At 57.0% G+C, this 55,534-nt stretch carries 55 protein-coding genes, 1 pseudogene and 1 riboswitch (1 of these 57 cut by a window edge); of the genes and pseudogenes, 18 read left to right on the top strand and 38 right to left on the bottom strand.

The features are described from left to right. Positions 1–788 carry the end of a 5-guanidino-2-oxopentanoate decarboxylase gene (locus tag EDC90_RS01715; RefSeq protein WP_245510891.1) on the top strand. The gene continues 790 nt to the left of window position 1, outside the view, so only the last 788 of its 1,578 coding nucleotides appear in the window; its start codon lies off the left edge, out of view; the stop codon is at positions 786–788. Here EDC90_RS01715 and EDC90_RS01710 read toward each other — a convergent pair. The 6 genes from EDC90_RS01710 to fabA form a co-directional block, all read right to left on the bottom strand. Continuing rightward, positions 747–1,196 carry a carboxymuconolactone decarboxylase family protein gene (locus EDC90_RS01710; RefSeq protein ID WP_132307909.1) on the bottom strand — a complete coding sequence of 150 codons (450 nt, stop codon included), beginning with the start codon at positions 1,194–1,196 and terminating at the stop codon, positions 747–749. The genes EDC90_RS01715 and EDC90_RS01710 overlap by 42 nt on opposite strands. Then, positions 1,147–1,551: a MerR family transcriptional regulator gene (locus EDC90_RS01705; protein ID WP_132307907.1), complete on the bottom strand. Its 405-nt coding sequence runs from the start codon at positions 1,549–1,551 to the stop codon at positions 1,147–1,149. Before EDC90_RS01705 ends, EDC90_RS01710 begins: the two co-directional genes overlap by 50 nt. Positions 1,552–1,711: 160 nt before the next feature. Next, entirely contained in the window at positions 1,712–2,782 is a 1,071-nt protein-coding gene (locus EDC90_RS01700) for a porin (protein ID WP_132307905.1), read from the bottom strand. A 653-nt stretch (positions 2,783–3,435) separates the two neighbouring features. Further along, positions 3,436–4,242 (bottom strand): enoyl-ACP reductase FabI, encoded by an 807-nt coding sequence (gene fabI, locus EDC90_RS01695; RefSeq protein ID WP_132308304.1) that lies wholly within the window; start codon positions 4,240–4,242, stop codon positions 3,436–3,438. 7 nt (positions 4,243–4,249) lie between these two features. Further along, positions 4,250–5,473, bottom strand: a complete 1,224-nt coding sequence (gene fabB, locus EDC90_RS01690; RefSeq protein ID WP_132307903.1) for a beta-ketoacyl-ACP synthase I — start codon at positions 5,471–5,473, stop codon at positions 4,250–4,252. A 62-nt stretch (positions 5,474–5,535) separates the two neighbouring features. Further along, a complete protein-coding gene (gene fabA / locus EDC90_RS01685) occupies positions 5,536–6,051 on the bottom strand; it encodes a 3-hydroxyacyl-[acyl-carrier-protein] dehydratase FabA (RefSeq protein ID WP_132307901.1) in 516 nt (171 codons plus the stop codon). Positions 6,052–6,369: 318 nt separating this feature from the next. Here fabA and irrA point away from each other — a divergent pair, with 318 nt between their 5' ends. Then, positions 6,370–6,786 carry an iron response transcriptional regulator IrrA gene (gene irrA / locus EDC90_RS01680; RefSeq protein ID WP_132307899.1) on the top strand — a complete coding sequence of 139 codons (417 nt, stop codon included), beginning with the start codon at positions 6,370–6,372 and terminating at the stop codon, positions 6,784–6,786. 38 nt (positions 6,787–6,824) lie between these two features. Here the strand turns inward: irrA and EDC90_RS01675 are convergent, their stop codons facing one another. The 3 genes from EDC90_RS01675 to EDC90_RS01665 all read right to left on the bottom strand — a co-directional run bounded on the left by EDC90_RS01675 (position 6,825) and on the right by EDC90_RS01665 (position 9,732). Then, a complete protein-coding gene (locus EDC90_RS01675) occupies positions 6,825–7,610 on the bottom strand; it encodes a YdcF family protein (RefSeq protein WP_132307897.1) in 786 nt (261 codons plus the stop codon). Positions 7,611–7,651: 41 nt separating this feature from the next. Then, positions 7,652–8,674 carry an aldose epimerase family protein gene (locus tag EDC90_RS01670; RefSeq protein ID WP_132307895.1) on the bottom strand — a complete coding sequence of 341 codons (1,023 nt, stop codon included), beginning with the start codon at positions 8,672–8,674 and terminating at the stop codon, positions 7,652–7,654. Between the two features lie 122 nt (positions 8,675–8,796). Further along, positions 8,797–9,732: a homoserine O-succinyltransferase gene (locus EDC90_RS01665; protein WP_132307893.1), complete on the bottom strand. Its 936-nt coding sequence runs from the start codon at positions 9,730–9,732 to the stop codon at positions 8,797–8,799. Positions 9,733–9,805: 73 nt separating this feature from the next. Continuing rightward, a riboswitch (SAM riboswitch) is annotated at positions 9,806–9,883 on the bottom strand. Positions 9,884–10,125: 242 nt separating this feature from the next. Between EDC90_RS01665 and EDC90_RS01660 the strand changes: the two genes are divergently transcribed. Both EDC90_RS01660 and ubiG read left to right on the top strand, forming a co-directional pair. Next, positions 10,126–10,503, top strand: coding sequence for a rhodanese-like domain-containing protein (locus tag EDC90_RS01660; RefSeq protein ID WP_132307891.1), 378 nt, complete (start codon positions 10,126–10,128; stop codon positions 10,501–10,503). 85 nt (positions 10,504–10,588) lie between these two features. Continuing rightward, positions 10,589–11,350 (top strand): bifunctional 2-polyprenyl-6-hydroxyphenol methylase/3-demethylubiquinol 3-O-methyltransferase UbiG, encoded by a 762-nt coding sequence (gene ubiG / locus EDC90_RS01655; RefSeq protein ID WP_132307889.1) that lies wholly within the window; start codon positions 10,589–10,591, stop codon positions 11,348–11,350. Positions 11,351–11,471: 121 nt separating this feature from the next. Here the strand turns inward: ubiG and EDC90_RS01650 are convergent, their stop codons facing one another. From EDC90_RS01650 to EDC90_RS01625, 6 genes are all read right to left on the bottom strand, one after another. Further along, entirely contained in the window at positions 11,472–12,977 is a 1,506-nt protein-coding gene (locus tag EDC90_RS01650; protein ID WP_132307887.1) for a carboxypeptidase M32, read from the bottom strand. Then, positions 12,974–14,005, bottom strand: a complete 1,032-nt coding sequence (locus EDC90_RS01645) for an ABC transporter ATP-binding protein (RefSeq protein ID WP_132307885.1) — start codon at positions 14,003–14,005, stop codon at positions 12,974–12,976. Before EDC90_RS01645 ends, EDC90_RS01650 begins: the two co-directional genes overlap by 4 nt. Further along, positions 14,002–14,967, bottom strand: a complete 966-nt coding sequence (locus EDC90_RS01640) for an ABC transporter ATP-binding protein (RefSeq protein ID WP_132307883.1) — start codon at positions 14,965–14,967, stop codon at positions 14,002–14,004. The genes EDC90_RS01645 and EDC90_RS01640 overlap by 4 nt, the downstream gene beginning before the upstream one ends. Next, positions 14,964–15,875, bottom strand: a complete 912-nt coding sequence (locus EDC90_RS01635) for an ABC transporter permease (RefSeq protein WP_132307881.1) — start codon at positions 15,873–15,875, stop codon at positions 14,964–14,966. Before EDC90_RS01635 ends, EDC90_RS01640 begins: the two co-directional genes overlap by 4 nt. Beyond that, positions 15,872–16,849, bottom strand: a complete 978-nt coding sequence (locus EDC90_RS01630) for an ABC transporter permease (protein ID WP_132307879.1) — start codon at positions 16,847–16,849, stop codon at positions 15,872–15,874. The genes EDC90_RS01635 and EDC90_RS01630 overlap by 4 nt, the downstream gene beginning before the upstream one ends. A 173-nt stretch (positions 16,850–17,022) precedes the next feature. Beyond that, entirely contained in the window at positions 17,023–18,600 is a 1,578-nt protein-coding gene (locus EDC90_RS01625) for an ABC transporter substrate-binding protein (RefSeq protein WP_132307877.1), read from the bottom strand. A 185-nt stretch (positions 18,601–18,785) separates the two neighbouring features. Here EDC90_RS01625 and EDC90_RS01620 point away from each other — a divergent pair, with 185 nt between their 5' ends. Genes EDC90_RS01620 through EDC90_RS01595 form a run of 6 tightly spaced genes read left to right on the top strand, consistent with a single transcriptional unit; the run spans position 18,786 to position 24,026 of the window. Beyond that, positions 18,786–19,778 carry a GntR family transcriptional regulator gene (locus EDC90_RS01620; RefSeq protein WP_245510890.1) on the top strand — a complete coding sequence of 331 codons (993 nt, stop codon included), beginning with the start codon at positions 18,786–18,788 and terminating at the stop codon, positions 19,776–19,778. After that, positions 19,750–20,451, top strand: coding sequence for a creatininase family protein (locus EDC90_RS01615; protein WP_132307873.1), 702 nt, complete (start codon positions 19,750–19,752; stop codon positions 20,449–20,451). Before EDC90_RS01620 ends, EDC90_RS01615 begins: the two co-directional genes overlap by 29 nt. Continuing rightward, entirely contained in the window at positions 20,448–21,467 is a 1,020-nt protein-coding gene (locus tag EDC90_RS01610; RefSeq protein WP_132307871.1) for a ketopantoate reductase family protein, read from the top strand. Before EDC90_RS01615 ends, EDC90_RS01610 begins: the two co-directional genes overlap by 4 nt. Next, positions 21,458–22,210: an SDR family NAD(P)-dependent oxidoreductase gene (locus tag EDC90_RS01605; RefSeq protein ID WP_132307869.1), complete on the top strand. Its 753-nt coding sequence runs from the start codon at positions 21,458–21,460 to the stop codon at positions 22,208–22,210. Before EDC90_RS01610 ends, EDC90_RS01605 begins: the two co-directional genes overlap by 10 nt. After that, positions 22,207–23,100, top strand: coding sequence for a polysaccharide deacetylase family protein (locus tag EDC90_RS01600; protein WP_132307867.1), 894 nt, complete (start codon positions 22,207–22,209; stop codon positions 23,098–23,100). The genes EDC90_RS01605 and EDC90_RS01600 overlap by 4 nt, the downstream gene beginning before the upstream one ends. A 2-nt stretch (positions 23,101–23,102) precedes the next feature. Further along, a complete protein-coding gene (locus EDC90_RS01595) occupies positions 23,103–24,026 on the top strand; it encodes an isoaspartyl peptidase/L-asparaginase family protein (RefSeq protein WP_132307865.1) in 924 nt (307 codons plus the stop codon). Between the two features lie 185 nt (positions 24,027–24,211). Here EDC90_RS01595 and EDC90_RS01590 read toward each other — a convergent pair whose 3' ends face one another. The 4 genes from EDC90_RS01590 to EDC90_RS01575 form a co-directional block, all read right to left on the bottom strand. After that, complete coding sequence (locus EDC90_RS01590; RefSeq protein WP_132307863.1) at positions 24,212–25,129, bottom strand: ABC transporter permease; 918 nt, start codon at positions 25,127–25,129, stop codon at positions 24,212–24,214. Beyond that, the gene (locus EDC90_RS01585; RefSeq protein WP_132307861.1) at positions 25,122–26,129 is read right to left on the bottom strand and encodes an ABC transporter permease; all 1,008 of its coding nucleotides are present in this window, start codon (positions 26,127–26,129) and stop codon (positions 25,122–25,124) included. Before EDC90_RS01585 ends, EDC90_RS01590 begins: the two co-directional genes overlap by 8 nt. A 215-nt stretch (positions 26,130–26,344) precedes the next feature. Then, positions 26,345–28,060 carry a peptide ABC transporter substrate-binding protein gene (locus tag EDC90_RS01580; protein ID WP_207903826.1) on the bottom strand — a complete coding sequence of 572 codons (1,716 nt, stop codon included), beginning with the start codon at positions 28,058–28,060 and terminating at the stop codon, positions 26,345–26,347. A gap of 76 nt (positions 28,061–28,136) precedes the next feature. Then, complete coding sequence (locus EDC90_RS01575; RefSeq protein ID WP_132307859.1) at positions 28,137–28,373, bottom strand: hypothetical protein; 237 nt, start codon at positions 28,371–28,373, stop codon at positions 28,137–28,139. 107 nt (positions 28,374–28,480) lie between these two features. Here EDC90_RS01575 and EDC90_RS01570 point away from each other — a divergent pair, with 107 nt between their 5' ends. Next, complete coding sequence (locus tag EDC90_RS01570) at positions 28,481–30,385, top strand: ABC transporter ATP-binding protein (protein WP_132307857.1); 1,905 nt, start codon at positions 28,481–28,483, stop codon at positions 30,383–30,385. 141 nt (positions 30,386–30,526) lie between these two features. Then, positions 30,527–31,696 (top strand): M20 aminoacylase family protein, encoded by a 1,170-nt coding sequence (locus EDC90_RS01565; RefSeq protein ID WP_132307855.1) that lies wholly within the window; start codon positions 30,527–30,529, stop codon positions 31,694–31,696. 4 nt (positions 31,697–31,700) lie between these two features. On the opposite strand, the gene EDC90_RS01560 is transcribed toward EDC90_RS01565, so the two are convergent. Next, positions 31,701–32,708 (bottom strand): LysR family transcriptional regulator, encoded by a 1,008-nt coding sequence (locus tag EDC90_RS01560; RefSeq protein WP_132307853.1) that lies wholly within the window; start codon positions 32,706–32,708, stop codon positions 31,701–31,703. 284 nt (positions 32,709–32,992) lie between these two features. Between EDC90_RS01560 and EDC90_RS01555 the strand changes: the two genes are divergently transcribed. Further along, on the top strand, positions 32,993–34,279 hold the full coding sequence (locus EDC90_RS01555) for a tyrosine-type recombinase/integrase (protein ID WP_132307851.1): 1,287 nt from the start codon (positions 32,993–32,995) through the stop codon (positions 34,277–34,279). A gap of 67 nt (positions 34,280–34,346) precedes the next feature. Here the strand turns inward: EDC90_RS01555 and EDC90_RS01550 are convergent, their stop codons facing one another. From EDC90_RS01550 to EDC90_RS01515, 8 genes are all read right to left on the bottom strand, one after another. After that, the gene (locus EDC90_RS01550) at positions 34,347–34,733 is read right to left on the bottom strand and encodes a type II toxin-antitoxin system death-on-curing family toxin (RefSeq protein ID WP_132307849.1); all 387 of its coding nucleotides are present in this window, start codon (positions 34,731–34,733) and stop codon (positions 34,347–34,349) included. Between the two features lie 11 nt (positions 34,734–34,744). Beyond that, on the bottom strand, positions 34,745–34,972 hold the full coding sequence (locus EDC90_RS01545; RefSeq protein WP_106308240.1) for a transcriptional regulator: 228 nt from the start codon (positions 34,970–34,972) through the stop codon (positions 34,745–34,747). 247 nt (positions 34,973–35,219) lie between these two features. Then, positions 35,220–35,537, bottom strand: coding sequence for a hypothetical protein (locus tag EDC90_RS01540; RefSeq protein ID WP_132307847.1), 318 nt, complete (start codon positions 35,535–35,537; stop codon positions 35,220–35,222). Between the two features lie 53 nt (positions 35,538–35,590). After that, a complete protein-coding gene (locus tag EDC90_RS01535; protein ID WP_132307845.1) occupies positions 35,591–35,848 on the bottom strand; it encodes a hypothetical protein in 258 nt (85 codons plus the stop codon). Between the two features lie 8 nt (positions 35,849–35,856). After that, complete coding sequence (locus tag EDC90_RS01530) at positions 35,857–36,177, bottom strand: hypothetical protein (RefSeq protein WP_132307843.1); 321 nt, start codon at positions 36,175–36,177, stop codon at positions 35,857–35,859. Positions 36,178–37,017: 840 nt separating this feature from the next. Beyond that, positions 37,018–37,317, bottom strand: coding sequence for a hypothetical protein (locus tag EDC90_RS01525; protein WP_132307841.1), 300 nt, complete (start codon positions 37,315–37,317; stop codon positions 37,018–37,020). Next, positions 37,314–37,529, bottom strand: coding sequence for a helix-turn-helix transcriptional regulator (locus tag EDC90_RS21525; protein WP_132307839.1), 216 nt, complete (start codon positions 37,527–37,529; stop codon positions 37,314–37,316). Before EDC90_RS21525 ends, EDC90_RS01525 begins: the two co-directional genes overlap by 4 nt. A gap of 377 nt (positions 37,530–37,906) precedes the next feature. Continuing rightward, complete coding sequence (locus EDC90_RS01515) at positions 37,907–38,983, bottom strand: NAD(P)H-dependent flavin oxidoreductase (RefSeq protein WP_132307837.1); 1,077 nt, start codon at positions 38,981–38,983, stop codon at positions 37,907–37,909. Positions 38,984–39,116: 133 nt separating this feature from the next. Here EDC90_RS01515 and EDC90_RS01510 point away from each other — a divergent pair, with 133 nt between their 5' ends. Together EDC90_RS01510 and EDC90_RS01505 are read left to right on the top strand one after the other, a co-directional pair. Beyond that, complete coding sequence (locus EDC90_RS01510; RefSeq protein WP_132307835.1) at positions 39,117–40,010, top strand: LysR substrate-binding domain-containing protein; 894 nt, start codon at positions 39,117–39,119, stop codon at positions 40,008–40,010. Positions 40,011–40,226: 216 nt separating this feature from the next. Further along, the gene (locus EDC90_RS01505; RefSeq protein WP_132307833.1) at positions 40,227–41,702 is read left to right on the top strand and encodes a protein adenylyltransferase SelO; all 1,476 of its coding nucleotides are present in this window, start codon (positions 40,227–40,229) and stop codon (positions 41,700–41,702) included. Positions 41,703–41,885: 183 nt separating this feature from the next. Here EDC90_RS01505 and EDC90_RS01500 read toward each other — a convergent pair whose 3' ends face one another. Continuing rightward, complete coding sequence (locus EDC90_RS01500) at positions 41,886–43,307, bottom strand: autotransporter outer membrane beta-barrel domain-containing protein (protein WP_165972704.1); 1,422 nt, start codon at positions 43,305–43,307, stop codon at positions 41,886–41,888. Between EDC90_RS01500 and EDC90_RS01495 the strand changes: the two genes are divergently transcribed. Next, a complete protein-coding gene (locus tag EDC90_RS01495) occupies positions 43,296–43,799 on the top strand; it encodes a helix-turn-helix transcriptional regulator (protein ID WP_165972703.1) in 504 nt (167 codons plus the stop codon). The genes EDC90_RS01500 and EDC90_RS01495 overlap by 12 nt on opposite strands. A gap of 141 nt (positions 43,800–43,940) precedes the next feature. Here EDC90_RS01495 and EDC90_RS01490 read toward each other — a convergent pair whose 3' ends face one another. After that, positions 43,941–45,173, bottom strand: coding sequence for an aminotransferase class V-fold PLP-dependent enzyme (locus EDC90_RS01490; RefSeq protein WP_132307827.1), 1,233 nt, complete (start codon positions 45,171–45,173; stop codon positions 43,941–43,943). Between the two features lie 59 nt (positions 45,174–45,232). Here EDC90_RS01490 and EDC90_RS01485 point away from each other — a divergent pair, with 59 nt between their 5' ends. Further along, on the top strand, positions 45,233–46,027 hold the full coding sequence (locus EDC90_RS01485; protein ID WP_132307825.1) for an IclR family transcriptional regulator: 795 nt from the start codon (positions 45,233–45,235) through the stop codon (positions 46,025–46,027). Here the strand turns inward: EDC90_RS01485 and EDC90_RS01480 are convergent. The 7 genes from EDC90_RS01480 to EDC90_RS01450 form a co-directional block, all read right to left on the bottom strand. Further along, positions 45,997–46,521, bottom strand: coding sequence for a RidA family protein (locus tag EDC90_RS01480; protein WP_245510889.1), 525 nt, complete (start codon positions 46,519–46,521; stop codon positions 45,997–45,999). The two genes, EDC90_RS01485 and EDC90_RS01480, sit on opposite strands and share 31 nt — an antisense overlap. Beyond that, complete coding sequence (locus EDC90_RS01475) at positions 46,508–47,473, bottom strand: ABC transporter ATP-binding protein (RefSeq protein WP_132307823.1); 966 nt, start codon at positions 47,471–47,473, stop codon at positions 46,508–46,510. The genes EDC90_RS01480 and EDC90_RS01475 overlap by 14 nt, the downstream gene beginning before the upstream one ends. Continuing rightward, on the bottom strand, positions 47,470–48,465 hold the full coding sequence (locus tag EDC90_RS01470) for an ABC transporter ATP-binding protein (protein ID WP_132307821.1): 996 nt from the start codon (positions 48,463–48,465) through the stop codon (positions 47,470–47,472). The genes EDC90_RS01475 and EDC90_RS01470 overlap by 4 nt, the downstream gene beginning before the upstream one ends. Continuing rightward, on the bottom strand, positions 48,462–49,577 hold the full coding sequence (locus EDC90_RS01465) for an amidohydrolase family protein (RefSeq protein WP_132307819.1): 1,116 nt from the start codon (positions 49,575–49,577) through the stop codon (positions 48,462–48,464). The genes EDC90_RS01470 and EDC90_RS01465 overlap by 4 nt, the downstream gene beginning before the upstream one ends. Beyond that, the gene (locus tag EDC90_RS01460; RefSeq protein ID WP_132307817.1) at positions 49,578–50,471 is read right to left on the bottom strand and encodes an ABC transporter permease; all 894 of its coding nucleotides are present in this window, start codon (positions 50,469–50,471) and stop codon (positions 49,578–49,580) included. It abuts the gene before it with no gap. A gap of 3 nt (positions 50,472–50,474) precedes the next feature. Further along, positions 50,475–51,416 (bottom strand): ABC transporter permease, encoded by a 942-nt coding sequence (locus EDC90_RS01455; RefSeq protein WP_132307815.1) that lies wholly within the window; start codon positions 51,414–51,416, stop codon positions 50,475–50,477. A gap of 136 nt (positions 51,417–51,552) precedes the next feature. Further along, positions 51,553–53,064, bottom strand: coding sequence for an ABC transporter substrate-binding protein (locus tag EDC90_RS01450; RefSeq protein ID WP_132307813.1), 1,512 nt, complete (start codon positions 53,062–53,064; stop codon positions 51,553–51,555). A 609-nt stretch (positions 53,065–53,673) separates the two neighbouring features. Between EDC90_RS01450 and EDC90_RS01445 the strand changes: the two genes are divergently transcribed. Further along, positions 53,674–54,303: a hypothetical protein gene (locus EDC90_RS01445; RefSeq protein ID WP_132307811.1), complete on the top strand. Its 630-nt coding sequence runs from the start codon at positions 53,674–53,676 to the stop codon at positions 54,301–54,303. Between the two features lie 695 nt (positions 54,304–54,998). On the opposite strand, the pseudogene EDC90_RS01440 reads toward EDC90_RS01445, so the two are convergent. Next, positions 54,999–55,442: pseudogene (locus EDC90_RS01440) on the bottom strand (ATP-binding protein); the annotation flags it as partial. Between the last annotated feature and the right edge of the window lie 92 nt (positions 55,443–55,534).

The raw sequence follows: 55,534 nt of genomic DNA, 5'->3' as shown, positions 1-55,534 counted from the left end.
GCGTGATCGCTATTGGCACCGAATTCGGCATGACCGATTACGACATGTATGTCGATCAACGGTTTCCACACTTGCAGCGGTTGATTCGTATCGATCTGAGTACGGATCAGATCGCTGCCGCCGGGCCGGCAGCGGATGTGGCCATCCTTGAGGATGCTGCCAAAGCCCTTGGTCCACTTTGCGGACTTCTGCCGGAAAACAAACATTGCGACGGGGCAAAAAGGGCCGCCACTGCGCGCAAAAACGCATGGGAAAGCCTTCCGGAAAAGATCAGACGTGAAGTGACGCTGCTTCACCGCTTGCGTGATGCGGTTCAAGGCGCCCGGTTCGTGGGTGATTCAACGCAGCTTGTCTATGCGGGTAATTTGTATTTTGAGGCATCAGCACCCGCAACATGGTTCAATTCGGCCACCGGTTTCGGTTCACTGGGCTATCTGCCGCCCGGCGCAATCGGTGCAGCTCTTGGCGATCCGGCACGGCCTGTCATCGCAATCGTTGGCGATGGCGGTTTGCAGTTTTCTCTGGCCGAGCTTGGAACCGCTATTGATGAAAACATCAATGCTGTCTTCCTCGTCTGGAATAACCACGGCTACAAGGAAATCGAAAACTACATGCTGGATGCGGGTATCAGTCCTGAAGGCGTCAGGCCGACGCCTCCGGATATGAAATCACTCGCAAATGCCTACGGCTTGTCGTTTCATTCCGCGGCCAGCGAAAGCGCGCTGATTGCAGCTGTCGCCGAGGCGTCACGCGGGGGTGCGCATCTGGTTGAGTTTGTCAGTCGGTGAGCCGGCATCATGGCCCTTGTGGTCGCCAAACACAGATTTTGCCGCCGTCAGCCCGTTGAGCGCCGCCGGGAAACCGGCATAGACTGCCATTTGCATGATGATCTCGATAATTTCTTCGCGGGTCACGCCGACATTGAGTGCTGCGCCGATGTGGACCTGAAGCTGTGGCGCGGCATTGCCCATCGCCGTCAGTGCTGCAACGGTTGCGATTTCACGATCTCTGAGGCTGAGGCCCGGGCGGCTGTATATATCGCCGAAGGGAAATTCCAGCAGATAGGTCGCAAAGTCCGGGGCAATGTTTTCAAGGCTCTGGATCACATTCTCGCCCGCACTGCCGTCGATGGCCTTTAGTGCGCGCTTACCGCGTTCGAGACGGGTTTCGTTTGTTGTCTTCTGATTCATGGTCATCGCTGTTCGCCATTTTCTGATAGGTGTGGATTTTGGCGTCGAGCGCTGAAAGGGCTGTTTGAAGCGAAGAGATATCCTGTTTCACCTTTATGCGGTGCTCTTCAAGGATATGCTGGCGCATGGAGATGGTTGTCTTCCCCTGATCGCGCAGGCTTGCATACTCAAGCATCTGTGCGATTGGCATTCCTGTTTCCCTCAGGCGCTTGAGAAAGGCGACCCATTCAAGAATGGTATCGTCATAGTCCCGCTGGCCCGATCCGTCACGATCGGCACGCGGCAACAGCCCTATCCGTTCGTAATAGCGGATCGTATCCACGGATAATCCGGTCTTTGAAGAGAGGCTTCCGATTTTCATCGCCTTGTCCTTTCGGCTCGACGATACCTCTCTTAGGGGCTGGAGTGCACTCCAGGTCAAGCGATAAAACACAAAAAAACGCAAGGACGCCAATATGACGTCCTTGCGCTTGAGGGACGCCCGGGAGGGGCCGGGCGCTGAATGTTTTTGTCTTGCGCTATCAGAAGTCGCGCTGCAGACGGAAGTAACCAGCCCAATCGGACTTGCCGGCGTAGTCGGCCAGGTCGTCGTTGTAGTCGGTGTACTGAACGTTGAGCTTGGCCCAGAAATCCTTGACCAGTTCGTATTCGAAGTACATGCCGCCGCTCCATGCGTCCGGATCGTCGGCCAGACCGAGGCTTTTGTCAGTCTTAAGCTGAGTGTACTGAACCATCGGCGTGACGCGGAACTTGTCGGTTACGTCCATACGGTAACCGGCAGCAACAGCCCATTCGCTGTAGCCGTAGTAAGTGTCGCTAAAGCCACCCTGGTCAAGTTCCCAGGTCTTGGCATATGCACTTGCACCGGTGTTGTAGAGACCACCGAGAAGGATGCTGCCGGGTCCTGCGGCGAATTCGCCGAGGGCGCGGAAGGCTGCTTCTTCGTTGTAGGTATCGTAACCGATGTCCAACTTGGCGTTAACGCCGCCGGCATTGAAGCCAACACGACCTGCAACACCGAGCTTGTTCATGTCTGTGGAGCCGTTGCCGAGACCGCTGACCATGTCAGCTTCGAGCGCGTCCAGAGCCAGAGCAGCGATGAAGCCGTTGGCTGCATAGATGTAGCGCATCTCGGTGATCTTGGTGTTACCTGCAAGATCGTCAACTTCGCCCGTCAGACCTTCATCCCAGTAGGTATCGAAGTAACCAGCCTGGAAACCACCGAGGCCGATATAAGCGTTGTCGAGAACGACGTCGTTGTCACGGTTGTCTGAGTAAGCATTGGCGTTGATTTCGATGTCGCCGGTCAGAACGCCGAGTTCTGTGTCGGATTTCGCGGTAACGTCAAGATGACCGCGGGTCATGACACCCCAGTCGTCGTCATTGGCATCAACCTGGAAACGGACGTAACCGCCAATGTCAAGGCAGGTTTCCGTTCCGGGGATGTAAAAATAACCTGCGCCGAAAGCGTCGCAGACTTCAACGTAATTCGGAGCAGCTGGTTCAACAACAACAACCGGATCGGCAGCGTTGGCGCCGGTGGCTGCTGCGATCACAGCGGTCGAGCCAAGGAAAAGGCTTTTAAAGTTCATATTGTGTACCTCATTTGGTCATTCGGGCGGGGAAAAGGATTTCCGCTCTGGCAGTTTAAAGACGTTCGGGCAGGGTCCCTCGCCGTCTGATTTCTTTAAGCCAGATCAGAGCCGCATCTATCAAGTGCGTATAGATCATAAAATCACTCAATCGGATGATTAAGAATTATGAGTTGCTGAAATGCAACAAAGTGGCGTTCGGCTGGCTCAAATATGTCTGAAATGGGGCGATTTTGGACTGAGATATGAAACGGCGGGTGCCGCAGTGCATAGTTGAGGCACATAAAATTAATCGAACGAATATATTTAGGTATTCAATTTTGAGGGAGTGAGGATCGTGACAAAATCAGCTGTGATTCGGGAAGCCGGATCCCGAAAGTAGATGCCGTGCGCCTGAAGCGGCGATAAGGCAGTGGTGTCAAACAGGGGCCCGGACGAAATCGAAGAGTGAAAGGACGGTGAACTTTTGTGGCGACATTATTCAGTACCGGCCATTGAGCGGCTTGTTCTGATCGCTCCTGAATGTGGCCATATCGTGAAGATCATGGTGGACGGTTCCGTAAATGAAAACCGACGCGCAAAGAACGTGAAAACGCCGCCTTCAGCAGCAGGCAGCGTTTCCATAAAGTGACCGGGTCGATAATTGACTTGCTTTATTGCGGATCGCCGCGGCGCATCATTTCCGGAATCGGCATCGACAGGATGTTGTAGCCATTATCGACGAAGTGGATTTCGCCGGTTACGCCTGAAGACAGGTCTGAAAGCAGGTAAAGCGCCGATCCGCCGACATCTTCGATTGTTGTCGAGCGTCTGAGCGGCGCATTCTTCTGCTGCCAGGAAAACATCAGTCTGGCATCAGAAACGCCGGCCCCTGCAAGGGTACGAACCGGGCCCGCAGAGATGGCATTTACACGAATGCCCTGTGGGCCATAATCGCTTGCCAGATAGCGTACAGAAGCTTCAAGGCCGGCCTTGGCGATACCCATGACGTTGTAATTGGGAACAACGGCGGTGGAGCCGCCATAGGTCAGTGTCAGCATTGTGCCGCCGTCATGCATCATGTCCGCAGCGCGCTTGGCGACCTCGGTGAAAGAGAAGCATGAAATCACCATTGTGCGCACGAAATTATCGCGCGTGGTGTCGGCGTAGAGGCCTTTCAGCTCGCTCTTGTTGGAAAAGCCGATTGCGTGAACGAGGAAGTCGAGCTTGCCCCAGCGCTTCTGAAGCGTGGAAAATGTCTGATCAACGCTTGCGCTGTCTTCGACATCGCAGGCAAGCACCATATCGGAGCCGACCTGTTCCGCCAGAGGCATGACGCGGCGTCCGAGAGCCTCGCCTTGATAGGTAAATGCCATCTCGGCGCCCTGCGCGTGAAGTGCCTTGGCGATTCCCCACGCGATAGAGTGGTCGTTGGCAACGCCCATGATCAGGCCGCGTTTGCCCTGCATAAGTCCGGTCATATGCTGATTATCCATTGTAACGCCGGAAGACCAGCGTGGCGTTCGTACCACCAAAGCCGAACGAGTTTGAAAGAACAGTGTCGATCTTCGCATTGTCAATGCGTTCACGAACGATCGGGACGCCATCAAATTCAGGATCGAGCTTCTCGATATGGGCACTCTTTCCGATGAAGCCTTCCTGCATCATCAGGAGGCCATAGATCGATTCCTGCGCACCGGCGGCACCCAGAGAGTGTCCCGTCAGTGATTTGGTCGACTGAATGTGCGGGATCTTATCGCCAAACACTTCGCGAATCGCTCCGATTTCGCGGCTGTCGCCAACAGGCGTGGAGGTGCCATGGGTGTTGATGTAATCGACTTCTCCATCGAAATCGGCCAGTGCAAGCTTCATGCAGCGAACCGCGCCTTCGCCGGAAGGTGCGACCATGTCATAACCATCTGACGTTGCGCCGTAGCCAACGATCTCGCCATAAATCTTGGCGCCGCGTGCTTTGGCGTGTTCCAGCTCTTCAAGGATGACGACGCCGGCGCCACCGGCAATCACAAACCCGTCGCGCGCTTCGTCGTAAGCGCGTGAAGCCGTTTCCGGCGAGGTTTCGTTAAAGTCTGTCGACATGGCGCCCATGGCATCAAACAGGTTCGACATCGTCCAGTCGAGGTCTTCGTGACCGCCTGCAAACATCACATCCTGCTTGCCGAACTGGATCATCTCGGCGGCATTGCCGATGCAGTGCGCTGATGTCGAGCAGGCGGACGAGATCGAGTAATTGATCCCGTGGATCTTGAACCAGGTCGCAAGCGTTGCAGAAGCGGTCGAAGACATGGCCTTCGGCACGGCGAATGGACCGATACGCTTCGGGCTGTTGTTCTTGCGCGTGGTGTCCGCTGCCTCGACAATCGTGCGCGTGGACGGCCCGCCGGACCCCATGATGATGCCGGTGCGTTCGTTGGTGATGTCGCTCTCTTCCAGTCCGGAATCAGCAATCGCCTGCTTCATGGCCACATGGTTCCAGGCACCGCCCTGTGACAGGAATCGCATTGCGCGGCGGTCAACCTGATCACTCGGGTCCAGCGTCGGTCTGCCCCAGACCTGACATTTGAAGCCATGTTCGGCAAAGTCTGGTGAGAAAGAAATGCCGGATTTCGCCTCGCGCAGCGAAGCGGTGACTTCAGCGGCATCGTTTCCGATCGAGGATACGATTCCCAGTCCAGTAACGACAACACGTCTCATAATGCTTCCTTTTCTGTCTCCTCGCAGCCCTGACTACCATAATAGATAATCAAAGACCCGGATCAGGCATTCTGTTCCTGAAAGAGGCCGACCCGTAAATCGGAGGCTTTGTAGATTACTTCGCCGTCTGCCTTGACCCAGCCATCGGCGATGCCGAGTACGAGGCGACCACGCATAACGCGCTTGAAGTCAACGCCGTATTCAACCAGCTTGTTCTTCGGCGTGATCATGCCGGAGAACTTCACCTCGCCTGTCGAGATTGCGCGGCCTTTTCCAGGCTCGCCCAGCCAGCCGAGATAAAAGCCGGTCAACTGCCAAAGGGCATCAAGGCCGAGACAGCCTGGCATCACGGGGTCTCCGGCAAAGTGGCATTCGAAAAACCAAAGGTCCGGATTGATATCAAACTCGGCACGTGCATGGCCTTTGCCGTTTGCACCGCCATCTTCCGAAATCTCGGTGATGCGATTGAACATCAGCATCGGCGGCAGCGGCAATTGCGCATTTCCCGGGCCGAACAATTCGCCCCGCGCACATTTAAGAATATCCTCGTAGTCGAACTGCGACTGTCTCTTATCCATATAAAACTCTGCTTCCCTTCGTTCGGCGAGGGCTTGTTCATCGTTTAGAGGCTCAAGATAAGGGGAAATCACGTCGTCGCAAACCGCGCAAGCGTTTCTTTCCCAAAATCTGTGCTTCCACCTCGGTCGCTTCCAGTTAATGGCGGCATACAGGAAGCCTCTGTTTTCCGCCAGAGTGAAACACATTTCGCCCGCGTATTTGCAATCTAATTTCAATTCCTGCAAGCCCCACGCTATTGAAAGCGATTCGCATTTTGTTTATATCCGGGGTTAATTGTATTTTGTCATTCGGTTATCCGAGAGTAGGCAGAAACGTTAATGGCCGGAAAAAATCGTCTTTCAGCAGAAAGATTGCGGGAAAGCGGGCTGCGTCCGACGCGGCAGCGAGTCGCGCTGGCTGATCTTTTGTTCGCAAAGGGTGACCGTCATGTCACCGTAGAAGAATTGCATGGCGAAGCGCAGGAAGCCGGCGTTCCGGTGTCTCTGGCGACTGTCTATAACACCCTTCATCAGTTTACCGGCGCCGGTATGATTCGTGTTCTCGCCGTTGAAGGCGCAAAAACCTACTTCGACACCAATACTTCCGATCATCATCATTTCTTCGTTGAAGGTGAAAACGAAGTGATCGATATGCCGGAAAGCAGTATTTCGCTTGGCGGTTTGCCGCAGCCGCCGGAGGGGATGGAAATTTCCCACGTCGATGTTGTGGTCCGGCTTCGCCCCCGGAGAAACTGATTTTCTTTGACCGTCAGCGCGTTTTCCGGTCTGTCTCTTTAAGGCAGAACCGTTTTTGTGCGTCCCATAAGGCGATAGGCGATCAAACCGCTCCATTCGCGCATCGCGGTTGAAAGCATGGTGGCGTTGGTTGCGGGCCGGTCAAACTGGAAGCGAAGCCCTGCCTTGCCGCCCGTCCTGTAGTCGGCGGGCCATGGCGTTACGGTCACCTTCTGCTTCTCGAATAGCTGAATGGCACGGGGCATGTGATAGGCGGATGTGATCAGCAGGCATCTGCCTTTGATGCCATTTTCATCCAGAAGGCGCGCCGCTTTCGAGGCGTTTTCGGCCGTATTGCGGGCTTTAGACTCAAGGATAAGGCGATGTCCATCAATGCCGTGATCGATAAAGAAGCGTGCAGCCGGTTCTGCTTCACCGTGAAGACTGCCGCTCAACCCATTGTCGCCACCGGTGATCAGAATGTGCATGTCCGGGTAAAGCCGTGCCAGCCGCAGCGTTTCGATGTAACGATCGGCGGCACGGGTGAAGACATAGGTGCCGCGCTCAGCCGAATGTCCGGTGTGAATGCCGCCACCCAGAACGATAGCGCAGACAGGCGGTGTTGTGGATTCAAGGCGTGAAAAACGGTTTTCAAGCGCTGCCATCAGAAATGTCCCGGTGGTTGTAAACAGCGTGACAACCAGAATGACAAGGGCAGTTGCAATGAAAAACAGACCGAAGCCGGTTTTCCCGGAAAGCAGCATTAAAAGCGCAAGCAGAATGCTGAGGCAGGCAAAGGCCAGCGGCTGAAACACAATCCAGAAAACCTTGGAAATCAAAAACATGGCATCTCCGGAACCTGCCGCTGACCGTTGCGCTCAGCCGATCAGTCTTTTTTGAAGATGTAGTCGGTTTCCTGCTTCAGTGTTTCACCGGGGTGCAGAATGGCTGACGGAAAGCCACTCTGATTGACCGCATCCGGCCAGACCTGTGTTTCAAGGCAGAAGCCTGCAAACGGGCCATAAGGGTAGCCGTTGAGGCCAACCGGCGTTTGTGCCAGCTTGAAGGCGGCATAAAACTGGACGCCGGGCTCTGTGGTCAGAACATCCATAGTCACACCGGAAGAGGGGGCAAAAACGGTGGCGACTTTGCGCTTTTCGGTGCGTTTCGGCGAGAAACAGAAGTTGTGGTCGAACAGAACCTGCTTGCCGTTCTCATCCTTGCGTTTCATGGCCTGCGGTTCGCGAAAGTCAAAGGCTGTGCCGTCAACCGGGCGGATTTCCCCGGTCGGGATCTGCCGCTCATCGGTTGGCAGATAATGGTCCGCCGCCAGCATCAGTTTGTGTTCCAGCGTATCGGTGCCATTGCCGAGGTTGAAATAGGTGTGATTGCAGATATTGGCGATGGTCGGCTGGTCGGTTTCGCTTTCATAGATAACAGAAAGGACGCCGCCTTCTTTCAGGTGGAAATACGCGCGAACCGTGCAGTTGCCGGGAAAACCCGCGCGGCCATCCGGATCGATGATTTTTAGGGTAACGCGGTCTTCTGCGATCTCCTCAAACGTCCAAAGGCTGACGCCGAGGCCGTCGCTGCCGCCATGCAGGTTGGTAATGCCATTTTCGTTGCATTCCACCTGAAATTCCTTGCCATCGATTTCGAACCGGCCATTGGCAATCCTGTTTGAAGAACGCCCTGGTGTCGCGCCGAAATAGGGCGAGTAGGATTTGTAATCTTCGAAATTGTCGTAGCCAAGCACAAGCGCGTGATCGTGGCCTTCAAGCCTGAGATCCTGAATAACAGCGCCAAAGTTCAGGATATGGGCAGTCAGGCCTCCACCTGATATCTTCACGCGGGTAACGGTCTCGCCCGTTTTGGTTTTGCCAAAGATTTCCGGTTCCGGCGCACTCATCTATGCTTCCTCCGCTTATTGAGAACGTTGTTGAAAGTCGAAACGGCGAGCGCACGGCTTATCGCGCGCGCTGCGTTTCTGAGAATGTTTTGTAAGGATACTGCGACGGAAACGATGAGGTCTCAAGCTCTTGGATGCCGATCCATACCGATTTCCTCCAAATAGTATGATGTTGTCTGATAAATCTCATTTATCCAGTTGCCGAAAAGCAAATGTGCATGCGACCGCCAGCGATTAAGGGGCGCTTGGTTCGGATCATCATCGGGGAAATAGTTGAAGGGAACCGAAATCGGCACATTGGCATTGACGTCACGATGGTATTCATCGCCAAGCGAGCCGGAGTCATATTCCACATGATTGAACATGTAGAGGCGGTTGGCAAAGCGTTCATGCGCAAGGCATGTCCCCACCTCGTCCGAGTGCATCAGAATATCGATGCCGGGTACTTTTTCCAGATCGTCCCGTCTCACCTCGGTCCAGCGCGAGACCGGAATCTGGAAGTCATCGGAAAAGCCGTTAAGATAGATGGATGCCGGTTGCAGGTTGCGGTGCCGGAAAACGCCGAATGCCTTTTCATCGAGCAGATGTTTTGGCACACCGTGAAAGTGATAGGCTGCCGCCATCGCGCCCCAGCAGATATTCATCGTTGAATGACAATGGGTTGTTGTCCAGTCGAGGATTTCTTTCAGTTCGTCCCAATAGGTGACTTCCTCAAAATCCAGCGTCTCCACCGGTGCGCCGGTGATAATGAAGCCGTCGAACTTCCGGTCGGCGATTTCATACCATGTCTGGTAGAAGGACAGAAGGTGCTCAATCGGTGTGTTCTTTGCCTTGTGACCGCCCACGCGAACCAGGCTCAGCTCGATCTGCAACGGAGAGGCACCAAGCAGCCGCGCAAATTGTAACTCGGTCTTGATCTTGTTGGGCATGAGATTGAGAAGGCCGATTTGCAGCGGCCGGATATCCTGCCGTTCGGCAACCGTTTCGGTTTTGACGCGAACACCTTCGGAAACCAGTTTTTCAAAGGCGGGCAGCGTATCGGGAATCTTGATAGGCATATTCGTTCCAATCCCAATCTCTAGGGCCGGCGGTTTACGGTCAACGCGGGCAGCCCGGATGGGTTCTGACGGGGAACAAATCCAAACGGCCCTTTAGCGAGTTGTTTAATGTGGCTGCAAGCCGGCCGGCCAAATCACCACGAAAGACAAGTTCATTAGCGCTGCAATTGCAACACGTCAATATAGGCAGGTTTGCGCGGAGAGACCTGGCGATATGCCGTGTTGGCGGTTTCAGAAACTCGTCGCCTTAAATGGGCCGCCTGATTGTGTTGTTTGATGCGCCGGGAAAATCAGATTGCTATCCCTTTTTAATGCGATTATTCGTAGGTATGAAAAATAAGATTTTATGTCCACTTTGGACGCGTTGATCGAAGAGAGGAGGTTTCAGGCAGCATGAAAACCGAACACTTGGATAATGGAACAATCGAAACGTGGACGCCGGATGAAGTTTTCGAGGCGCTTCAGGCGGGTTCGATTGTCCTGATAGATGTCCGGACCCCGGCAGAATATGCTTTCGAACATATCGAAGGTTCGCTGCTCTCGCCGATGGCATTTACAGATCCGAAAAGCTTTCCCACGCAGGAAACGAAAAAGATCGTGTTGCATTGTGGTTCCGGGGTCCGCTCCGGCAGAGTTTCCGAGATGTGTCTGAAGGCTGGTTTCGAACGCATTGCGCATATGGAGGGGGGCTTCGGTGCTTGGAAAGCCGGAAAACTCCCCCATATCAGTACAGACATGGCTACAGGCGCGCCGAAAAGGGTTTCCCCGTAAAGGCAAGTGCGGCAGTTCAGCCGCTTGCCGCCGCGTCTGGCCGCTTCTATAAGCAGGAATCAGAAAAACGCCGGAGGCCAGAACGATGAGCGATGCCGCGAAAACCACGATTGATGAAAGCCAGGTTGAATGGTTTTCAAAAATGGCCGCTGAATGGTGGGATCCCCGCGGCAAGTTCAAGCCGCTGCACAAGTTCAACCCTGTACGCATCAGCTATATCCGCGAGAAAGTCTGCGCGCATTTCGGGCTTGATGAAAAATCGGCACGTCCGCTTGAGGGATTGCGGGTGCTGGATGTTGGCTGCGGCGGTGGCTTGCTGTCCGAGCCCGTCGCCCGCATGGGTGCGCAGGTTACGGGAATCGACCCGGCCGAAAAGAACATCGGTATTGCGTCCACCCACGCTGCACAGTCGGGCATTGATATCGACTATCGCGCCGTGACGGCAGAATCGCTGGCTGAAGCCGGTGAAACATTCGATATCGTCTTGAATATGGAGGTTGTCGAACACGTTTCCGACGTCGATTTCTTCTTGAAGACATCAGCTTCGCTGGTGCGGCCCGGGGGCATGATGTTCGTGGCAACGATCAACCGCACTGTCAAAGCCGGGGCGCTGGCAATCTTTGCGGCCGAGAGGGTTCTGCGCTGGCTGCCGGTCGGGACCCACCAGTACGAAAAGCTGGTCCGTCCCGAAGAGATCGAGGCTCCGCTGAAGGCATCGGGTATGGAAATCGCCGAGCATCAGGGTGTGTTTTATAACGTCCTCACCGATAGCTGGAACCGGTCGTCCGATACTGATGTCAATTACATGATTCTGGCTACAAAGCCTGATGCCGAAACGGATGGCTAGTGTGGTGATTTTGAAATTCGCCTCATTATTTCAGCAACCTCGAGTGCGAATTTCAAATTCGAAAACCATTCTGGCAACTATATCTTTAACTTGCTGGGACGGCCCACTTCTGGCTATGATTTTAACGAGTCGTAAGCCTGAATTTTTCGCTGAGATAATCCAGATAGGGCCTGCAATCACCGGTATCCGCACCGATATCGGCAAGAACTTGACGCCTGTTCCTTGAACGTCCGTGACGCCAGACGGTTTCGCCCAGCGCGGAACGCAGCGGGACGAGGTCGCCGACATTTGCGGCCCGCCGCAATTCCGGTCTGGTTTTGTCGAAGTGTGCCATCAGCTGAGCGGCTGTAATATTGCCAATCGTGTAGGTTGGGAACGACCCCATATAGCCGCTTGACCAGTGCACATCCTGAAGGCAACCAAGTCCATCATCTGGAACATCCAGCCCCAGGTCTTCATGCATCGCTGCGTTCCAGGCGGCCGGAACATCGTCCACGCTAAGCGAGCCGTCCATCAAGGCCATTTCGATGCGCACCCGCAGCATGATGTGGAGATCATAGGTCAGTTCGTCGGCTTCGACCCGGATCAAGCCGGGCTCGGTTCTGTTGATTGCTGCGACGAATTCGTCTTCACTGACATCGGAAAGCTGATCGGAGAAATAGTCTTTCAGCTTGCTGAAGTGCAGTGCCCAGAAGGCAGGAGAGCGGCCGATGTGGTTTTCGAAAAGCCGCGACTGGCTTTCATGCATACCGAAACTGCTGCCGCCGACGGCGTAAAGGCCGATCAGGTCGCTGGTGTGAACCGACCGGGTCAGCGCCGGGTCGACACCCTGTTCATAGAGCGCATGGCCGGTCTCATGCATGGTGCCGAACATCGACATCGGCAGATAGTTCGGGTTCCAGCGCGAGGTGATGCGGACATCCTGCCGCGTAAACGAGATCTCGAAAGGATGCACCGCTGTATCGAGACGGCTTCTGCTCATATCGAGGCCGAGCAGCCGGGCAAGCTCAGCCGAAAGCGCTTTTTGTTTTTCGACGGGATAGCTGCGATAGAGGAAATCGGTGCGGGGCGCGGGGCGCGCGAGAGCCGCTTCCAGTATCGGCTTCATGCCGCTGCGAAGCGCGTCGAAAAGTGTTGACAGCGAAGCCGCCGTTTCGCCCGGCTCGTAAATGGCGATCAGCGGATCATAGGGGTGGTCGTCATAGCCAATGGCTTCTGCCATCTGCCGCGAGAGTGAAACAACCTTCGCGAGATATGGCTTGAACAGAGCGAAGTCACCCTTCGCGCGGGCTTCAGCCCATGCCTCGCCGGCAACGACCGATGTTTCGTCCTGCTCACGCAAAAGCGCTGCCGGAATTTTGCTATGCCAGTCGCGGGCCGCAATCACAGTCTTGGCTGCGTTACGTTCGTTTTCCGATGACCCGGTTTCCAGTGCTTCTTCCGCGACCTTTCCTGTCTCCGACGACAGCAATAACCGGCGTGCCATGGCTTTCAATGTTGCAATCTGGTGGCCGCGGGTTTCCGCTCCGCCCGAAGGCATCATCACGCGCGCATCCCACTGCAGCGCGTTGACAGCGCAGAGAATATCGTTGATCTCGCCAACCCGTTCGGAAAATGTACCGTTCATGCTGCCTCCGCCTTTTCGGGTGCTCCGGTTCCGCCATCGTTGAGATGGCATGCCACCATGGAACCATTGTCCAGGGTCGGCTTCAATACGGGCAGTTCCACCTTGCATCGCGGTCCGGCCATCGGACAACGCGGATGAAAGGCGCAACCTCCCGGAGGGTTGAGCGGCGAGGGAATTTCGCCCTTGATCGGCTGGAAGGCAGCGCGCCCCGTGCCGAGTGTGGGTATCGATGCGAAAAGTGCCTTTGTGTAAGGATGCTGCGGCGCTGCATAAAGTGTTTCGGCCGACGCGAGTTCGACGATACGGCCGAGATACATGATCGCCACCCGGTCGCAGACATGGCGGACCACGGAAAGATCGTGACTGATGAAAACAGCCGTCAGGTTCAATTCCCGCCGCAGCGCCATGAACAGGTTCAGCACCTGCGCCTGAATGGAAACGTCGAGCGAGGCAACGGCCTCATCGAGCACCAGCAGCTCTGGTTCCATGGCGAGCGCGCGGGCAACGGCAATGCGCTGGCGCTGGCCGCCGGAAAACTGATGCGGCAGACGGTCGGCATAGGCGCCCTCAAGCCCGACCTGCTCCAAAAGCGCGCGAACGCGGGCGCGTGCTTCGCCACTCTTGAGAAGCCCGTGGACACGCGGCCCCTCGGCAATAGTTTCGCCGACCTTCATGCGGGGATTGAGGCTGGCAAACGGGTCCTGATGGATCATCTGGACCTTGGTTGTCAGCTTGTCGATGCTGCCGCCACGATCTGTTGCAACTGATTTTCCCGCCAATTGAACCTTGCCTTCGCTTGGGCCATAAATACCTGAAATAATCCGGCCAAGCGTGGACTTTCCGCAGCCGGATTCTCCGACGAGTCCGAGCACTTCGCCGCGCGCAACAGCAAGCGAGATATCAGAAAGCGCATGCACGGTGGAGCCCGAGGTGCGACCTGTCAGCCTGTCGATGCCCTGAACGACAAGGCCGGGTTTGCGGGTGAAGCGTTTGTGGACGCCTTCAACGGAAAGAAGCGGCGTGCTCATGATGCCTCCATCGGATGATGACAGGATACGAAGTGTCCGGCTGTCTCCAGGGACGGCGGCTCGGAAGAACAGATGTCGCTGGCGCGTGGACAGCGTGGCCGGAAGGGACAGCCTGCTGGCAGGTTCGAAAGTTGTGGCGTCGAGCCCGGGATCTGCGGCAGTGGTGTACCGGGTTCGTGCAGACTGGGTACAGAACCGATCAAACCCACTGTGTAGGGGTGGCGTGGAGCAGAAATGATAGCCTCTGCTGTGCCGCTTTCCACGATCCGTCCTGCATACATAACGCAGATATCGTCAGCGAGGCTGGAGATCACGGCAAGATCGTGGGTTACCCAGACAATCGCTGTGCCGGTTTCATCAGCAAGTCGCCGCACCTCTGCAAGAATTTGCCCCTGAATCGAGACATCCAGTGCGGTGGTCGGCTCATCTGCGATAATAACAGCCGGGCGGTGCAACAACGCGGTGGCAATTGCTACGCGCTGACGCATCCCGCCGGAAAGCTGATGCGGATAGGCCTTCAGTCGCTCAGCCGGGGCGGGGATGCCGACGGTTTCAAGCGCCTGACGCGCCTTTTCCCAGGCCGCGTTTTTCGACACCTTTTCATGCACGCGCACGGCCATGGCCATCTGATCGCCGACGCGCAGCACCGGATTCAGTGTCATCATCGGGTCCTGAAACACCATGGCAACCTTGGAACCGCGCAGTTTGCGCAGCGCTTCCGGTTTCAGCGAACGCAGGTCTTCGCCATCGACCAGCACCGCGCCATCGGTGATCCGTCCGGGTTCATCAATCAGGCCCAGTATGGAAAAGCCGGTTACGCTTTTGCCAGAGCCGCTTTCGCCTACAAGGCCCATAACGCGTCCACGTTCAACGGAGAAGCTGACGCCATTTACAGCAGTGACCATGCCTTTGCGGGTTTCGAATCGGGTGGTCAGCCCTTCCACATACAGAGCTTTCGTCATCGGTTGTTCCTCGGGTCTAGAACAGTGCGGACCTGATCGCCGACCAGATTGATCGCGACGACGGTCACCATCAGGAAAACGCCGGGATAAATAGACAGCCAGTAGCGGTCCGTGTGAATGTATTTGAAACCGTTGGCGATCAGTGATCCCAGCGACGGCTCAGTAATAGGCAGGCCAACACCAAGGAAGGAGAGGGTAGCTTCCAGTGCAATGGCGCTGGCGACCTGAACCGTTGCAACGACAATGAGCGGTGGCAGGACATTGGGCAAGAGGTGTCGAAACAGAACCCGACCTGTCGGAAGCGGCGTCGAACGGGCTGCCTCAATATAGTCCTTGCCGCGCTCGACAGTGGCGGCTCCGTGGGTTGTGCGCGCGAAATAGGCGTACTGGGCGATGACCAGCGCCAGAATGATCTGACTGACACCCTGTCCAAGCACAGCGACCAGAACCAGAGCCAGCAAAATTGCTGGCATTGAGAGTTGCAGGTCAACGATGCGCATAATCAATACTTCCACGCGCCCGCCGAAATAGGCAGCCGCCAACCCCAGACAGATGCCGACAGACAGCGCCAGAACACCGGCGGAAAGGCCGATAACAAAGCTGGTGCGAAGGCCATAAAAAATGGCTGAAAGCATATCGCGCCCGGCATTATCAGTTCCCAGAATGTGCGTGTATCCTCCAGAACCGATTGTGCCGGGGCGCAAAAACGCATCCATCCAGTCAAGCTTGGCGAGATCGTAGGGATCCTGCGGAGAAACCAGAGGTGCCGCAAAAGACACAAATAGAAGAACAAATATCAAGATCAGGGAAAGCACTGCTACAGGCGAGCGGGCGAAGTCGGAGCAGAAATTACGAAAGCGCGCGGGTTTGGCCTCAACCGTTGCGTTGGCGGAAGATGCATCGGTCATGACTGACCTCCTTTCAGCCGGACGCGTGGGTCTAATTGTGCGTAAACGATATCAACGACCAGATTGATCAGTACGAAAAGTATGACCACCAGAACGAGATAGGTAACCATCACCGGTCGGTCGAGCTGTAGTATGGAATCAATGATCAGCTTGCCGACGCCCGGCCAGTTGAACACGCTTTCCGTCACCACGGCGAAGGCAAGAGTCGATCCGACTTCGAGACCGAATACAGTGACAATGGGAATGGAAATGTTGCGCAGAACATGGCGGAAGACAATCTGGCGGTCGGGCAGACCCTGCGCTCGTGCGAATTTTACATAGTCTGCCTGCATGGCTTCCACCATGCCCGCGCGCGTCAGCCGGATCATCAGGCCCATCATGAATAGCGAAAGATTGAACGCCGGCATGATGACATGCTTCCAGCCGTCAAGTGTTGCAAGCGAAGTGCGAATGCCGAATATTTCGCCGACGTCACCACGGCCGCCGGATGGCAGCCAGCCCAGATTGACGGCAAATGCCATAATCAGCAGCATACCGATCCAGAAGGTTGGCACTGAAAAGCCGAGAACTGAAAGGGCCATAATGGCGCGGGCCGGAAGGCTCCTGGGTTTGTAACCGGCATAAATGCCGGCAGGGATGCCAATGCTTGTTGCGATTAAAACCGCAACACCAACAAGCTCGATCGTGGCGGGAAGGCGTGAGAAGACGAGACTTGTCACGGGAATGTTGTAGACCATCGATTTACCAAGGTCGCCGTGAAAGACATTGCCGAGAAAGGTGAGATATTGTTGCCAGAGTGGCTGGTCGAGGCCGTATTGTTCGATCAGTTGCTGACGAATGGCTTGCGTTGCGCCCGGGTCAATGAGCACGTCGATCGGGTTGCCAATGGCATAAACGCCAACGAACACAATAATCGACATGGCGAAAACGACAATGACGGCCTGTATCAGGCGTCTGACGAGAAAAGCGAGCATGAGTGCCTCATGGCTGGCAAAACGGAAGGAAACCGGTCTTTTCTTGTATCGGTTGTCCGGCGTCTGTTTGCTGAGCGGCTGGCGCGAACTTTTAAGGAAACATGGTGGCTCGGGCACAGTGGCCCGACGACGCAAGGGGCACATCGCGTGGATGCGCCCCTTGCTGCGGGTTGTTATTCAGAGGCCGCCGGCGTGATCTCATATGCGCGTGTTTCCTGGTCGACACGCGGTGTGAGCTCCAGCTTATCAGCGTCCGCTGCCCAGACCGTCTGCAGAATAATGGTCGGAATCAAAGCGCGGTCTTCCATGGCGATGTAGGAGGCTTCCTCATAAAGCTTGCGTCGCGCATCTGCATCGAGCGTCTGCGTGCCTTCGTCAAACACCTTATCGAATTCAGGGTTCGAATAACCGGTACGGTTGAAGTTGCCAAAGCCTTTCTCAGCATCCTTGGTATGCGTCAGAGCGCCATAGGTGTAAGCCGCTTCACCGGTGAGCGTGCCCCATGCTGACATGGTCATCGTGTATTCCTCGCGAGCTGCCGCGGGGAAGAACACCGTGCCGTTGAGTGCCTGTGCGTTGACCTTCAGGCCGAGGCGGGCCCACATCTGTGCCAGTGCTTCGCAAATGACCGCATCGCCGGGTACACGATTGTTGGTGCAGGTAAAATCAATTTCGAAACCATCCGGATATCCGGCTTCCGTCAGCAGGGCCTTGGCCTGCTCCAGATCATATTCACGCTTTCCAAGCTCATCAGAATAGCCGAAGAAGCCTTCCGGCATCAGCTGATTGGCCGGGGTTCCGAGACCTTCCATAACCACGTTGACCAGCACATCGCGGTTGATGGCAAGATCCAACGCCTTGCGCACGCGCAGGTCCTGCAACGGGTTTCCGTCAACGGGTTCGCCGTTGATCGTGATTGGCTGCGGCTCTTCATCTTTCACACTTGGTGCGATGTTGAGAATGTAGACCGAGTCAGAGACGAAAGTTTCCAGATCGCTGTCGTTTTGAAATGCAAGGTAATCAGACGCCGGGACATAGTTGATCAGGTCAACCTCACCGGAGCGCAAGGCGGCCACACGTGCAGCGTCATCCGGGATTTCGCGGCGAACCACCTTGTTCCAGGCCGCCTGTTCGCCCCAGTAGCCATCGAATCGATCAAGAACGAGGTCGCCTTTCGGCTCCCAGGAGACGAATTTGTAGGGGCCTGTGCCGATGGCAACTTCGCCGGAATTAAACTCTTCATTTCGAGCTTCCATGCCGGTTTCAGATGGGACGACGAAGAGACGTGTAAAGTCATTGGGCAATGCAGGCGCAGTGCCCTTGGTGTGAACGCGCAATGTATAGTCATCGACCACTTCAACGCTGTCGACATATTTGGTGTAGAGCGTCATCGGCATCGGGCCGGTGACTTCCGGGATGCGCTCGATGGAGAATTTTGCGTCTTCGGCGGTGAAGTCGGAACCGTCATGGAATTTTACGCCTTCGCGCAGCTTGAAATCCCATGTTGTGTCGTCAATCGGTTCCCAGCTGACAGCGAGGCCCGGTTTCAGCTGCAGATTTTCATCGACATCCACGAGCGTGTCGTAGATGTGCCGCAGGGCTTCGGCCTGGCTGCCCAGAGTGGACCAGTGCGGGTCGATGGAGTCCGGGCCCGCACGCAGCCCCATGATCAGATCATCGGCATAAACCGCTGGCGCTGCCGCCAGAATGGCGAGCGCCGTCACGGCGGATCTCAGGAATGATTTTGTCATAGGTTTGTTCCCCTTTGTTTCATTCAATTGATACATTAGGGCGCATAAATTGATACGGTCAAGTCTATAATGATACAAAAACCGGATTGATCTTGCGAAAAATATCGAAATTACGACTTGGCAGTCAAAGTGTTTTTATCCATTATAACACTATGACAGACACTCAGACGCAATTTGATCAGGCCATGGATCGTATCATTGAGGCAGTTGACCGTTCGTCCACGGTTCCGGTCTCTGTTCAGTTGCGCGGTGCGCTGGAATTCGGCATCGCGTCCGGCGATTTGCCGGCCGGCGCCCGTTTGCCTTCGGTTCGCTCGCTTGCGACCCGGCTCGGAATATCGCCGGTGACCGTCAGCACGGTCTATGCCGCCTTGCAGGACGTCGGCAATATCGAGGGTCGGGTGGGCTCCGGCACGTTCGTGAAGAGCATGTCGCTTTCCGCCAATGCGGGCAGGCTGCGCGAGCTCGATCTGAAGATTGCCGAACTTGTCGAGCTTTCCCGCGAATGCGGGATCAACCCCTCCGAACTTGCCACGCGGGTTTCGATGATGTCGCGTCAGACACACGTTAACATGCGCCTTCTCATTCTTGGCAATTTCGTTGAGGCAACGGAAGCCTATGCAAAGGCACTGCGCCCGCATCTGGCTGCCGGAGACCAGTTGTCGGCCGTTACCATGGACAATCTTGCAAGCATTGATCCGCAACAGGTCGACCTTGTCATTTCGCCGCGTAGCCTTCTCGAGCCGGCAAAAGCGCATTTCACCGATACGCCGATTACCGGCGTTACGCTGATTCCCGATGAAGCCACGCGGGTCGCGCTTGCCTCGCTTTCGACGGATGCACGCGTTGTCGGCTATTCCTATTTCGACACATTCGTCACCATGATGAAAGCCGGTATTCGCCGGTTTGGGCCGCATATCACCGAATTGCAGATCGTGGTGCGCGGTGAGGCGGGTGTCGAGGCCGCCATCGCTTCTGCCGATGTGCTGGTTTATGCCACTGGCGCGGACTACCTCACCGAAGCGCTTCGTCCCGACCAGCAGGCATTCGAGTACCGTCACACACCCGACATTCACGCCGTGCGGAAGGAACTGCTTCCCACGATTGAAGCCTACAGAACAAAAATTCTTAAAAACCGGAGGGGCAACATTGAAAATTTCCGAAAGCAACTGGTTTGAAGTCGAAGAGTACCTGAAGACGGATGACCGTTGCGTCCTGCCACTGGGCAGCACCGAACAGCATGCCTGGCTCAGCCTTTCCGTCGACAGCATCCTTTCCGAAAAGGTTGCGGCCGATGCCGCCGAACCGCTTGGCGTGCCGGTCTTTCCCGCTGTCGCCTACGGGCTCACGCCCTATTTCATGGCGTTTCCGGGTTCTGTGACGCTGAAGCTATCGACCTATGCGGCGCTGGTGTCCGACATCCTCGACAGCCTTTATGCCACCGGATTTCGCCGCATCCTGATCGTCAATGGTCATGGCGGTAACACGCCGGTGCAGCCGGTGACCATGGAGTGGATGGAGCGCCACGAAGGTGCGCGCTGCCGTTTTCATGACTGGTGGCGGGCGCCCAAAACCATGGCGACCGTGCGCGAGATCGATCCCATCGCCAGCCATGCAAGCTGGATGGAAAACTTCCCCTGGACTCGCCTGCCGGGCCGCGACATGCCCACCGTACAGAAGCCCTATGTCGATTTCGATCGGTTGCGCGACCGCAATGCGGCAGGCGTGCGCGAGCTGATCGGGGATGGCAATTACGGCGGCCTTTATCAGCGCCCCGATGAAGACATGGAACGCATCTGGAAGGTGGCCATAGAGGAGACCCGTGCGCTCATCGAAGGCGAGTGGGCATGAGCAGATCGAAAATTCTGATCTGGGGTGCCGGTGCCATCGGCGGCGTTCTCGGGGCCTATTTCGCCCGCGCCGGTCATGATGTGCACATGGTCGATATCGTGCCTGAACATGTCGAAGCCATGCGCACCACCGGCTTGAAGATCGAAGGCCCGGTGGAGGAATTCACGCAGGTGCTGCCAGCCAGCACGCCCAATGAACTGGAAGGGCAGTTCGACCGGGTGTTTCTGGCAGTCAAGGCGCATCATACTGAAGATGCGCTCGACATGCTTCTCCCGCATCTGGCCAAGGGCGGCTATGTCGTATCGGCCCAGAACGGGCTCAATGAAAAGGTGATCGCTGCAAAAATCGGTGCGGAAAATGCCGTCGGCTGTTTCGTCAATTTCGGTGCTGACTGGCTGGAGCCGGGCCGTATTCTTTATGGCAACCGCGCCGCTGTCGCCGTCGGCGAACTCGATGGCACGATGACGCCGCGTGTTGCCGAGGTTCATGAACTCCTGTCGCTGGTCGAACCGGACGCGGTGGCGACCGACAATATCTGGGGCTATCTCTGGGGCAAGATGGGTTACGGCTCGCTTCTGTTCTGCACCGCGCTGACGCCGGATTCCATGTCGGATGCCATGGCGCGGCCCGAACATCGCGTCGTCTATGAAAAACTCGGCCATGAGGTGATGACGCTTGCCGCAGCCGAAGGCGTCAGCCCGCTCGGCTTCAACGGTTTCGATCCGGCTGCCTTTCTGGCGGCAAACCCGCAGGGCATGCGCATCGCCATCGACAAGATGGTGGCGCATAATCGCAAGACGGCCAAGACTCATTCCGGGATATGGCGTGACCTTGCCGTGCGCAAACGCAAGACCGAGGTCGATGCGCAGATTGGCACCATGATCCCGCTTGCCGCTTCGCACGGGCTTCAAGTTCCGGCACTTTCTAAAATGGTCGATCTCATTCACGACATCGAGGACGGTAAGCGGGAACAATCGGCCGCGCTCGTTGACGAGATGGTGCCGCTGTGCAGCTAGATCTTACCCGCAAAGTATTTGCCGTCACCGGTGCGGCTCAAGGCATCGGCGCGGCCATCGCCCGGCAGTTGAAGGCATCCGGCGCGATGGTTGCGGCCATCGATATCGACGATGCAGGCATGATGCGGCTTGAACAGGAAGGGATCAGCCTGCATCAGGCGGATCTCGGCAGCCGCGAAGGCGCACATGGGGCAATCCGCTCGGTGTTTGAGACGTTCGGCCGGATCGACGGGCTTGTGACATCAGCCGGTGGTGTGCGCGGGCAGGCGGGCCGTCCAATTGAAGAGATTGGCGAGGATGACTGGCGCGTGATCTTTCAGGCCAATGTCGATGCCGCCATGTGGTGCGCACAAGCTGTTGCACCGGATATGAAGGCGCGCGGCGAAGGCCGGATCATCACCATTTCTTCCGGCGCCGGTTTGAGGCCAAGTCTCACCGGCATTCAGGCCTATGCCAGCGCCAAACATGCGCTCGTCGGTCTGACGAAGCAGTTGGCACTCGAACTCGGACCGTTCGGCATAACGGTCAACTCCGTGGCGCCGGGCTTCATCCTTTCCAATCCGTCTACGGAAAAGCAATGGGCGGCCTTCGGGGACGAGCGGCAGAAGGCCGTCATCGGCGGCATTCACATGCGCCGCCTGGGCGCACCCGCGGATATAGCGAATGCCGTGACTTTTCTGGCCTCGCCCGAGGCCGGCTGGATCAGCGGACAAATTCTTTCGGTCGATGGAGGCCATGCATGAGCGAACCCTATGAATGGGACGAGGCGACCTGGCGCGGCCGGGTCAATCAGGTGCGCGCGGGCAGGAGCCTGCTGCCGAAAGCCTGGCCGGGCGGCGCGCGCTGCGCCGTGGCGCTGAGCTTCGACAGCGACCACGAGACCAATGAATTGCGCGACGGTGGCGAATCGCCCGCCCGCCTCAGCTGGGGCGAATTCGGCGCCAGGCGCGGTATCCCGCGCATCCGCAAGGTGCTTGATCGCTATGGTGCCAAGGCCAGCTTCTTCGTGCCCGCCGTTTCGGCACTTCTGCATCCCGAAGAGCAGAAATCGCTGGCAGACGATGGTCACGAGATCGCGCTTCACGGCTGGATCCACGAGCGCAATGCGCAGGTGCCGGCCGACACAGAGCGCGAGCTGATGCTGCGCGCTGCCGATACGCTGGAAACGATTACCGGTACCCGGCCCGTGGGTATGCGCACGCCATCATGGGATTACTCCGATGTGACGCTGAAGATTGCGCGGGAGCTGGGCCTTCTCTATGACAGCTCGCTTTTTGCCGACGACGATCCTTATGAAATTCTGGATAATGGCGAAGCGACGGGCATCGTGGAATTGCCGGTCGAATGGATTCGCGACGACGCGGTTTATTTCACGATGAACCGGTTCGGCGCGCAGCGCCCCTATACACCGCCGTCCGATGTTCTGGACATCTTCCGGCGTGAGTTCGATGGCGCTTATGAAGAAGGCGGCCTGTTCCTTCTGACCATGCATCCGCATATTACCGGTTATCGTTCGCGTATCTTCATTCTCGAAGAATTGCTGTCCCACATCACGGCAAATGGCGATTGCTGGATTGCGACCCATGCCGATATTGCCCGTTATTGTGCTGAAGAATCCGGGCTGAAGGAGTAGAAATGCGCTATTCACTGGCGGTCCATGGCGGGGCCGGAACCATTTTGAAATCGAAGATGACGCCGGAAAAGGAAGCGGCCTATCACGCCGGCCTGCGCCGGGCGCTTGAAGCAGGAGAGGCTGTGTTGCGCGATGGCGGCGCCGCGCTCGATGCGGTGACTGCTGCGGTCTGTGCGCTCGAAGACGAGCCGCTGTTCAACGCCGGACGTGGCGCGGTCTTCACCGATCACGGCGAACAGGAGATGGACGCGGCCATTATGGACGGGCGCGACCGCAGAGCGGGCACTGTCGCCAGCATCTTCGGGCCGAAGAACCCGGTGCGCGCGGCCCGCGCGGTGATGGAAAACACCGTTCATGTCTGCATGACCGGGCTCAACGCGCTGGAAATCGCCCGCAAGGCCGGCGTCGAATTCGCGGACAAGGATTACTTTTTCACGCAGGCGCGCTGGGATGCGCTGCAGGACACGCTGAAGATGAAAGCGAACGGTGTGGATGACGACGACCCGGCGCGGCGTCATGGCACGGTCGGCGCGGTCGCCTGCGACAATGACGGCAATCTGGCTGCTGCCACCTCCACTGGCGGATGGACCGGAAAGGCCAAGGGCCGCATCGGCGATACGCCGGTGATCGGCGCGGGCACCTATGCCGACAATGCCACCTGCGCGGTTTCCGGCACGGGCCATGGCGAGATTTTTATGCGCTGGACGGCTGCCTCGGAGATTGCGGCGCGCATGCGCTATGCCGGTGAGACCCTTGAACAGGCGGCAAAACATGTCGTCATGGTCGACCTTGCCGAAAATGACGGCTCCGGCGGTTTGATTGCCGTCGACCGCGAAGGCAATATTACCCTGCCGTTCAATTCGCAAGGCATGTATCGCGGCCATGTCCGCGCCGGCGAGGAAGCCGTGACCGCGATTTACGGGTAATCAGAACCGGGATAGGCTGGTAAACGCCCTTTTCGATTGTTCTGCGTCACCGGACAGAACGGATCCGGTGTCAGCGGCATTCAATCCGGTAGCATCTCAAATGTGAGGCCAACGAGACTGAAAAGGCAGTCCCCTGAGGAACCGCCTTTTCCGGCTCACGCCGTCCGGTCTGGCTTTGGTGTGCATCAGCGTCCGCGGATGCGGGGGTCGAGTGCGTCGCGCAGACCGTCGCCCAGATAGTTGACTGACAGAACGGTCAGAGAAATCGCGATTCCGGGCATGACAACCCGCATCGGGTGGATCTGAATCTGGTCGACAGCATCATAAAGCAGGCGTCCCCAGGTCGGAAAATCCGGCGGAAAGCCGAGGCCGAGGAAGGATAGGGACGACTCGGTGATGATCGCATTGGCGATCCCCAGCGTCGCCGATACCATGATCGGACTGAGAACATTCGGCAGAAGGTGGCGTGTGATCATCTTGGTCGGGCGCGTGCCGATGGAGCGCGCGGCCAGGATGAATTCACGCTCTTTGAGCGCCAGAACATCACCCCGGACGATACGGGCTGCCTGCATCCAGCTGGTTATGCCAATGGCCGTGACGATGAGCAGGAAAATGCCTGCCGCAGGGCCAAATGTTGCGCTTAACGTGCCCCGAAACAGCATGACCATGACCAGAAGCAGCGGCAAAAGCGGCAGGGCCAGAAACAGATCCGTGAAGCGCATCAGAACGCCGTCGAGCTTTCTGAAATATCCGGCAAGCACACCAACGAGCGTTCCAAGCGCCAGTGAAAGAAACATGGCGACCAGGCCGACCGAAAGCGAGATCCGCCCACCGGCCATCATTCTGGCCAGAAGATCCCGGCCAAGCTGATCGGTCCCAAGCGGATGGGCCAGTGACATTGGCGAATCCCGCGCCAGAATATCGACCTTGGTTGGACTGTATGGCCACAGATAGGGGCCAAGGAAACAGCCCAGTATGATGAGAAGGAAGATTGCAGCGCCTGCCATGGCGCCGCGATGACGGCGAAACTGACGCCAGACATCGGCCCACTGCGAAGACGGGGCTGTTTCTTTCATGTTTGAGGAGTGGACCGTTTCAGTCATAGCGGATCCTCGGGTCTAGTATGCCATAAAGAACATCAGCGATGATGTTGAACAGAACGATCAGAATGGCGAAGATAAAGGTCAGGGTCTGAACCATCGGCAGGTCATTGGCCTGAATGGAGGTGATCAGCAACTGGCCAATACCGTTCACCTTGAACACTTGCTCGGTGATGATGGCGCCGCCGAAGATATGCGGCACGCTCATCGTGATGACCGTGACGACCGGGATCATAGAGTTGCGCAGCACATGGCCCAGAATGACCGTTCTTTCACGCAATCCTTTCGCCCGTGCTGTCCTCACATAGTCCTGATGCAGGTTATCGAGCATGGAAGCACGCATGAAGCGGCTCATCTGTGCTGTCACCTGAAGCGCAAGAACCATGACCGGCATGATCATCTGTCTGAGCTGTTCAACAAATGTGTGCCAGCTGTTGATCTCCAGCGTCGTATCGTAAACGGATGGCAGCCACTGAAGATAAATCGAGAAAATGATGATGACGCCAACGCCGCTGAAAAACGGTGGGATCGAATAGCCAACCATCGAGAAAAACGTGCCGACCTGGTCGAATATGGAATATTGCCGGTAGGCTGAAATGATGCCGATCGGCAGGGCGATCAGAATGCCGACCACATAGGCCAGGCCGACGACCCAAAGCGTCTGGGGCAGGCGCTGGGCAATAATATCGGCAACCGGGCTGCGGGTTTGCCAGGAGATAATCCGCTGCGCATTTTCGGCAAAATGCGTTCCGAAGAGCTGATTGAACACATGCAACGGCTCAATCCAGAAAAACTGCTTGACCCATAACAGATACCGAACCCAGACAGATTGGTCGAGGCCGAGCGCAGCGCGCATCTTCTGCTTGACTTCCGGCGGGATGGTCAGCGGCATGTTGGCAAGCGGATCACCGGGCGCAAAGTCCAGCAGGAGGAAAATGACAAGGCTGATGAACAGCAACGTCGGGATCGCAATCAGGATCCGACGGATAGTATAGTTGAACATAAGGCGAGGCCTCACTGCACTCAGACGAATACCGGCATCTCCGCGAAAGAGAAAAGCCTTTCCAGCCGGATGCGCGATGCTCGTGTTCTGGCTCTGGCATTCTTCTGATAGTCAAAACTCTGAAAGGGCAGGCGTGCTGGCAAGAAGCACTGCACATTCGGTGTCTCCGGGGCAGACTTCACGAAAGCCACGCCCCGGCGTTCATTCGTCCGTGCTCAGTTTGCTGATCTGCTCCAGTCAGCAATATTCCAGAGTTCGGAATCCCAGCCGTTAATCTCTACGCCTTCAAGCGTATTCGATTTGGCTGATTGTGTGCCGCGATAGACGATCGGCAGCAGAACCATGGCATCATGTGTGAGCATCTCGTTGAGCTGGCGAACCAGCTTGCCACGCGCTTCAACACCCGCTGTCTGTCCCAGTTCCTTGACGAGCTTGTCGTATTCAGGGTTGCAGTAACGATTGACGTTCTCACCTTGCCAGCCGGTTGCCGGACGCGGAATCTTGTCGCAGGTATACTGTGCGACATACTGTGCCGGATCGATACCGGGGAAGTTGTTCGCATACATTTCCACGTCTGCGTAAAACTTCTGGAATGTGTCCGGCGAATTCGGGTCTCCGCCAAAGAATACTGAGCCGTCGACATTGCGCAGCTCGGTTTCAACGCCAATTTCAGACCACCACTGTTTGATGATTGACTGGAAGTCCTGACGAACGCCATTGGTCGAAGTCTGAAACAGGATGCTCAGCTTCTGCCCATCCTTTTCGCGGATACCATCGCCATCGGAATCAACCCAGCCAGCTTCATCGAGCACGGCTTTCGCGCCGTCAATATCCTGTGTCAGGCACCAGTCGTTATCCGGCGTGACATATGCCGCAGGCGCAGGAACCCAGTCGCAGCTGGCTTTGCCGGCTTTGCCATAACCGATTTCTGCAAGGATATTGCGGTCAATCGCCATAGAGAGCGCTTTGCGGACAGCCGGATCACCGGTTACCGGGTTCTTGTGCTTGGTCGTCGAGCGCTCATCTGCCGGAAGCGAAGGCGATGCATCTGTCTGGTTCATCTGCAGGCGTTCGACCAGACTGCCAAAGGCAACAACGGTTTCGCCCTTGCCGCCTTTCAGCATATTGGCAAGAACATCCGGTGCAAGCTGGGTGTTCCAGGCATAATCAAACTCCCCGGTCTGCAGCACTGAGCGGGCAGAAGATGCTGCATCACCGCCACCCTTGAGCATCACGCTTTCAAAATGCGGCTTGTCCGGATTGCGGAAGTTTGGATTTGCTTCCAGTTTGATCGTGTCATTCGGACGGAAGTCCGTCACGACGAAGGGACCGGTGCCAACCGGGTAGAAGTTCTGATCCGTGCAGGTCGGAGCCGCTGCGCCAAGGCAATCGGCAAACTGTTTGGCCTGCAGAATCGGGGATTCATAGGTCGAGAATACTGAATAGGGATAAGGCTTGGGCGCGTCGAAGGTCACTCTTACCGTGAGCGGGTCGACAGCCTCAACCTTCTCGACACCTTCAAAGTGTGAAAGCTGCGCGCAGCCGCCACTGGGGTCCATGCAATAATTGGCGGTAAAGACAACATCGTCAGCAGTGAAGTCCGTGCCGTCAGACCATTTGACGCCCGGTTTCAGCTTGAAGGTTACCGTCTTCAGGTCTTCAGAGATGCCGCCATTGTCGAGGGTCGGAATTTCCGTGACAAGCCACGGGATCATTTTACCTTGCGGGTTGAAGCGGATCAGCGGTTCAAGTGCCATACTGGAGGCAACAAGATCCTTCGTGCCGCCTGACAGATAAGGGTTCATGATGGAAGGAGCCTGGCTGAATGTCAGCCTCACTTCGCCATCTGTTGCCGGTGCAGCCGCTGCATTGGTCGAAACGGCGGCAGCCATCATCAGCCCTCCGAGCGAGAGCGCAATTCGATAAGTCATTTTATTCCCCTGGCAGCCTGCGCTCTGCTTGAAATAGTCTTCTGCGAAACAGATGAGCAACTGCGATTATTTTTATTTAGAACTGATCCCCACCTGCCTTTCCGGCTTTTTTGATGAAGATCGGATGAACACCCCAACTATTCTTAAGGATTTCAGAAACGGCAAGTGAAGACTTGAAGCACACCGTGTTGCTGAAATGGCAACACGGTGTGCTTGGATGAATTGCTTGCGCTTTCGCCAGAAACGAAGAACAGTTGATGCAACAAAAAAGAAAATTGCCAGGATCAAGGGGGTCTTGGCGCAGCCAAAGCATCAGCAAGGTATCCCGAAGGGGATGCCCGATCCTGCCAGACATGATCTGGCGGGCGATAAAACCTGCGCGTCTCCTCCTGATCAATGTTTGTTACAGTGAGAGAACGTATGCAGCAACACCAGGACGCCACGTCTCATAAACAAAACCAGCCGGAATACCCCCCGGTTTCGGACGAACAGTTGCTGTCTGTCCGGAACTTGCGCGTCGCATTCGAAACACAGGCCGGTGCGGTTCTGGGCGTTGAGGATGTCAGTTTTGATGTCGCTCTGGGCGAATGTGTCTGCATCGTTGGCGAATCCGGCTCCGGCAAGTCTGTCTCCTCCCTCTCCTTAATGCGGCTGATTGAGTATGACGGCGGCATAATTGCTGGCGGTGAACTGCTGTTCAAACGTGCTTCAGGGAATACCGTTGACCTTTCAAAGCTCCCGTCTCCTTTGATGCGTGATATCCGGGGCAGTGAAATCGGAATGATCTTTCAGGAACCGATGACCTCACTGAACCCCGTCTTTACGATTGGCCGGCAATTGACAGAGGGCTTGCGCGTTCATCGGGACCTGACCAAATCCGAAGCCCGCAGCAGGGCGCTCGAACTCCTGAAAATGGTGAAGATCAATGAACCGGAGCGTCGGCTTGATCAGTATCCGCACGAGCTGTCAGGCGGCATGCGGCAGCGCGTCGTGATTGCAATGGCGATGGCCTGTGAACCGCGACTTCTTATCTGCGATGAACCGACAACAGCGCTTGATGTGACAATTCAGGCTGAGATCCTGGGGCTGATCAATCAGCTGAAAAATGAAAAAGGCACTGCCGTCATGTTTATCACCCATGACATGTCGGTAGTGGCGCAGATGGCCGACCGCGTGGTCGTCATGTATCGCGGCAACAAGGTTGAAGAAGGTCCGGTCGAAAAGATATTCGAGGCGCCGGAACACCCTTATACAAAGGCACTTCTGGCCGCCGTTCCGCGCCTTGGCGAAATGCGGGGCAAAACCAGGCCGGAGCCGATGCGTATTCTCACGCGTGAGGGCGCTCCGGCTTCAGATGTGTCTGATGCCGGGTCAGAAACGCCTGAAGATGAAGATGGTGAACAACCGGTCCTTCTCGATGTTCGCCACCTGACCACACGCTTTCCGGTCAGAGGTGGTTTGCTGAAGCGTGTCAAAGCACGTGTTCATGCTGTTGAAGATGTCAGTTTTAAAATCAGGGCGGGTGAAACACTGAGCCTTGTCGGGGAATCAGGCTGTGGGAAGTCCACTTGCGGGCGCTCGCTTCTTCGTCTCGTGGAACCGACGGATGGCAGCATCCGCCTTGCAGGACGGGAGCTTCTCGAACTCAATGAAGCGGAACTGCACAAAGCCCGGCGGAATATGCAGATGGTTTTTCAGGACCCTTTTGCAAGTCTCAATCCACAGATGAAGCTCTTCGATCAGGTTGCAGAACCCTTGCGGAATTATGATCTGGAAAAAGGCTCGGCGTTGCAGGATCGCGTTGCCACACTGTTTGAGCGGGTAGAGCTGCCCCGCTCATTTATGTACCGTTTTCCACATGAGCTTTCGGGCGGTCAGCGCCAGCGTATCGCGATTGCCCGCGCGCTCGCACTCAACCCCAAGCTGATCATTGCGGATGAAGCTGTTTCTGCTCTGGATGTATCGGTCCAGGCGCAGGTTTTGAACCTCATGATGGAGCTTCAGAACGATCTCGGTGTTTCGTTCCTGTTCATTTCACACGATATGGCCGTGGTCGAGCGCGTCAGTCACCATGTTGGCGTGATGTATCTCGGGCGTCTTGTCGAAATTGGCCCGCGGCAGGCCATCTTTGAAAACCCGACGCATGAATACACAAAAACCTTGCTTTCCGCTGTGCCGATCGCCGATCCGAAGAAGCGAAAGCTGAGCGGTGATATACGCTATACACCGATCCCTTCCCCCATATTTCCCCCGGACCACAAGCCCGAACCGAGCCGCTATCAAAAGATTGGCGAGGACCACTATGTGCTTGTCCGCCAGGCGTAGCGCTTCGGCATCCGTTTTCGTGCCGAGGCTTTCCAGATCATGAGCCTTTGAATTCCTTCGAGCCGGCGTCTCTGAGATCTGGTGATGGCGGTCCGCCCAAATTTTCTTTGTCTTATTTCGTCAACAGTAAGGAGTTGCCTCATGGCAATCAAAAACCGTTTTGCAGAGCTTCATTCAGAAATCAGTGCATGGCGTCAGGACATTCATACACACCCAGAGCTGGGTCTGACTGAGACGCGTACCGCCGGCAAGGTTGCCGAATTGCTGAGGTCGTTCGGCTGTGATGAGGTTGTCGAACAGGTCGGCCAGACCGGTGTCATCGCTGTCATCAAAGGCAATGGTGGCGAAGGAAAGTCCATCGGCTTGCGGGCCGATATGGATGCCTTGCCGATTACGGAGCTGACTGGGGCCGACTATGCTTCTGCAGAACCGGGGCGGATGCACGCCTGTGGACATGACGGGCACACAGCGATGCTGCTTGGCGCTGCGCGGTATCTGGCCGAAACCCGCAATTTCGCAGGGCAGGCGGTTCTGATCTTTCAGCCCGGCGAAGAAGGTTATTTCGGCGCACGTGGAATGCTGGAAGACGGGCTTCTGGAGCGCTGGAACATTGATGAGGTTTACGGAATGCACAATATGCCTGGCATCCCGGTTGGGCATTTTGCCGGATGCGCCGGTCCATTCATGGCGGCCGTCGGTAATCCGACGATCAAGATTACGGGAACGGGTGGGCACGCCGCCCAGCCGCAAAACTGTATCGATCCGATGCCCGTTGCAGCACAGGTTATCCTTGCGTGTCAGACGATTGTGGCACGCAACGCGCACCCCCTTGATGCGCTGGTCATATCGCTCACAAGTCTCAAAACGGATTCGCCGGCCAGCAACGTCATTCCCGAGACAGTGGAAATAACAGGCACGGTCAGAGCTTTGAGCGATGATCTCATGAAGCTTGCGGAAAAGCGTATCGGGGAGATTTGTGCCGGAATCGCCATCAGTGCGAATGTGAGTATCGAGTTTACGTTTACGCCGGGCTACCCTGTGACAGTCAATGATGAAAATGCGATGGACGCGGCGCTTGCTGTTGCCAGCGAAATCGCGGGAGAGCAGAACGTCAACCGGTCATTGTCTCCTTCAATGGGAGGTGAAGACTTCTCGTACTTCCTGCAGAAGCGGCCTGGCGCGTTTATTAATGTTGGCAATGGCGATAGCGCTGGCCTGCATTCACCCTATTACAACTTCAATGATGAAGCCATTCCCTTCGGTTCAAGCTGGCTTGTCGGCATGGTGGAAGCGCGCAGCCCTTTGAGCTGACTTTTCAGGTGCTTGAAAACGCCAGCATATCGGTCGCCAGCCTGTTGGCGACCGTTTCAACGACATCTTCAAGACGCCGTCGGGCGCGAACCATCAGGCGGGTTTCGGTTTTCAGGAAGACTGTATCGGAAACGGCGACGGCTGCGATCTTATCCTTCATCGCCGGCGCATCGGCAACGCATCGCGGCAGGAATGTGATACCGATCTCTGCGGTGACGAAGTTCAGGAGAAACGCCACCGAGTTGGATTCCAGCCGTGGAGAAAGAATGAGATTCTGTTCGCGCGCGGCGCGTGACAGCAGAAACCGCACCGGGTGATCACTTTCAACCAGTGCCAGCGGAAGCCCCACGACTTCTGCAAATTCGACTTGTTTGCGCCGTGCGAATGGCGCGTTGACCGGAAAAATGGCGCAGAGTGGCTGTCTTCCGGAAGAGATCGTCCGCATCATCGCGTTTTCTGCCAGTCCATAGGCTATGCCGATATCAACCGCACCCTGCAGCAGCGCATCCTGAACTTCCGGAGAGCTTAGTCTCAGGACCTGAACATTGATATCAGGGCGGACCTTCAGAAGGGGGCGCACGCCGTTTTCCATCAGATCGGAGATGAAGGCTTCGCTGCATGCGATGCGCACCGGGCTTGTTTCGCTGCTCTGCAAGCGGCTGAGCTGTCCCATCAGCTCGGACTGGTCTTCGGCGGCTTTTGCAGCGTACTGGGCAAGGATTTCGCCAGCTCTTGTCAGCATTACACCGTTCGGGCGTCGCTCGAGCAGCTTAACACCAAGCCTTACTTCAGCATCTGAAATCTTTCGGCTTATTGCGGATGGGACAATGTTCATCTGACGCGCAGCGCTGCGGATTGAACCGCTTTGTGCAACCGCTGAAAATTCACGAAGGAAACGTGCGGTGAGGTCGTCAAGAAGCATTATGGCGCCCTCTGAAGGAACGCGGGCACGATCATGATCTGAAAATGCGCCGTCATTGCTGTTGCCGGAAGACTGACTCGCAAAGACCATGGGCCAGCCACTCGAAACGTAAAGGTTTCTTGAAAAGAGTGTGGCGGTCAAGTCTGTTTGTTTTTACGGGTAGAAAACGCATCTTTCGAATTGGTGAATGGCGGACAGAGAGAATGCCTTGGACCACATTCAGAACCCGTCATCACCCGTCACATTACGCAACTAACCAACTGTATTGACGAGATTTTTTTCGTCAGATCACTTCAACGGCCTTCAAGGGGATTTAGACGAGGCCAGAGCCGTTTCGTACCTTCGGACACCATTCAATCGACGGAGGTACTCTTATGAGCTTGACGGTAAAACAGATCGAATCTGCGAAATTTGCATCCGGACCAGAGCGGCTGAGCGACGGACACGGGCTTTATCTGCGCCTTTTCTCTGGAGGGCGCAAAAGTTTTGTATTTCGAACACCGCCCGGCGCCGGAGCGGTGACATGGATCTCGCTCGGGTCCTATCCCGAGATGGGGCTGAAGGATGCCAGAGAGAAGGCAAATATCATCAGGGGCCTCTTTGCCGACGGCAAGACAGTCGCTGATGTGCGAGAACTGCTCAGCGGCAAAGAACAGCCATTGCCCTCTTCGTCACGGCGGAAAAGGCGAAGTCAACCGGCTGGCATGACCGGAAAGGCAGGCGCACCAAAATCTGCAACGCCGACATTCCAGGAGATGGCCAGGACCTGGTTCGAGATGAAGAAGCCCGGTTTGCGCAACGCCAAGCACGTAACGCAAAACTGGAATACGATCGCCACATACGTGTTCCCTGACATCGGCTCCAAGCCGATCGACGAAATCAAGCTTCCCGAAATCGTCGACACCATCGCGCCGATCTGGAGATTGAAACACGAGACGGCTCGCCGCACGCTTGGACGGACCCGGGAAATTTTCGCCTTGGCGAAGATTCGCGGGTACCGGGATGACAATCCGGCAGATTTCGATCCCAAGATCGCGCTTGGCGCGGTGCGAACCGTACGTCGTCACCATGGCTCATTGCCGCCTGAGCGGGTGCCGGAATTCTGGGACTGGCTCCAGACCGTGCCATGTGAGCCGACATTGAGGTATGCGACAATGCTGCTGCTTCTGACCGCCAAGAGATCGAAGGAGACCCGACACGCAGAATGGGATTTCTTCAACTTCGATACCGGTGTCTGGACGACTCCGGAGCGGCTCATGAAAATGCACCGATCCCATCGGGTGCCAATGTCGAGACAGGCTATTCGGGCGGTGATCGAAATGCGCCCGCTCAGCGGACATGAAAGACTGGTGTTCGCCAAACCGAGGAACCGGTCAGGCGCCTTGTGCGAAAACGCCATCCGAAATCTTGCGATCCGCTTCGAACCCGGCATCACCGCGCATGGCTTTCGAGCCAGTTTCCGAACGTGGGCGCGCCAGCAGAAGCGCTTCACGCGCGACACCATGGAGTTTGCCCTGGCGCATGAGCCAGACGACCTTGAGGCGGCCTATCAACGTGAAGACCTGCTCGAGGAACGGGTGGAGCTCATGCAGGACTGGGCCAATTATGTCACTGGCGGAAGAGATCCGATCGGTCTCTTCTCGGGCACGATACAGAGTTGATAACAGACATCGACCTTGGGCGAAGCACATTGCATCGCCCGAAGTCCGGCAATAACCTGATTTCCCGTCAGGCTTCGACCAGCCGATCCCTGAACCAGCGTGCAAGTTTGTCTTCCGCAATCACGCCGCCAGCCACGCCTTCCATCAACTGAATTGCATCGACGGGCTGGAAGTGAAGCCGGTATCCGTTGTCTGCAAGGAAAAGACGCGCCGCGATCCAGGCCGTGCGCTTGTTGCCATCCATGAAACCATGGTTCTTGGCGAGACCGAAGGCATAGGCCGCGGCAAGGTCTGACGCGTCCGGGGTGCCATATGCAGCCACATTCTGCGGACGGGCCAAGGCGCTTTCTATCCCGTCAGCGTTTCGGATGCCCTCGGAGCCGCCATGTTCCGACAATTGCCTGTCGTGAACCGCATATATGACAGCCGGTTCCACCCATCGCCAGTTCTTCATTGCGGCACCCGTCATTTGGCGAGCGCGCGCAATACCTCGCGGTCGTCATGCATGATTTCATCGGCGAGTTCCATCTGGCGGACGAACTCCGGATTATAGGGCGTAAGGCGATAGCCGCCATCCGCTGTTTCCGTCAGATAGAGGGTATCACCCTTCTTGACCTTCAGATGGGCCATTATTTCCTTGGTGAGGATGACGCCGGACGATGCGCCAACCGTTGTAATCTTGACACTCTGCATAGCGGCTGCCTCTCTATATAATAGCTATTATATAGACAATGACGCCTGATCGATCAATGGCAAGAAGTCGGCGGCAAAGCGCGAGGGCTTCGTGCCAGCGATTTTCCATAGAACAACGGGAAGCCAAGCTAAAAAGCCCGAAAGCTCCGACGCGCAAGGGTCGCTGACATTCATACAGGGATGAAACGCGACACGGTCATGAGGCCCATGCTGCTCGTTGTTTCAAACTGAGCAGCCAAGGACCGGATCACGTTTCTGAGCTTCTGTTTTGCCGGCAGACTCTCGCCATCTCTTCAACGGTATCGACCTCATAATGGCTCCCATCGCCGCAGAGTACGCGCCCGGAGGCATCAATCGACCAGATTATATAGTGATCAATTTCACGGGGGACCTCCATCCCGAGAGGCAAGCTGCACATATCCACGAATTCCTGATTTTCCATTCCACGTTCACTCGCTGCCTCCCGCAACTCTTCGAGCCTCTGCTTCAGTTCGTAGATATCGACGCCATCCCAGCGTTTGATCTGCCGTGCGATCTTGTAAGGGTGAGGTTGTTTGTATTTCATGTTGCATCCTTTCAATTTTGAAGTGTTGGCTGTTCGGCACAACTGCAGGCCGTCTAGAGAGACGGAAGATGATCGGGCGGAACAATATCGTCTGGACTTTCGTTGGTGTCGTCTTCATCAACCTCTACGTCCAGGGCCTGCCCCGCTGATCTCAGCAGATCGAGAACAGTCCGGGCTTGCTCTCCGCCCCGCGTCAGATAAAGATGTTCGCCGTCATGGCTCAGCTCAGAGCCGTCGGGAAAGCGGCATGACGCAATATCCAAAGTCCAGGAAATCAGAGCCTTGATCTTTCGCTGCCTCAGGCAGTCCAACAGCCGCCTCAGCCCCCTTGATCCCCGGGCTTCGTCAAGAATTCTGCGATCGGCTTCAGGTCGTGCCGTAGCGCTTTCACGGTCGCGGTCTGGTGCTCGACCTCCTTGAGGATATTGATCTGGGTTTCCGCCAGAAAACTGATCCGTCGAGCCAACTCCTCGATCGCTGATCTGTGACCGTTTTCGGGATCGAATGCCATCGAGACGATTTCGTGAACCTGGCAGGTCACCCCGAGATTCTGCTCGAGCGTCTTCTTCTGATCCAGTCCCGTTTTCGAGATCGTGATCAGGACGTCCCGCACTTCTGATATCTTCGCTTCGGTGGACATGGGTATTCCTTCTCGGTGATGGGTGCGGTGGCTCGAGTTGGGCAATAGTCTTGCGCAACAGGTCGAGGTCCCGCGAAAGGTTCAAGGCGCGGGCAATGCCGCAGATTTCGAATTGCTTTTTCAGTCTTGCCGGCTGCAGGGTGCGACTAAGCTCTCCCGCGAAAACCGGCTTGCGAGTGCCGCGCATGACTTGGTAACCGGCCCGACCATATATTGTGGGCGTCTCGGTTAATCGGATGGGAGGAGACGAATTCTGCACGGCCTTTGCCAGGTCTTCAAAACATGTCGGCAGTCGTCGACGAATGACCGTCTCGATCTCCACGAGCACGTCTTCGTACGGTCCCCCGCGTATCCTCGGCCGGCGTGGAAACATGGGAGGCGGTTTAGGTTTCTCGATCGGCGGAGCTGTAATCCCGCGAATGCGACCAGCGAAGGTCATACGAAGGTCGCGTTCCGCTCGATCGCAAGCCGGCTTCATCGGAGGCAACTCGACCGGAATGCCCGTCCATGTGGAAAGTCTCGCGGCCACGTGGATGTGGTCGCAATTGGCATCCCTGTGGCGGCACGAGAACCAGGGGATCACGGCCGTATCGATGCCAAATGCAGCAAACGCGATATCGATTGCCTCGCACCATTGCTCTTTGTCGAGAAATGCCGTTTGCGGTGCTGACAATGTCATATGCGCATGGGGGCGAGCCATGTGTGCTTGGTTCGCATTAAAAATCTCTCGGCAGATCGGGCGTGGAAGTCCGGCGATCGGGCCGGCCAGCACTTCCGCCTCTGGCGAATGAAAGTAGGCATACAGCACGTTGAAATTGTTGGGAAAGGTGAAGTACGGCCTCATCCCAGCACCCCCACGACATGCACGAGGGCTGACGCTTGCGTGTGCGCTACACGCAGTAGTCTGGCCTTTTCAGCCCGGGTCAGGTGCGTGCACATCTGAAGATCTCTAACGATCTTCATGATTTCGCCAGTGCGGCGATCGAGCTCCCGCAACTTCGCGCCACCGCCAGCCAGAAGGCAGAGGCGGACGTATTTCGCCTTTTGCTGCTCGCGGCATTGCAGCATATGCCACCGGACTGCTGACGCCTCCGATCGTGTAAGACGTGTCTGGAAAATTTCCGTCCTTTGAGAACTCATCGCCACTCCTCCTCCGCCAGAGGAAGCGAGTCGATGAAATCGAGAACGTCGGCCAATCGCCATCGCACGGTGTGAGGCCCCAGACGGACGGGTCTCGGGAAATCGAGGTCCTCGCGCAGCCTTCTGTCGATGGAGCTCTCGCTCCATGACAGCAACTCCATGAGTTGCGGCTTGGAAATTAGCCGGTGTTCTAGCGGGATATTAGTTGCCATCTTGGCCTCCGGAGAGTGTTGCGATGGCAAGACAATCTAAACAGATTTTCGGAACGCGATATAGGGGGAGTGTCTGGAAATGTGGAAAGTGGGCGATTCCGCAGGCTTTCGCGCAAAAATCGCGCGCAATTTTGTGGAAAACCCCGTTCGCTCTATTCCATTTTCCGGAAATACTTTCTGGAAAGTTCTTCTGATTCACGAACTACGCTGACGCCAAGCAGCGACCACCCTACACCATTTCATTAGCCAAAGGACTCAGAAACTGACCTCTTTCTCAGAAAGCTGCCATCAGTTCTTCGGGCGTTCGGGTTCCCACGACGCTGATCAATGTGAGAGGAGCCAGAAGGAAACCCGAACGCGAGGCATGGCCATGGGCGCTAGCTCCGCCGATCGATACACGACACTTCATCAAACCGCATTTCAAGCGCGAGCGTTGCCATAAGCTCTGCCGCGGGCATGGCGCGCGCGAGCGGCGCAGCTTGCCCCGCCCATTGCGCACCGTAACCGGCCTCGCCGCAGGCTTTGGCAGCGGCGTGAAGGGCCTTTCCGGCGTCGTAGGCAATGGGATAGTCGGGCGGGGTGGTTCCACGAAGCGTCGTTTCCGCCAGTTCCGTGAACCTGTTGGCAAGCGCGCGCGCCGGCCGGCCGGAAATTGCTGTCGTCAGCCGCGTGTGGAATGCACCCTGCCCCTTCAGCGACTCGCGATAGGCATCATCCGCGGCAGACTCGGGGCAGGCGATGAAGGCTGTGCCGAGTTGCGCGGCCACTGCGCCGAGATCGCAGGCGGCGGAAATGCTCGTGCCATCCATGATCCCGCCTGCCGCGATAACAGGGATGCCAGTCTTCCTGACCAGAAGCCGCGTTAGCGCAAATGTGCCAAGACCATCATCGGCGGCCAGCGGATCGAACACGCCGCGATGCCCGCCAGCCTCGATCCCCTGCGCGATGACGGCATCAAGCCCGGCGGCCTCGACGGCTTCGGCCTCGGCAAGGCTTGTCGCCGTCGCGAAAAGTCGGATGCCGGCGTTCTTCAGGGCAGTGATCGTTTCAGCCGGCGGCAGGCCGAAATGAAAGCTGACGACCGCCGGCTTTTTCTCGACCAGAAGAGACAGCATCTCCGGGTCATCGGAAAAGCTCTTGTAGATGACCCGCAGATCGGACGGCGGCGCGGCGCCGAATTCGGCGAAGACGGGCTCGAGTGCCGCCAGCCATGCCGCCTCCCGCTCTGGGTTCTTCACGGCAGGGCCATGCACGAAGACGTTGACGTTGAAGGGCCGGTCCGTTTGCGCGAATGTTTCGTCGATCATCGCGCGGGCACTGGCGGCATCACTCGCGCCAATGCCGATCGAGCCGAGCCCGCCAGCGTTTGAGACCGCCGCCGCCAGCGCCGGGGTCGAGACGCCAGCCATCGGCGCCTGAATGATGGGCAGCTTCATTCCGAGCCCTTCAAGCATTTCGCCATCTCCTTTATCGTTCCGCATACTTATCGATCAGGTCAGCACAAATTCCATGAAAGAGAATTCACCTTGACGTTCGTTTCCATTTAAAGAATATATATTTCCATTGGTTCTGCAATGGAGAATTTCGATGGACCTCGCCACACTCGCCGTCTTCAGGGCCGTCGCCAGAGAGGAAAGCATCACCCGGGCCGCTGAGTTGCTGGGGCGCGTGCCATCGAACGTCACCACCCGGATCCAGCAACTGGAGGCAGAGATTGGCGTGGCGCTGTTTGCCCGCGAGACGCGACGCATGGTGCTGACCAGCGAGGGTAAAGCCTATCTCGACTATGCCGAGCGCATCCTCAATCTCGCCGACGAGGCGCGCCAGCAGATCAATCCCGAAGGTCCCGGCGGCACACTGCGCATCGGCTCGATGGAAAGCACGGTCGCAAGCCGCTTGCCCTCATTGCTTGCCGCCTTCAACCGCGACTGGCCGGAGGTGACGATCGAGCTCTCGACGGCGCCGACACGCCAGCTTATCGATGCGGTTCAGGCCCACCGTATCGACTGCGCCCTCATCGCCATTGCGGCGGACGATAGCTGGAGCGCGCTCGACGCGCTGGAAACAATCCCCGTCTTTCGCGAGGAGCTCGTCCTGCTCGTGCCAAAGGGGCACCGCGCGGTTCGCTCACCAGCGGACGTGGAGCCGATGGCGCTGGCCGCCTTCGCGCCGGGCTGCACATACCGGATGCTGGCGGAGGAGTGGCTGATGGGCGGAAGCCCCGCCCGCTCGCGCCTGAAGATCCAGGAGGCCGGCTCCTACCACGCCATGTTCGCCTGCACTGCGGCGGGGGCCTGCGTCAGCGTCATGCCGAAAAGCGTCGCCGACACGCTGTCCCGTCTCGGCTCCGTGGAAGCGCATGGGCTGATGACCGTGGATACCCATCTGGCCTTCCGGCCGGGGTTCGCCACTCCCGCATTCCTCGAATGGCGCAAACGTCTCCTGGCGGCCTCGGACATCGAACCTTCAGCGAGCGCATGAGAGACCGGACGTCATCAAAGAAAGATGCCGGCCCGACAGACGCTGCAGGTCTGGTCGTGATCGTCCGCATGGGGTTGGCCGCTTAGCCTGTATCGGCGTTTATCCGTTGATGGTCTGTCAGGCATTGCTCTGGAAATCCGGCATCGACAGCGCCACCTTAGTGCAGAATGGTCGAGAGCCAGCGGCCGAGCGGTACGACGGAAGCGATGCGGAAAGATGACGATACATTTACACTTCGACAACAGCTACGCGCGGCTCGGCGCCGCCTTCCACCGGCCTACCGCGCCGACGCCCGTCGCCGCGCCGCATCTCCTGAAGCTGAACCGACGGCTCGCCAAGGAACTCGGGCTCGACGCGGATGCGTTGGACAATGCTGAAGGGGTTGAAATCTTCGCCGGCAATCGGCTCCCAACGGGAGCCGAGCCGATCGCGGCCGCTTACGCCGGACATCAATTCGGAAACTTCGTGCCGCAACTCGGCGACGGGCGCGCCATCCTCCTCGGCGAGGTCGTCGACCGACAGGGTCGGCGTAGCGACCTTCAACTGAAGGGGGCTGGCCCCACAATCTTCTCGCGCAACGGCGACGGACGGGCAGCGCTCGGCCCGGTCCTGCGCGAGTATCTCGTCAGCGAGGCCATGGCCGCGCTCGGCATCCCAACCACGCGGGCGCTGGCCGCGGTCGCGACGGGAGAGCCCGTCTACCGGGAAACGGCCCTGCCGGGCGCGGTCCTCACGCGTGTCGCCTCAAGCCATATACGCGTCGGCACGTTCCAGTTCTTCGCGGCACGGGGCGACGCCGCCGCGGTGCGCCAACTCGCCGACCATGTGATCGACAGGCATTACCCCGAGGCAGCGGGCGCTTCCAATCCCTACCGCGCTCTTCTCCAGGGCGTCTGCACCCGTCAGGCCGAACTCGTCGCACGCTGGATGCAGATCGGCTTCGTGCACGGCGTCATGAACACCGACAATATGTCGATCGCCGGGGAAACGATCGACTACGGCCCGTGTGCCTTCCTCGACGCTTACGATCCCGCGACCGTCTTCTCTTCGATCGACCGGAACGGGCGTTACGCCTACGCTAACCAGCCCAGCATCGCGCACTGGAACCTCGCGCGTCTGGCAGAATGTCTGCTTCCTCATCTCGATCGAGACGAAAACAAAGCCGTTGAAGCCGCGCAGGACGTCCTCTCCGGCTTTGCGGACGCGTTCAACAACGCTTATGTCGACGGCTTTCGCGCGAAGATCGGTTTGCAGACACCGCAGACGGAAGACGCCGCGTTGATCGAGGACCTTCTTGGGCACATGGCACAGCAGAATGCGGACTTCACCCTGACCTTTCGCAATCTCGGTAAAGCGGCGGAAAGCGAACAGGTTGACGGGTCGCTGCGCGGACTCTTTGCCGATCCAGCCGCCTATGACGGCTGGGCGGCGCGCTGGCGTCAGCGCCTCGCGGACGAACCGGGAGAACCGAGTGAACGGCGCATTGCGATGGATGCGGTGAACCCGGCGATCATTCCGCGAAATCACCTCGTCGAGGAAGCGCTTGCCGCCGCGATGGCCGGCGACCTGGCGCCCTTCGAACGCCTGAACGAAGCACTGGCCGCGCCCTTCGAGGATCGGGCGGCGTTCGCCGATTATGCCGGCCTTCCGCCGGTGCCCGAGACGGCGTACCGAACCTTCTGCGGCACGTAAACGCGCGGCCCGCAAGCAACGCAAACCGGAAAGATTTGTCCAAACAAACCGAACCATTTCACTATGTAGTTCGAATTTACCGATTTTGTGTGGTGTCGAAATCGGTCCTGATGGGCGCAAAAAGTACGGCCCGGACAATGCCGGGCCGTGTTTTCTACACCAATTTCCAGGTGTTCAGCTTGATCAGAACCGGATATCCAACCGAGCCGTTACACTGTTTTGCGTATAGCTGTCACCGAATTGCCCTTCATATCCAAGTCCGATCGAGGTCATTTCGTTGACATTGAAATCCATTCCGACACCGATGACTGCCGTGTCCCTGGCCACCGGAACGCCGCTTACGGTAAACGGTGACGAACCTGTCAGTGCGGCCGTTGATGTCGGATCAATGTCGCCATAGGCATGACGCCAACCTGCATCGAGATAGGCTTCTGCCTTGGTCGTTCCGATGTCAAAACCTGTCGAGGCACGCATACCCAAGGTGCTGAAATACGTATTCATCGTATCCGAATGAACGCCGAGTGCAGCTGCCGATGCTCCGCTTTCGTTAAAGCTACTGTTGTTGAGGTTAACGTAGGAGAGGTTGGCATAAGGCTCAAGCTGCATCTGATCCGCAGGCTGATACTGGAAAGCAACCTCGCCGAAGGCCTGGAACGTATTGGCGTCGTAACTGCCGTTCAATTGATCGTAGAAACTGCCAAAACTGACGGTTCGGTCGACTTCAGGGGTATTCCAGGTGTAGGCAAGGCCAGAGCGCAGCGCCCAGCCGGTGCTGTCCGAAATATCCCACTGACCGCCTGCATAGGCGCCGAGCGTATAGGCGTTGGCGTTGCCCGAGGCGTTCTGATCGTTGTCGAACGAAGTGTAGCCATAGCCCGCCAGAGCGCCGACCCGCCAGTTTTCGCTCAAAGCACCGTCAAAACCGGCAATAAAGCCACCTGTATCGGACTTGATTTTGCCTGTGTTGCTGTTGCCTTTCAGTTCGCTCCAGCTGCCATAGGCATATCCCCAGGCGCCATAGGTGCTTTCCGGTTCCGCATAGTACCCATTCATCTGAGCATCATCGTCGGATGGCGCATAGCCCATCGCCTTGACCGGTGTTGTCGGTTTTCCGCCAAAGGCCTGCTGCAGGCGACCTGTAACGGCATCACGGACATGTTGTGTCTGATTGATCATGACCGTTTGTGCCGACGCGTAAATGTCCCCCGACAGCGCATTGTAAACGGTTGGCGCCTCCTGCGCCGTCAGTCGTAAAACGACGTCTTCATAAAGTTCGGATTGCGAACCGCCCATCGTTTCAAGAGCATTGGCAACCGCCACCTGATTCGGGGTTTCGGCTACCGATGCAAAGGCCACATCGTTGCGCTGTACCGTTAAAAACACTGTCGTCGGATCATAAGAGATAACCGGGCGCACAAAGGCATAGTTATTCACATTATTCCAGGCGGGAGTGTTATCCGTGAACTGTGTTCCATTAAATCCGCCTTCGGCGGTCAGTATGGTATAATCATAGTTGATTTTGTAGCCATCCATCGTATCGACAACCACAGTACCGGCGAGGTTGGCGGTTCCTCCTACTTTAATAAGATCAGATTGACCCGCCATGTTAACTTCGACGTCGTAATCCAGGCCGAGGGGGTGATCGCTTTGGGACCGGTTTCGGGGCGGTCGTTTCGACGCTGCCTTTCCGAGACGCTTGCGGCGGCGAAGGCTGGTGAAGATAAGGTGGTCGGCATCATGCTGCATCGGGTGATGGCCGCGGGCACCATATCGGCGCTGGCCTGCGCGCTGCCAGCGCGGCAGATCGATCGGCCCGGCGCGCCGGCCCCGGGATTGTTCCTCGCCGACCCGGAACGTCGCGGCCGTGCGCCGGAAACATTGTGGATGGACCTGTTCGGGTTGACGCCGGCCGAAGCAAGAATTGCCGGGGCTCTGGCCAACGGTGCCCGCAACGTTGATGTTGCGGAGGAACTCGGTGTGTCACAAACCACCATTGCGTTCCACATGCGCAATCTGTTTCAGAAAACCGGCACGAATCGACAGGCCGACTTGATAGCGCTGATACTCGTCGGCCCGATGATGGTAAAGTTGGATTAGGCGGCTCTGGTCGAAACCGGAAGGCCGCAATCAATTTGCATTCGACTTGCACGAAGCCACCGGGAATGCTCCGCTCCCGGCCTGTCTCTTTGTTCTGATGCAATTCCGGGCGACGACCCGGTGTCCACTTCTTCCGGAATTTCACGAAAGCCAGTGCAGATAACCGTCGGTTCCACCGTTTCGGCTTGATGCGAGAGCCTCTTCTGCGTCTATATTTCTCCAGGAGCCACGCATCATTTCCTCTCTGAGGGCATTTGCAACGACCGGAGCCTGGCCAGGAAGAAGATTACAGGGATCAAGCTGGAAATAACCGAGTTCGGCCTCATGTCCGCGCACAATGATAGCCGGGTCTCGCTGGCCGAAAGCGGCTACGACAACGGGGGCGCCCGCACCCAGTTTTTCAGCATCCACGTCGATTTGCAGACGCTCCAGCGGATTGCCGGTCGGGTCCGGAACGCGGTAGGCGCTGATACCCGGGATACCGCGCAGCGCGTCGAGCCACAGCTCAAGCGCGGCATTTTCCTGCGCACGAATGGCCGCATGGTCCCGCTTCATCCAGGCCCGCATCGCAGCGATTGCCCCCATGATGCTCTCCTTGCCGATCTTCATGCCACGGCCGATACCGATGTTTTGCAGGTAACACGCGCGCACCAGGTCGCGCCGGCCTGCGATGATACCGGAAGTGGGGCCGCCAAGGAATTTATGACCGGAATAGATGACCAGATCTGCGCCCTTTTCGAGAAAGCTGCGCAGATCATATTCCGAAGCCGCGTCAACGATGACCGGCACACCTTTTTCGTGCGCCAGCCTGACGAAGCGCTCGAACGGGATCTGGCCGTAATGCACGACATGGTGTGAAACGACATAAAGCGCCGCCGCCGTTTCATCGTCCAGAACTGCCGAAAGTTGAAAATCCTTGCAGAGGGTTGCTGTTCCCGCCACACGAACATTCGCCCCGGCAAGCTCGATACCTGTCTTGATCGATGAGCCGTATTCGCAAAGATGCCCCATCTGAACGGCAATGCCTGCCTTCGGACCGGGGTTGCGCGGCAAGGCTTCTGCGTGGGCCGGATCGAGACCGGTGATGCAGCCTGCCACGGCGAGCGATATCGCGGCACCGGCCGAAGCAGTCATGCATCCCGCCTCGGCGCCGGTGAGTTCCGCTATTGTGTCGCTGGCGAGCGTCTGTAGCGCGTGCATGTCAACGAACCGTTCCGTGGCTGCTGCTGTTTCGCGGGCGACTTCCGGTACAGATGCCACTGATGCGCCCAGTCCTGTCATCGTTCCGGCGACGTTGATGACACGTTTGAAGCCATTGGCGTCATGCCAGCTCCAGTCGGGTTCTACACTTGTGTGCGTTATGTCATTGATCATTGAAAATGCTCCATAATTATGAAATAGATTACCTTCAATTATTGAAGGTCGAAACCCGAATGCAAAACACCGGCAAAGCGCCTCGCTCACGTACCAGCGGCATCGACAGGACGCTGCAGATCATGGATATCCTGCTGGAATACCGGCGGCCGATGACGGCCTATGAACTTGCCAAATATGCAGCGGCTCCGATTTCGACGATCTACCGACTTATCGACGAGCTTGTTGAACGTGACATGCTGAGCCGAACCTCCGAAAGTCTTGTCTGGTTTGGGCCACGACTTATGCATTATGGCCTCGCCTACCGGTCGCGCATGAACATGTATGTCGAGGCAGAGAAGGAAATGCTTTCGCTCAGTCGACGAACCGGAGAAATGGTTCAGGTTTGCGCCCGCGATGGTGGCATGATGGTTGTCATCGGCATGGCTGAAGGCGAAGGTCAGTTCCGGGTGACTTCCGACGTCGGCACCCGTGTTCCGCTCAACTGGACAGCCTCTGGCCTTCTTCTTCTTGGGCACCTCAACGCGGAGGAGCGAAAGCTCGCCTTTGCCGAATGCGCCCGTCCTTCCAATACCGGACTGGCCGAGATCGACCCCGAAATTCTTGCTCAGCGCAGCCGGGCCGACTTCCTTGACGGGCTTTCGGTTCAGGCCGGCAGCTCCGAGGAAGGTGTGGTCTGCATCGCCGCCCCTGTGCGGGATGCCGATGGCGCCTGCCAACTCACCATGTCCGTGGTGATGCCGCGCCATCGGCTTGAGGAGAAGTGCGACAGTATATCTGTGCAGGTTCGCGAGGCCGCGAAACTTGTCGAGCGGGCAGTGGGTCATAGGGCGTCCGTCGTTGCTCCCGCATGATCGTCATGCGTAACAAGCTCGAAAATAGCCTCGATTTCGACGGTTATCTGGTTCGGTAGAGAACCGACCCCAAAGGCTGAGCGCGAGTGCACACCGCTCTGCCCGAAAATCGGGGCCAGAAGGTTGGATGCTCCGTCGATAACATAAGGGTGGCGCGTGAATTCCGGTGTCGCATTCACCAGGCCCAGAAGCTTCACCACGCCACGAACCTGATCCAGCGATCCACCACAGAACTCACGCAGGGCGGTAAGGATGTTGATCGCGACGACTTCGGCATGCTTTCGTGCCTCCTCTGCGGAAACCGTATCGCCGACCTTGCCGGTCAGCAGTGTTCCGTCGGCAAGAACAGGACCTTGCCCGGAGACAAAGAGCAGGTTTCCGGACTGGCGAACGTTGCAAAACGATCCGACGGGCCGGGGCGGTCCCGGCGGGAGCGCGAGGCCGGATTGAACAAGTTTCGCCTCGGGGGACTCTCGCAAATTATCTATTTTCACCAATTGCCTCTATTCTTTTGCAGTGACTGTAATGTCCCGAAGAAACCTGCACCGGTGATGGTATACCGGAAGCGCAGATTTCGCGTGCATGTGCACAGCGGGTGCGAAAAACACACCCGGAGGGGGGTGCCATCGGGCTCGGGATGTCGCCCTTGAGAACCTCCCGGCTGCGCGCAAGGCCTGGCCGCGGGATGGGAATGGCCGAATTCAGCGCAAGTGTGTACGGGTGTTTTGGACGCTCATGGATATCGGCTGCGGGGCCAACTTCCATCACGCGCCCCAGATACATGACGGCGACCTGGTCGCAGAGATAGTCGACCACCGAGAGGTCGTGCGCGATGAACAGCATCGTCAGGTTGCGCCGCGCCTGAAGATCGAGGAGCAGATTGAGTACCTGCGCCTGGATCGACACATCAAGGGCGGATACGCTCTCGTCGGCGACGATGAACTCAGGCTCCAGTGCAAGTGCACGGGCAATACCGATCCGCTGTCTCTGGCCGCCGCTGAACTCATGCGGATAACGCCGCATGTGATCCGCGCTGAGACCGACCTCTTCCAGCAATGACGCCACGACGTCACGGCGGGTGCGGCGCGTGCCAACACCGTGGGCGACAAGACCTTCGGCGATGATCGCCTCGACAGAGAGACGGGGATTAAGCGAGGACGCCGGGTCCTGAAAAACCATCTGCATCCGGCGGCGCATGGCCCGTAGATCCCCCGGCCGGAGACTGTTGAGATCGCAGCCGTCGAAAATCGTGCTTCCGGATGTCGGTTCGATCAGTCTGAGAAGGCTGCGGCCCAGTGTAGATTTACCCGAACCACTTTCGCCCACAAGACCCGTGATCGATCCCCTGGGAATGTCAAAGCTGACATCATTGACGGCATAGACCGGGTTGTTGGCCGGCCCAAACGTTTTGGTCATGTTGCGAATGCTGATCAAAGGCTCGGTCATGACACCCCAACACTTTCGAGAATGCAGGCTGCAAAGTGATCAGAGGCCTTTCGATCAAGCGTCACGGGCTCGCGACAGCGCTGCTGGGCATGGCTGCAACGAGGCGCGAACGCACATCCGTCCGGCAGATCGGTGAGCGGCGGCACTGAACCCGGTATCGGGATCAGCCGCTCACCGCGCTTGCGCCACGGGCCCGGTATCGAGTTGAGAAGCCCCTGCGTATAGGGATGGCGGGTATCCTTGAAGAGCGCATCCACACTCGCCTGCTCAACCACACCGCCCGCATACATCACCGCAACATCATCCGCCATTTCTGCCACCACACCCATGTCGTGGGTGATAAACAGGATCGACATGCCGAGATCCTTCTGCAATTGCCGCATCAGGTCGAGGATCTGTGCCTGAATGGTAACGTCGAGGGCTGTGGTCGGCTCATCGGCAATCAGAAGCGAAGGCTTGCAGATCATCGCCATGGCGATCATCACACGTTGGCGCATACCGCCCGACAATTCGTGCGGATAGCTGTCCATCCGTTTTCCGGCTTCGGGAATTTCGACCAGTTCCAGCATTTCAATGGTGCGCTTGCGCCGCGCCGCGCCTTCCATTTTTTCATGCAGAAACAGCATCTCGCCAATCTGGTCACCGATGGTGAAAAGCGGATTGAGCGACGACATCGGCTCCTGAAAAATCATAGACATCTGTACGCCGCGCAGCCGCCGCTTTTCGGCTGCGGTGAGTTTCGTAACTTCCAGAATACGGCCATCGCGTTGGCGGTAACCGATGGTTCCGGCGGCAATCTTCCCGTTGGGAGGCAAAAGCCCCATCAGCGCCAGTGAGGTCACGGACTTGCCCGACCCGCTTTCGCCGACCAAAGCCAGCGTTCGTCCACGGCCGATACTGAAACTGACGTCACGCAGGGCCGCCACTTCGCGGCCCTGACCGCGAAACCGAACACTCAACCCGCGAACATCCAGAATGGTGTCTTCTTTCATGCGGCCCTCCGCGCAGCCGGCTGGACGTCATCGCCGATCACTGTCATGCGTGGTTCGAACAACCGCTCCAGCGTCATCGCATTGCCCTGACTGTCGATGACCGGCAGCGATGCCTCGGAAAACTCAAAGACCGTGAAGTCGGCGCGGCTGCCTGCTGCAAGTCCGCTACGCCCGCTGAGCCCCATTACGTCACGAGGGCCTGCACAGACTGCGTTGATACAATCTTCAAACGGCAAGCCAACACCGTAGAGTTTGGACATTGTGGTCGCGAGATCGCGCACCGGATCTTCAAGGCTGTGGAGATGAAGATCGGTCGAAATCGAAAACGGTCTGAGACCATCGGCCATAGATGCTCGCGCGGTTTCGAAGTTGAACGAGGCGGAGCCGTGGCCGATATCCATCAGGATACCCCTTGCGGCCATGTCCTGCGCCATTTTGAACAATGCTTCGGTATCGCGGATCGAACCGGCCGCCTTGCCGTTGAAACAGTGCGTTACGATATCACCCGGCGTCAGCAGTTCGAAAACCTCGTCGATCAGCGGCGGCGGCTCGCCGACATGTACCATCAGTGGCAGATTGGTGATTTCGGCGACACGTTTCGCGATCTTTGCCGGAGTGATCCCCCATGAGCCGACAATCACGCCCGACGCGCGCACCTTGATGCCACAGATTACATCGCGGTTCGCCTCGACCACGGCGAGGGTCTTGTCGATATCGATCGAACGCCAGTCGGCGAGTTCGGGCACACGATTGCAAGCAACGAGACCGATGGAACCGATATTGAGAAACGCCCGGACGGTTTCGGACTGCCGCTCGATCACATATTCGCGCAGTCCATGGAAACTTGCCTCCCCGGCCGATCCGGCATCAGCCATCGCGGTCACACCGGTTGGCCGGCCAGCCTGCGAGGCGCGAACCGAGATATCCGTGCCGCCATGCCAGACATGGACATGCAGGTCACACCATCCCGGCGACAGCCAGGCGCCCTTGCAATCGATTTCACGGGCGTTCGGTGCACCGGTTTCGATGATCAGGCCATCATCGCCGACATGGATTTTATCAGGCGCATCATCGAGGCCGACGATGCGAAAATTGACAAGAGTGAGAGACATTCAGGCTTCCTTGGAAAGATGTGGGTCAAGCGCATCTCGCAGGCCGTCGCCAACGATCTGCAATGTCAGCACGGAAAGCGAAATCGCTATACCCGGAAACAGGATGAGGTAAATTGCCGTGTCGAGATACTGGCGGCCTTCATTGACCATGATCCCCCATGTGGGTGTTTCGGGATCGACACCGATGCCGAGAAAGGAAAGGCCGGCTTCGGCCAGCATGGCGTAGGCAAAGATAAAGGTCGCCTGCACCAGGATCGGTGATACGATGTTGCGCAGTGCATGTGTGATCATAATGCGCCATGTTCGTGTCCCCAGAGCCCGCGCTGCTTCAACATAGGGCATTTCACGCACAACCATGGTCGAGGCACGCACGATGCGGGCGACGCGGGGCGCATATACAATCGAAAGGGCAATCACCACATTGGTGAGCGTGCCGCCGAAGATCGCCACGAGCGAAAGCGCAAGAAGGATATCCGGAAATGCCATCATCGCATCGATCAGGCGCGAGAACGGCCAGTCGAGCCGACTGAAGAACCCAGCCGTCAGGCCGATGGCGACGCCGAGCAGCGCCGAAAGTATTGCAACCGAAAGCCCGATGGTGAGCGATGACCGCCCCGCATAAAGAAGGCGTGAGAACACATCACGGCCAAAGGCGTCGGAACCGAACCAGAACTCGGTGCCGGGACCCTGCAGGCGCATGCGCACCGACATGGCATCGGGGTTGACGGGCGCCACCAACGGGGCGAACAGACAGAGCAGGGTAATCGCCAGAAAGATAAAGATTGAGACCTGCACAGAGCGCCGGGTCATCAGGACCTGGAAGAAGCCGGGTTCCTTGCCCCCCTCGGGCTTGACCGTTTCCTGTTTTTCGGAAGAAAGCGTCGTGTCTGTCATGGGTCAGTACCTCACCCGTTTGTCGACGACCAGATAAAGAAGGTCGGTCACAAGGTTTACGAACACATAGACAATGGCGACGACGATCAAGGTGCCCTGGATGACGGGATAGTCGCGGCGCAACACAGCATTGACCACCAGACTGCCAAGACCCGGCAAGTTGAACACCCGCTCTGTGACGACAGCACCAGCCACAAGCAACGCGAAGGTCAGCCCCACAACCGTGATGATCGGAATCCCGGCGTTTTTCAGCGCGTGACGCAATATGACCCGCCGCTCGCTCATGCCTTTGGCACGGGCGGTGCGTACATAGTCCTCACTCAGAATGTCCAGCATAGAAGCGCGCGTGAAGCGCAGGATAAGAGCGGAGTTGACAATGCCGAGCGTGATAGAAGGCAAGACAAGATGCCACATCCGGTCAAGAAAATCGGCATCGGGGCCACCATAACCGGATGCCGGAAACCAGCCAAGCTCGGTAGCCAGGTAACGTTGAAAGATCAGCCCGGTGAGAAAGCTTGGAACCGACGCGGCCAGCATTGCCGTGGTTACGGCAGACTGGTCAAGCACCGATCCGCGACGATAAGCAGCGTAAATGCCGATAGGTGTGGCAATGAGCAGGGCGAAAATCAATGAAAACAGCGACAGGAAGACGGTGGGCTCCGCCCGCGCCGCCAGAACGGAGGTGACAGAATTATCAAAGAACAGCGACCGCCCAAGATCTCCCTGTGCAGCATTCGCTACAAAGGTTACGTATTGTATGAAAATAGGCTGATCAAGGCCGAGGCTGGCGCGCAGATCCCTGACATCTTGCGGGGTGGCGTCCGGACCGAGCATCAGGGCGGCCGGATCGCCGGGTGCAAGTCTCACGAGCACGAAGGCGAGCGTCAGCACAAGAAAGGTCACAACGACCATGCCGACAAAGCGCCTGATGAGGTAATTTGTCATTCGGTTCAGTTCCCTGGTGTATCGAACGATACAAGAATTCAACGTTCCGAAACCCCGGCGTCCGGTTCTCCCGGACGACACAGAGGTGGATCAAAACTGCATCGGCGCAGCCATGAGGCTACGCCGATACGCATCATTACTCGGCAACCGAGGCGTTCCAGAACTGCGGCCACGGAGAAGGGGCTACGCCTTCCATCGCTCTGGATTTGCCTTGAAGGGAATTGAAATTGCCGACCTTGATGAAGCCGACATCCTCGTAAAGCTCAGTCTGAAGTTCCTTGAAGATTTCCTTACGCACTGCCGGGTCCGTTTCAGTGATGAACCGGGTATAAATCTCGTTCTTGGCCGGTTCATCCCAACCTTCAAGCGCCTTGGCCGAAAAGCTTGAAATCAGTGCGGGTTCCGGAAGGAAAGGTGAGTGCGTGATGTAAATATCCCAGAGGTCCGGGTTGTTTCGCCGCTCGGCGAGCGTTGCCCAGTCGACGACATCCATCTCCACCTCGAAACCGGAGGCCTCAAGCGCCATTTCCGCGACCAACGCCATCTGGTAATGGAACTCGTACTGGCGCGAGGTCAGGATGCGCAGCGGCGTGCCATCATAGCCGGCTTCCTCAAGATGTTTCGATGCGGCCTCTATATCGTTCTGGTTATAGAGCTCGACACCGCCGTCATTATTCCAGACCCACCCTTCGGGGAAAAGCGCGCCATCGACCTGATAGAATTTCTCGTCGCCAAAGGCAGCATAAAGCATGTCATCGAACGGCAAAGCTGCCTGGACGGCCCGCCGGATTTCGATGTCGGTCATCATGCCCTTGTTGCGGTTCATTGCAAAAACAGGCCAGCCAAACGGTTCGAGCATCAGCGGCTCGGCAACATCGCTCGCCTCGAGCCTGTCATAGGATTCTGTCGAAAGGCTATCGGCAAAATCAAACTGTCCGGACAGCAGGCCCTCGGCACGCGTGTTCGGATCGGCAACGGGCACGAAACGGATTTCATCGGGAATTTGCTTACGCTCGGCCGCACCGCCCGGCTGGGTATAGCCATCGAAACGAACGAGCTGGATATACTGATCCGGTACGTAATCAGCGATTTCATAGGGACCGGTTCCAACGACATCTTCGATCCGGTCATCAAGGATTTCTTCCGGATAGACCACCGCCGCTGAATTCGAGAATGCGAGCAAAGAAAGAAGAGGGGCATAGGGCTGGTTGAGCCTGAGCGTGACCTCGTAGTCGCCGGACGCTTCAACACTGTCGACATAGGCCGCAACACTCTTGCCGCGTGAGGCAACCTTGAGCCAGCGCTCCAGCGAACCCACAACATCGGCGGCATCCATGGATGAGCCGTCATGGAATGTGACCCCTTCGCGGATCGGAATAACGTAGGTCAGACCATCGTCGCTGACATCCGGCATGGCGGCAGCCAGAAGCGGAACCGTTGCCCAGTTTTCATCAAAGGTGAAAAGCGTTTCGACGAAATGCTGCGTGACAATGCTGACGACATCCTTGGTCGAAACCATGGGATCGAATGTGTCGGGTTCGCCGATCATGGCAACATCGACCGTGGTTTGCGCCTGAGCCTGGCTGGCAACAGCCAGTCCGAGCGCCAGAATTGAGATGCCTGACAGTTGGAAAAGGGTGCGGTTCATTTAGCTGCTCCATTATTATGAAATATAGTGCCATTTAAGAGAATGGCAAATGTTCCCATGACTGTCAACGATCTTGTCCGCTTCACTTGCAAATCCGCGCACGAAACCGATTCACTTTGTTGCGGAGGGGAACGAATGGAATTGTCCCGCCTGCTACATTGGCGTTCGCGCCGAATTGCGTTGAAGAAAAAGCAGGTGATATTGATGGTACGCGTACCGAATATCCGGTGATGGATATTGTCCGAAGGCGGCCTGGTATTGGCGTCTCTATGATGAACAGCACTATCCCGGCATTTTCCGGGTTGCGCAGCTACTGCGTCTCCGTCCGGCTCAGATTCGAGGCTTTCTTTATGAATGAAGGATGTGCATGAGCAGTCGCCAAAAAAGGCGGTCACGGCATAAAAGCCGGCCTAATTCAGGACGATCTTGTCGATGACACGAACAGTTCGAGGGGTTTTGTCACGTTACGAGATCAGCATTCGGCGCGGATCGGCGAGAAGGCTGGCGTAGTGGGCCAGAAAGCGCGCGGCCTCGGCGCCCACATCCGCATCGGCCTCGCCGAATGCTGCATACCGCCTGTCACGCAGGCGTACGGAGGTCTATTGTCCCATGTCAGTCTCACAAACAGCGAAACTGGATCTCGGATTTGAAGTTGAAGCCGCCCGGGATGGGTCGGTGATCGTTTCCGGAAAAGGCGTTGGCTTGAAATTCTCTGGCCTCATCGTCCTTTTCCTGGTCATGCTTCTGCCCTCGTCGTTTCTGTTTACATTCCTGATCAATCGCGGCCCACTCAGCTTTCTTCCGGCCGATCTTTATATTCCTGCCGCCTTGGCGATCAATGCGGCACTGGTATATGCTGTTCACCGGCTCAAGACCCCGCCCTTCGGGTTTCGGCTCACTGAAGACGGCCTGGAATGCGATGGGAAGCGATACGCCTACAGCGACATCAACGAGGTGTTTGTCGATAACGGCCACGCGAAAGGCCGGCCAATTGCATCGGGCGGCATCCACACGGGACTGATCATTGGCGGCACGGGTCCGGTCGGGATCACGGCCGCGCTTACCGGTGGAGCCGGCGCGTCGGCATCAATTGCCATGGCCAATCTCGGCACCAGAATTGGCTCGGCAGTGAACTATCGTGTAAGCTTCAGACATGGACGCAACGTCATCCGGCTGGCGTCATCGCTGGACGAGAGCACAGCAATTTCGCTATTCCGGTTTCTGACGGAAGAACCATAAACTTGGAGCGAAGAGTTACCGTCAGCGTCCGGCGATGCTTCTTTGGTGCGGACTGGCAGACTGCCTTACCTATTTTATTTGTTGCTAAAAACACTTCGTTTTTGCTGTTAGAACCTATGGAGCGCTGCAAAATCGCTTTTTTCCGGATTCCCTGCCGAGCCTGCTCAATCATCGGCATCATTACGGGGCAACTCGGAATTCTGAAGATTGAATTGGTGTGGCTTCATGAGCGTTGGCAAGGTATTTGAAGCGGTGGTGGAGCTCGCAATTATCAACGATAAGCCGGAAGCCGTTCGCGTTTTTCTCTCCTGACCTGCAGCGATACGGTATCGATCGAGATCGGCCAAAATGGGGCATGAAGCATGCAAGACGGTAACGACCGACAGCGGCAAGGTGGTCCTTGACATTCCGCGCTGCACCGCGGGCCGATTGAAGCTCAAAAACGTGCCCCGTCCTTGGCTTCGCTGTTTGAAACAACAAGCGACACGGGACTCATGCTCGTGTCGAATTTCATCTGTATATGTATGTTGGCGATGCGTACGCGCGTCAGAGCCGTCCAGGCCGGTTCGGCGATGATATATGCGACCACCGGCCACCACGATGCGCTAGATGAGCAGTGTCAGTGTTGATTTCTGCTGAGAGGTGACCCGGTATTTTCACCGAGGTTTGACCCACCTTTGGTTATGTCTCAGCGGTTATGTTTTGGTCAATGCAGTCGTCTCCTTTCTCTTTTTCTTAGCGGCCTCTGAACTGGCTTTATATCGATAGCTGTCATTGCCGGTTTCGAGGATGTGGCATCGGTGTGTGAGCCGATCCAGCAGTGCGGTTGTCATCTTGGCGTCCCCGAATACCTGAGCCCATTCGGCGAAGCTGAGGTTCGTGGTGATGATCACGCTGGTGCGCTCGTAAAGTTTGCTCAACAGATGGAAGAGTAGCGCGCCGCCGGATGAACTGAACGGCAGGTAGCCGAGTTCATCGAGGATGACCAAGTCGATCTTGGTCAGCATTTCAGCCAATTTGCCCGCCTTCCCGAGCGCCTTTTCCTGTTCCAACGCATTGACGAGTTCGACGGTCGAGTAGAAGCGCACCTTGCATCTGTGATGCTCGATGGCCTGCACGCCGATGGCCGTTGCAATGTGATCTTGTACCGATAGCGCAAGACTTTTTTAGGTTTCATGCTGAGGTCTGTAATCGGTTTGCACGCCGTGATGCCCGGATACTCTCGGATACG

Origin of the sequence: Martelella mediterranea, from assembly GCF_004342225.1 — a bacterium.
In the GTDB taxonomy this organism is placed as follows: domain Bacteria; phylum Pseudomonadota; class Alphaproteobacteria; order Rhizobiales; family Rhizobiaceae; genus Martelella; species Martelella mediterranea_B.
Note: the sequence above shows the minus strand (reverse complement) of the source record. Positions and strands in the feature narration are given on the sequence as shown.

What these genes read in the sequence shown, in the direction of transcription:
- EDC90_RS01710 (WP_132307909.1), bottom strand. Translation starts at nt 1,196, where the DNA reads ATGACCATGAATCAGAAGACAACAAACGAAACCCGTCTCGAACGCGGT.
- EDC90_RS01705 (WP_132307907.1), bottom strand. Translation starts at nt 1,551, where the DNA reads ATGAAAATCGGAAGCCTCTCTTCAAAGACCGGATTATCCGTGGATACG.
- EDC90_RS01700 (WP_132307905.1), bottom strand. Translation starts at nt 2,782, where the DNA reads ATGAACTTTAAAAGCCTTTTCCTTGGCTCGACCGCTGTGATCGCAGCA.
- fabI (WP_132308304.1), bottom strand. Translation starts at nt 4,242, where the DNA reads ATGACCGGACTTATGCAGGGCAAACGCGGCCTGATCATGGGCGTTGCC.
- fabB (WP_132307903.1), bottom strand. Translation starts at nt 5,473, where the DNA reads ATGAGACGTGTTGTCGTTACTGGACTGGGAATCGTATCCTCGATCGGA.
- fabA (WP_132307901.1), bottom strand. Translation starts at nt 6,051, where the DNA reads ATGGATAAGAGACAGTCGCAGTTCGACTACGAGGATATTCTTAAATGT.
- irrA (WP_132307899.1), top strand. Translation starts at nt 6,370, where the DNA reads ATGGCCGGAAAAAATCGTCTTTCAGCAGAAAGATTGCGGGAAAGCGGG.
- EDC90_RS01675 (WP_132307897.1), bottom strand. Translation starts at nt 7,610, where the DNA reads ATGTTTTTGATTTCCAAGGTTTTCTGGATTGTGTTTCAGCCGCTGGCC.
- EDC90_RS01670 (WP_132307895.1), bottom strand. Translation starts at nt 8,674, where the DNA reads ATGAGTGCGCCGGAACCGGAAATCTTTGGCAAAACCAAAACGGGCGAG.
- EDC90_RS01665 (WP_132307893.1), bottom strand. Translation starts at nt 9,732, where the DNA reads ATGCCTATCAAGATTCCCGATACGCTGCCCGCCTTTGAAAAACTGGTT.
- EDC90_RS01660 (WP_132307891.1), top strand. Translation starts at nt 10,126, where the DNA reads ATGAAAACCGAACACTTGGATAATGGAACAATCGAAACGTGGACGCCG.
- ubiG (WP_132307889.1), top strand. Translation starts at nt 10,589, where the DNA reads ATGAGCGATGCCGCGAAAACCACGATTGATGAAAGCCAGGTTGAATGG.
- EDC90_RS01650 (WP_132307887.1), bottom strand. Translation starts at nt 12,977, where the DNA reads ATGAACGGTACATTTTCCGAACGGGTTGGCGAGATCAACGATATTCTC.
- EDC90_RS01645 (WP_132307885.1), bottom strand. Translation starts at nt 14,005, where the DNA reads ATGAGCACGCCGCTTCTTTCCGTTGAAGGCGTCCACAAACGCTTCACC.
- EDC90_RS01640 (WP_132307883.1), bottom strand. Translation starts at nt 14,967, where the DNA reads ATGACGAAAGCTCTGTATGTGGAAGGGCTGACCACCCGATTCGAAACC.
- EDC90_RS01635 (WP_132307881.1), bottom strand. Translation starts at nt 15,875, where the DNA reads ATGACCGATGCATCTTCCGCCAACGCAACGGTTGAGGCCAAACCCGCG.
- EDC90_RS01630 (WP_132307879.1), bottom strand. Translation starts at nt 16,849, where the DNA reads ATGCTCGCTTTTCTCGTCAGACGCCTGATACAGGCCGTCATTGTCGTT.
- EDC90_RS01625 (WP_132307877.1), bottom strand. Translation starts at nt 18,600, where the DNA reads ATGACAAAATCATTCCTGAGATCCGCCGTGACGGCGCTCGCCATTCTG.
- EDC90_RS01620 (WP_245510890.1), top strand. Translation starts at nt 18,786, where the DNA reads ATGGATCGTATCATTGAGGCAGTTGACCGTTCGTCCACGGTTCCGGTC.
- EDC90_RS01610 (WP_132307871.1), top strand. Translation starts at nt 20,448, where the DNA reads ATGAGCAGATCGAAAATTCTGATCTGGGGTGCCGGTGCCATCGGCGGC.
- EDC90_RS01600 (WP_132307867.1), top strand. Translation starts at nt 22,207, where the DNA reads ATGAGCGAACCCTATGAATGGGACGAGGCGACCTGGCGCGGCCGGGTC.
- EDC90_RS01595 (WP_132307865.1), top strand. Translation starts at nt 23,103, where the DNA reads ATGCGCTATTCACTGGCGGTCCATGGCGGGGCCGGAACCATTTTGAAA.
- EDC90_RS01590 (WP_132307863.1), bottom strand. Translation starts at nt 25,129, where the DNA reads ATGACTGAAACGGTCCACTCCTCAAACATGAAAGAAACAGCCCCGTCT.
- EDC90_RS01585 (WP_132307861.1), bottom strand. Translation starts at nt 26,129, where the DNA reads ATGTTCAACTATACTATCCGTCGGATCCTGATTGCGATCCCGACGTTG.
- EDC90_RS01580 (WP_207903826.1), bottom strand. Translation starts at nt 28,060, where the DNA reads ATGACTTATCGAATTGCGCTCTCGCTCGGAGGGCTGATGATGGCTGCC.
- EDC90_RS01575 (WP_132307859.1), bottom strand. Translation starts at nt 28,373, where the DNA reads ATGCTTTGGCTGCGCCAAGACCCCCTTGATCCTGGCAATTTTCTTTTT.
- EDC90_RS01570 (WP_132307857.1), top strand. Translation starts at nt 28,481, where the DNA reads ATGCAGCAACACCAGGACGCCACGTCTCATAAACAAAACCAGCCGGAA.
- EDC90_RS01565 (WP_132307855.1), top strand. Translation starts at nt 30,527, where the DNA reads ATGGCAATCAAAAACCGTTTTGCAGAGCTTCATTCAGAAATCAGTGCA.
- EDC90_RS01560 (WP_132307853.1), bottom strand. Translation starts at nt 32,708, where the DNA reads ATGGTCTTTGCGAGTCAGTCTTCCGGCAACAGCAATGACGGCGCATTT.
- EDC90_RS01555 (WP_132307851.1), top strand. Translation starts at nt 32,993, where the DNA reads ATGAGCTTGACGGTAAAACAGATCGAATCTGCGAAATTTGCATCCGGA.
- EDC90_RS01550 (WP_132307849.1), bottom strand. Translation starts at nt 34,733, where the DNA reads ATGAAGAACTGGCGATGGGTGGAACCGGCTGTCATATATGCGGTTCAC.
- EDC90_RS01545 (WP_106308240.1), bottom strand. Translation starts at nt 34,972, where the DNA reads ATGCAGAGTGTCAAGATTACAACGGTTGGCGCATCGTCCGGCGTCATC.
- EDC90_RS01540 (WP_132307847.1), bottom strand. Translation starts at nt 35,537, where the DNA reads ATGAAATACAAACAACCTCACCCTTACAAGATCGCACGGCAGATCAAA.
- EDC90_RS01530 (WP_132307843.1), bottom strand. Translation starts at nt 36,177, where the DNA reads ATGTCCACCGAAGCGAAGATATCAGAAGTGCGGGACGTCCTGATCACG.
- EDC90_RS01525 (WP_132307841.1), bottom strand. Translation starts at nt 37,317, where the DNA reads ATGAGTTCTCAAAGGACGGAAATTTTCCAGACACGTCTTACACGATCG.
- EDC90_RS21525 (WP_132307839.1), bottom strand. Translation starts at nt 37,529, where the DNA reads ATGGCAACTAATATCCCGCTAGAACACCGGCTAATTTCCAAGCCGCAA.
- EDC90_RS01515 (WP_132307837.1), bottom strand. Translation starts at nt 38,983, where the DNA reads ATGCTTGAAGGGCTCGGAATGAAGCTGCCCATCATTCAGGCGCCGATG.
- EDC90_RS01510 (WP_132307835.1), top strand. Translation starts at nt 39,117, where the DNA reads ATGGACCTCGCCACACTCGCCGTCTTCAGGGCCGTCGCCAGAGAGGAA.
- EDC90_RS01505 (WP_132307833.1), top strand. Translation starts at nt 40,227, where the DNA reads ATGACGATACATTTACACTTCGACAACAGCTACGCGCGGCTCGGCGCC.
- EDC90_RS01500 (WP_165972704.1), bottom strand. Translation starts at nt 43,307, where the DNA reads ATGGCGGGTCAATCTGATCTTATTAAAGTAGGAGGAACCGCCAACCTC.
- EDC90_RS01490 (WP_132307827.1), bottom strand. Translation starts at nt 45,173, where the DNA reads ATGATCAATGACATAACGCACACAAGTGTAGAACCCGACTGGAGCTGG.
- EDC90_RS01485 (WP_132307825.1), top strand. Translation starts at nt 45,233, where the DNA reads ATGCAAAACACCGGCAAAGCGCCTCGCTCACGTACCAGCGGCATCGAC.
- EDC90_RS01475 (WP_132307823.1), bottom strand. Translation starts at nt 47,473, where the DNA reads ATGACCGAGCCTTTGATCAGCATTCGCAACATGACCAAAACGTTTGGG.
- EDC90_RS01470 (WP_132307821.1), bottom strand. Translation starts at nt 48,465, where the DNA reads ATGAAAGAAGACACCATTCTGGATGTTCGCGGGTTGAGTGTTCGGTTT.
- EDC90_RS01465 (WP_132307819.1), bottom strand. Translation starts at nt 49,577, where the DNA reads ATGTCTCTCACTCTTGTCAATTTTCGCATCGTCGGCCTCGATGATGCG.
- EDC90_RS01460 (WP_132307817.1), bottom strand. Translation starts at nt 50,471, where the DNA reads ATGACAGACACGACGCTTTCTTCCGAAAAACAGGAAACGGTCAAGCCC.
- EDC90_RS01455 (WP_132307815.1), bottom strand. Translation starts at nt 51,416, where the DNA reads ATGACAAATTACCTCATCAGGCGCTTTGTCGGCATGGTCGTTGTGACC.
- EDC90_RS01450 (WP_132307813.1), bottom strand. Translation starts at nt 53,064, where the DNA reads ATGAACCGCACCCTTTTCCAACTGTCAGGCATCTCAATTCTGGCGCTC.
- EDC90_RS01445 (WP_132307811.1), top strand. Translation starts at nt 53,674, where the DNA reads ATGTCAGTCTCACAAACAGCGAAACTGGATCTCGGATTTGAAGTTGAA.